41 protein-coding genes and 2 pseudogenes are annotated in these 41,867 nt (G+C 65.7%); 22 read left to right on the forward strand and 21 right to left on the reverse strand.

What is annotated here, in order from left to right; all coding sequences use genetic code 11:
• Window positions 1-770: 770 nt before the first annotated feature.
• Window positions 771-1,790 carry a LacI family DNA-binding transcriptional regulator gene (locus AB1207_RS22320; protein ID WP_367640855.1) on the reverse strand — a complete coding sequence of 340 codons (1,020 nt, stop codon included), beginning with the start codon at window positions 1,788-1,790 and terminating at the stop codon, window positions 771-773.
• Window positions 1,791-1,973: 183 nt separating this feature from the next.
• On the opposite strand from AB1207_RS22320, the gene AB1207_RS22325 reads away from it, so the two are divergent.
• The 5 genes from AB1207_RS22325 (at window position 1,974) to AB1207_RS22345 (ending at window position 10,322) form a co-directional block, all read left to right on the forward strand.
• On the forward strand, window positions 1,974-3,560 hold the full coding sequence (locus AB1207_RS22325; RefSeq protein WP_367640856.1) for a methyl-accepting chemotaxis protein: 1,587 nt from the start codon (window positions 1,974-1,976) through the stop codon (window positions 3,558-3,560).
• A 1,501-nt stretch (window positions 3,561-5,061) separates the two neighbouring features.
• Window positions 5,062-6,630: a methyl-accepting chemotaxis protein gene (locus AB1207_RS22330; RefSeq protein ID WP_367640857.1), complete on the forward strand. Its 1,569-nt coding sequence runs from the start codon at window positions 5,062-5,064 to the stop codon at window positions 6,628-6,630.
• A 213-nt stretch (window positions 6,631-6,843) separates the two neighbouring features.
• Window positions 6,844-7,110 (forward strand): hypothetical protein, encoded by a 267-nt coding sequence (locus tag AB1207_RS22335; protein WP_367640858.1) that lies wholly within the window; start codon window positions 6,844-6,846, stop codon window positions 7,108-7,110.
• Between the two features lie 217 nt (window positions 7,111-7,327).
• Complete coding sequence (locus tag AB1207_RS22340) at window positions 7,328-7,576, forward strand: hypothetical protein (protein ID WP_367640859.1); 249 nt, start codon at window positions 7,328-7,330, stop codon at window positions 7,574-7,576.
• A 343-nt stretch (window positions 7,577-7,919) separates the two neighbouring features.
• Window positions 7,920-10,322, forward strand: a complete 2,403-nt coding sequence (locus tag AB1207_RS22345) for a putative bifunctional diguanylate cyclase/phosphodiesterase (protein WP_367640860.1) — start codon at window positions 7,920-7,922, stop codon at window positions 10,320-10,322.
• A 263-nt stretch (window positions 10,323-10,585) separates the two neighbouring features.
• On the opposite strand, the gene AB1207_RS22350 is transcribed toward AB1207_RS22345, so the two are convergent.
• Entirely contained in the window at window positions 10,586-11,488 is a 903-nt protein-coding gene (locus AB1207_RS22350) for a LysR family transcriptional regulator (RefSeq protein ID WP_367640861.1), read from the reverse strand.
• 47 nt (window positions 11,489-11,535) lie between these two features.
• Between AB1207_RS22350 and AB1207_RS24530 the strand changes: the two are divergent.
• The 5 genes and pseudogenes from AB1207_RS24530 to AB1207_RS22370 form a co-directional block, all read left to right on the forward strand.
• A pseudogene (locus AB1207_RS24530) lies at window positions 11,536-12,108 on the forward strand (RraA family protein); the annotation flags it as partial.
• Window positions 12,109-12,231: 123 nt separating this feature from the next.
• Window positions 12,232-12,957 (forward strand): RraA family protein, encoded by a 726-nt coding sequence (locus AB1207_RS24535; protein WP_437179006.1) that lies wholly within the window; start codon window positions 12,232-12,234, stop codon window positions 12,955-12,957.
• The gene (locus tag AB1207_RS22360; RefSeq protein ID WP_367640863.1) at window positions 12,954-13,649 is read left to right on the forward strand and encodes an RraA family protein; all 696 of its coding nucleotides are present in this window, start codon (window positions 12,954-12,956) and stop codon (window positions 13,647-13,649) included. The genes AB1207_RS24535 and AB1207_RS22360 overlap by 4 nt, the downstream gene beginning before the upstream one ends.
• Window positions 13,646-14,935 carry an aminotransferase class I/II-fold pyridoxal phosphate-dependent enzyme gene (locus AB1207_RS22365; protein ID WP_367640865.1) on the forward strand — a complete coding sequence of 430 codons (1,290 nt, stop codon included), beginning with the start codon at window positions 13,646-13,648 and terminating at the stop codon, window positions 14,933-14,935. Before AB1207_RS22360 ends, AB1207_RS22365 begins: the two co-directional genes overlap by 4 nt.
• Before the next feature lie 44 nt (window positions 14,936-14,979).
• The gene (locus AB1207_RS22370) at window positions 14,980-15,735 is read left to right on the forward strand and encodes an alpha/beta fold hydrolase (RefSeq protein WP_367640866.1); all 756 of its coding nucleotides are present in this window, start codon (window positions 14,980-14,982) and stop codon (window positions 15,733-15,735) included.
• A gap of 78 nt (window positions 15,736-15,813) precedes the next feature.
• On the opposite strand, the gene AB1207_RS22375 is transcribed toward AB1207_RS22370, so the two are convergent.
• The 7 genes and pseudogenes from AB1207_RS22375 to AB1207_RS22405 form a co-directional block, all read right to left on the reverse strand.
• Window positions 15,814-16,488 (reverse strand): aminotransferase-like domain-containing protein, encoded by a 675-nt coding sequence (locus tag AB1207_RS22375; RefSeq protein WP_367640868.1) that lies wholly within the window; start codon window positions 16,486-16,488, stop codon window positions 15,814-15,816.
• Window positions 16,392-16,895: an aminotransferase-like domain-containing protein gene (locus AB1207_RS22380; protein ID WP_367640869.1), complete on the reverse strand. Its 504-nt coding sequence runs from the start codon at window positions 16,893-16,895 to the stop codon at window positions 16,392-16,394. The genes AB1207_RS22375 and AB1207_RS22380 overlap by 97 nt, the downstream gene beginning before the upstream one ends.
• A 23-nt stretch (window positions 16,896-16,918) precedes the next feature.
• Window positions 16,919-17,365: a GntR family transcriptional regulator gene (locus tag AB1207_RS22385; RefSeq protein WP_367640870.1), complete on the reverse strand. Its 447-nt coding sequence runs from the start codon at window positions 17,363-17,365 to the stop codon at window positions 16,919-16,921.
• An 18-nt stretch (window positions 17,366-17,383) separates the two neighbouring features.
• A pseudogene (locus tag AB1207_RS22390) lies at window positions 17,384-17,793 on the reverse strand (transposase); the annotation flags it as partial.
• 59 nt (window positions 17,794-17,852) lie between these two features.
• Window positions 17,853-18,695: a nucleotidyl transferase AbiEii/AbiGii toxin family protein gene (locus tag AB1207_RS22395; protein WP_367640872.1), complete on the reverse strand. Its 843-nt coding sequence runs from the start codon at window positions 18,693-18,695 to the stop codon at window positions 17,853-17,855.
• Window positions 18,692-19,453 carry a type IV toxin-antitoxin system AbiEi family antitoxin domain-containing protein gene (locus tag AB1207_RS22400; RefSeq protein ID WP_367640873.1) on the reverse strand — a complete coding sequence of 254 codons (762 nt, stop codon included), beginning with the start codon at window positions 19,451-19,453 and terminating at the stop codon, window positions 18,692-18,694. Before AB1207_RS22400 ends, AB1207_RS22395 begins: the two co-directional genes overlap by 4 nt.
• Before the next feature lie 165 nt (window positions 19,454-19,618).
• Window positions 19,619-19,804 (reverse strand): hypothetical protein, encoded by a 186-nt coding sequence (locus AB1207_RS22405; protein WP_367640875.1) that lies wholly within the window; start codon window positions 19,802-19,804, stop codon window positions 19,619-19,621.
• A gap of 93 nt (window positions 19,805-19,897) precedes the next feature.
• Between AB1207_RS22405 and AB1207_RS22410 the strand changes: the two genes are divergently transcribed.
• The gene (locus tag AB1207_RS22410) at window positions 19,898-20,449 is read left to right on the forward strand and encodes a hypothetical protein (protein WP_367640877.1); all 552 of its coding nucleotides are present in this window, start codon (window positions 19,898-19,900) and stop codon (window positions 20,447-20,449) included.
• Window positions 20,450-20,542: 93 nt separating this feature from the next.
• On the opposite strand, the gene AB1207_RS22415 is transcribed toward AB1207_RS22410, so the two are convergent.
• Window positions 20,543-20,854, reverse strand: coding sequence for a hypothetical protein (locus AB1207_RS22415; RefSeq protein ID WP_367640878.1), 312 nt, complete (start codon window positions 20,852-20,854; stop codon window positions 20,543-20,545).
• A 289-nt stretch (window positions 20,855-21,143) separates the two neighbouring features.
• Between AB1207_RS22415 and AB1207_RS22420 the strand changes: the two genes are divergently transcribed.
• Window positions 21,144-21,689 (forward strand): YkgJ family cysteine cluster protein, encoded by a 546-nt coding sequence (locus tag AB1207_RS22420; protein ID WP_367640879.1) that lies wholly within the window; start codon window positions 21,144-21,146, stop codon window positions 21,687-21,689.
• Between the two features lie 26 nt (window positions 21,690-21,715).
• On the opposite strand, the gene AB1207_RS22425 is transcribed toward AB1207_RS22420, so the two are convergent.
• Window positions 21,716-22,102 (reverse strand): FRG domain-containing protein, encoded by a 387-nt coding sequence (locus AB1207_RS22425; protein ID WP_367640881.1) that lies wholly within the window; start codon window positions 22,100-22,102, stop codon window positions 21,716-21,718.
• Window positions 22,103-22,326: 224 nt separating this feature from the next.
• Between AB1207_RS22425 and AB1207_RS22430 the strand changes: the two genes are divergently transcribed.
• Window positions 22,327-23,007, forward strand: coding sequence for an EcsC family protein (locus AB1207_RS22430; protein ID WP_367640882.1), 681 nt, complete (start codon window positions 22,327-22,329; stop codon window positions 23,005-23,007).
• Between the two features lie 401 nt (window positions 23,008-23,408).
• Here the strand turns inward: AB1207_RS22430 and AB1207_RS22435 are convergent, their stop codons facing one another.
• The 3 genes from AB1207_RS22435 to AB1207_RS22445 all read right to left on the reverse strand — a co-directional run bounded on the left by AB1207_RS22435 (window position 23,409) and on the right by AB1207_RS22445 (window position 27,152).
• Window positions 23,409-24,509 carry a BsuBI/PstI family type II restriction endonuclease gene (locus AB1207_RS22435; RefSeq protein ID WP_367640884.1) on the reverse strand — a complete coding sequence of 367 codons (1,101 nt, stop codon included), beginning with the start codon at window positions 24,507-24,509 and terminating at the stop codon, window positions 23,409-23,411.
• Window positions 24,506-26,392, reverse strand: coding sequence for an Eco57I restriction-modification methylase domain-containing protein (locus tag AB1207_RS22440; protein ID WP_367640885.1), 1,887 nt, complete (start codon window positions 26,390-26,392; stop codon window positions 24,506-24,508). Before AB1207_RS22440 ends, AB1207_RS22435 begins: the two co-directional genes overlap by 4 nt.
• A gap of 298 nt (window positions 26,393-26,690) precedes the next feature.
• Window positions 26,691-27,152 (reverse strand): hypothetical protein, encoded by a 462-nt coding sequence (locus AB1207_RS22445; protein ID WP_367640886.1) that lies wholly within the window; start codon window positions 27,150-27,152, stop codon window positions 26,691-26,693.
• 145 nt (window positions 27,153-27,297) lie between these two features.
• Between AB1207_RS22445 and AB1207_RS22450 the strand changes: the two genes are divergently transcribed.
• A complete protein-coding gene (locus AB1207_RS22450) occupies window positions 27,298-27,903 on the forward strand; it encodes a hypothetical protein (RefSeq protein ID WP_367640888.1) in 606 nt (201 codons plus the stop codon).
• A gap of 156 nt (window positions 27,904-28,059) precedes the next feature.
• Here the strand turns inward: AB1207_RS22450 and AB1207_RS22455 are convergent, their stop codons facing one another.
• Together AB1207_RS22455 and AB1207_RS22460 are read right to left on the reverse strand one after the other, a co-directional pair.
• Window positions 28,060-28,329 carry a hypothetical protein gene (locus AB1207_RS22455; RefSeq protein WP_367640890.1) on the reverse strand — a complete coding sequence of 90 codons (270 nt, stop codon included), beginning with the start codon at window positions 28,327-28,329 and terminating at the stop codon, window positions 28,060-28,062.
• A 344-nt stretch (window positions 28,330-28,673) separates the two neighbouring features.
• Window positions 28,674-29,327, reverse strand: coding sequence for a hypothetical protein (locus tag AB1207_RS22460; RefSeq protein WP_367640891.1), 654 nt, complete (start codon window positions 29,325-29,327; stop codon window positions 28,674-28,676).
• 608 nt (window positions 29,328-29,935) lie between these two features.
• Here AB1207_RS22460 and AB1207_RS22465 point away from each other — a divergent pair.
• The 5 genes from AB1207_RS22465 (at window position 29,936) to AB1207_RS22485 (ending at window position 34,579) form a co-directional block, all read left to right on the forward strand.
• The gene (locus AB1207_RS22465) at window positions 29,936-30,370 is read left to right on the forward strand and encodes a peptidase inhibitor family I36 protein (RefSeq protein WP_367640892.1); all 435 of its coding nucleotides are present in this window, start codon (window positions 29,936-29,938) and stop codon (window positions 30,368-30,370) included.
• 404 nt (window positions 30,371-30,774) lie between these two features.
• Window positions 30,775-31,431, forward strand: coding sequence for a hypothetical protein (locus tag AB1207_RS22470; protein ID WP_367640893.1), 657 nt, complete (start codon window positions 30,775-30,777; stop codon window positions 31,429-31,431).
• Between the two features lie 107 nt (window positions 31,432-31,538).
• Window positions 31,539-32,669, forward strand: coding sequence for a peptidoglycan-binding protein (locus tag AB1207_RS22475; RefSeq protein ID WP_367640895.1), 1,131 nt, complete (start codon window positions 31,539-31,541; stop codon window positions 32,667-32,669).
• 118 nt (window positions 32,670-32,787) lie between these two features.
• The gene (locus AB1207_RS22480; RefSeq protein ID WP_367640896.1) at window positions 32,788-33,369 is read left to right on the forward strand and encodes an ABC transporter ATP-binding protein; all 582 of its coding nucleotides are present in this window, start codon (window positions 32,788-32,790) and stop codon (window positions 33,367-33,369) included.
• Entirely contained in the window at window positions 33,350-34,579 is a 1,230-nt protein-coding gene (locus AB1207_RS22485; protein ID WP_367640898.1) for an ABC transporter permease, read from the forward strand. Before AB1207_RS22480 ends, AB1207_RS22485 begins: the two co-directional genes overlap by 20 nt.
• Window positions 34,580-34,852: 273 nt before the next feature.
• On the opposite strand, the gene AB1207_RS22490 is transcribed toward AB1207_RS22485, so the two are convergent.
• Window positions 34,853-35,191 (reverse strand): histone-like nucleoid-structuring protein Lsr2, encoded by a 339-nt coding sequence (locus AB1207_RS22490; RefSeq protein WP_367640899.1) that lies wholly within the window; start codon window positions 35,189-35,191, stop codon window positions 34,853-34,855.
• Between the two features lie 351 nt (window positions 35,192-35,542).
• Window positions 35,543-35,752, reverse strand: a complete 210-nt coding sequence (locus AB1207_RS22495; RefSeq protein WP_367640915.1) for a hypothetical protein — start codon at window positions 35,750-35,752, stop codon at window positions 35,543-35,545.
• A gap of 306 nt (window positions 35,753-36,058) precedes the next feature.
• On the opposite strand from AB1207_RS22495, the gene AB1207_RS22500 reads away from it, so the two are divergent.
• Entirely contained in the window at window positions 36,059-37,003 is a 945-nt protein-coding gene (locus AB1207_RS22500; RefSeq protein WP_367640900.1) for a DUF6602 domain-containing protein, read from the forward strand.
• Between the two features lie 252 nt (window positions 37,004-37,255).
• Here the strand turns inward: AB1207_RS22500 and AB1207_RS22505 are convergent, their stop codons facing one another.
• Window positions 37,256-37,531 carry a hypothetical protein gene (locus AB1207_RS22505; RefSeq protein ID WP_367640902.1) on the reverse strand — a complete coding sequence of 92 codons (276 nt, stop codon included), beginning with the start codon at window positions 37,529-37,531 and terminating at the stop codon, window positions 37,256-37,258.
• Between the two features lie 95 nt (window positions 37,532-37,626).
• Here AB1207_RS22505 and AB1207_RS22510 point away from each other — a divergent pair, with 95 nt between their 5' ends.
• Complete coding sequence (locus AB1207_RS22510; protein ID WP_367640904.1) at window positions 37,627-38,388, forward strand: hypothetical protein; 762 nt, start codon at window positions 37,627-37,629, stop codon at window positions 38,386-38,388.
• A 459-nt stretch (window positions 38,389-38,847) separates the two neighbouring features.
• Window positions 38,848-39,480 (forward strand): hypothetical protein, encoded by a 633-nt coding sequence (locus tag AB1207_RS22515; protein WP_367640906.1) that lies wholly within the window; start codon window positions 38,848-38,850, stop codon window positions 39,478-39,480.
• A 270-nt stretch (window positions 39,481-39,750) separates the two neighbouring features.
• Here the strand turns inward: AB1207_RS22515 and AB1207_RS22520 are convergent, their stop codons facing one another.
• Together AB1207_RS22520 and AB1207_RS22525 are read right to left on the reverse strand one after the other, a co-directional pair.
• Complete coding sequence (locus tag AB1207_RS22520) at window positions 39,751-40,191, reverse strand: helix-turn-helix domain-containing protein (RefSeq protein WP_367640908.1); 441 nt, start codon at window positions 40,189-40,191, stop codon at window positions 39,751-39,753.
• A gap of 117 nt (window positions 40,192-40,308) precedes the next feature.
• Window positions 40,309-41,784 (reverse strand): competence protein CoiA family protein, encoded by a 1,476-nt coding sequence (locus AB1207_RS22525; protein WP_367640909.1) that lies wholly within the window; start codon window positions 41,782-41,784, stop codon window positions 40,309-40,311.
• Between the last annotated feature and the right edge of the window lie 83 nt (window positions 41,785-41,867).

Here is a 41,867-nt window from a genome sequence, read left to right on the forward strand (position 1 = left end):
ACACTCCTTGTCCCACCTGTGGCCTCGTTCCCGCCACTCAGGCAGAGACGGCACCTGACATTACTGTGGTGCAGTGGTTCAAGAGCGCTCCGGCCTGGTCGGGGCAGATGTCTACCGACGAGGTGTATGGGCAGTACTTGCGGGACAGCAACGAAGCTCCGGTCTCTCGTCGTCGGTTCGTCTCCGACCTTGCGTTCCTGGGGATAGAGGAGGTGCTGGACGACGAGGTCTACATGCTAGATCGGCGATGAGGGGAGCCCTGAGGCGCACTGCGGTAGGCAATGCTTACGGACTAGCTAACCGCACCGAGTAGGCACGTTGGTGACAGACGAGGCGGCAACCGGAGCGGCTCTTGTGCGCGGGGCCGACGACAGCTTCGGCAGGTTGCACAGCCGGTTGATGTAGTTGCGTCCGAGGGCGACGGCTCTCCGATTGGCGAGCTCATCGGCCATGAAGCGGTAGGCGACCTCGAGGTCCTGCCGCTGTCGTCGTGGGGGATGTCGCAGGCGGCGTTGATTAAGGTGGGCGTCGTCATAGTCCCGATCGGTGACCGGGTTGGCGTGCCATTTGGAGGAGGCCTGCGCCCGGAGGCGTGTCTTCATCGGTGACGAGGCGCTAACCTACGTCGATGACCACCCCTAGAACGGTACGGCACCGGCAAGGGTGAAACCGAGGCCATCAACCCGATCGCTCAGATACGCCTGGGTTCCGTAATTAGTTGAGCCGGCAGTCTAGAGTCACCGATCAATACGGCTGCTCTGAGGGGAGAGTCAGGTGCTTTCTCGACGAACAAGAGAAAAGTTCGCTACGAAGACTTCTGGGGCGCCGTCAAGGGTCCCAAGGATGCGGCCAATCAACCGCTGGACCGCTGTCTGAGCGATAACGCCGACACCGGAGTCGATAGTCGTCAGCGGTGGGCTTGTATAGGCGGTCGCTGTGACGTTGTCGAAACCGACGACCGCTACCTGGTGCGGGACCTGGATGCCTCGTTGCCTCAGGGCGTGCAGGACTCCAAAGGCTAGCGAGTCATTAAAACAGAAAATTGCATCAAAGTCCACCCCATGGTCGACAAGAGCGTCTACCGCCTTGACGCCATGCGCCTCATTCCACGCGACTGCGGGGGCGATGAGTCCCGGGTCCACGTCGATGCCTGCATCTCGCAGAGCTTGCCGGTAACCATCGAGGCGAAGTGTGGCTGCAGTTGTGGTGGTATCCGCCGGATTCGGGCCCACGGCAGCGATGCGTCGGCGACCCATGCTCAATAGATGGTCGGTGGCGGCCTGTGCGGCTTTGACGTTGCTCATCGTCACGTGATCAACGGGTCCGTCGAAGATGCGCTCCCCAAGGAGCACCATAGGCAGGTCAGTCACGAGTAGATTCCGATCCCGCGAATCTAGGGCGTGAGGAAGCAGGATCAGCCCATCACTGAAGTTGCGGCCAGCTCCCGAAACCAGACTCAGCTCGCGCTCTCGCAGCGTGCTGGTTTGTTGCACGGTGACCGACCAGCCCAATCGGTCGGCTTCGTTCAGGACCGCGTTAGCCAGCTCAGCGAAGTAGTCGATGGTCAGGTCCGGCAGAGCTAACGTGAGAAAGCCCGTGCGACCAGTCCGCAAACTACGTGCGGATGGGTTCATCTGGTAGCCCAGCGTCTGTACCGCCTGCAGGACGGCGTCGCGGGTCCCCGGACGCACCGGAACCTTGCCGCTGAGGACGTTGGACACGGTCCGGTCAGTGACGCCTGCCAGAGCCCCGACGTCAGCCATGGTGGGCTGACGCCGCTTGACTGCCACGGGAGGACTGTAGCTGCTCCTCGCTGCGCGCCAACGACTCACGTCCTGGGCAAAATTTCGTCGTCGAAACGCTTCAGGTGCCGTCTGTTTCGACGATGAAGTGGAGGTCAGGCCTAGACGTGCGCCCTCTCGCTCCAACGCCTGGCTGTGCTCGCCCGCCGCCCCCGGATGTCAGGAGCCACGATGACGAACCGACTGCGCAACCTGAAGGTTGCCCACAAGCTGACCGCAGGCTTCGGTCTCGTCTGCTTGCTGCTCGTCACCATCACCGCCGTCGGAGCAGTGCGCTTGGGGCAGGCGCAGGTGAAGATGGACCGGCTCGCGTCCTCGGACATGGCTTCGGTCCTGGCTATCGGGCAAGTGAAGGCCTCCTTCATCACCATTCGACTAGGCATCGCCAACGTCGCCCTCGTCCCCGATGAGGCCGGAACAGTGGAGATGCTCGAGAAGTTGGACCAAGATCAGAAAGCCCTTGATGCGGCGTGGGCTGAATACCTCGACAGTTCCCCCAGATCCACCGGGGCTCAGCAGCAACAGGCCAGCCTGGCTATCAAGACCTTCCGCGATGCGGCCGACAAGCTCATCGTCTTTGCCAAGAATAAAGACTTTGCCGGATACATTGCCGAGCGTAGTGCCACGGTCGTTCCCGCTGGGAACGCTACGATTTCCACGTTGGATACGCTGAGCGGCGCCGAAACCTCGGCAGCTAATGAGACCGCGGAACAGAGTCGCACAGCGTACCGCCAAGCGTTGACATTGTTGATCTCCATCGCCGCAGCTGCTGTAGCCATCGCCGTCGTCGTGGCGGTCGTGGTGGCACGCTCCATCACGCTCCCGTTGAGCCGCGCAGTGAACGTCATCGAGGATATGGCGGCAGGGAACTTGAACCGCCGTGTGGGATATGCCGCAAAAGATGAGGTAGGACGCCTGGCCGAGGCCACCGACGCGTCCCTGGACTCGATGTCCGCAGCAATGCAGGAGATCAACCAGAATGCCGCTGATCTGGCTTCTTCTTCCGAGGAGATGACTGCTGTTGCAGCCCAACTCGCCGACGGTGCAGCCGACTCTGCGTCGCGGTCCCAGCTTGCTTCCGCCGCGACCGAGCAGATATCGTCCTCGATCGGAACAGTCGCAGCCGCCGGTGAAGAGATGACTTCGGCTATCGCTGAGATCGCAGCAGCTACCGGGCAGGCCTCCAATGCCGCGACTGAAGCGGTCACCGCCGCCCAAGGCGCCGGCGCTACCATCGAACGTCTCTCAACTTCGAGCCGTGAGATCGGTGACGTCATCAAACTCATCACCACCATCGCCGAGCAAACAAACCTCCTGGCGTTGAACGCCACGATCGAGGCAGCCCGTGCTGGGGAAATGGGGAAGGGTTTCGCCGTCGTCGCCGGTGAAGTCAAGGAGTTGGCCCAGCAGACCGCTCGCGCCACCGAGGACATCACGGCAAAGGTCGCCGCCACACAGACTGACGCTACTGCTGCAGCCGCAGCCATCGAGCAGATCTCCGATGTCATCACCCGGGTCGATGCTCTGCAAGCCACCATCGCTGCTGCCGTGGAAGAGCAGTCGGCGACCACTGCCGAGATGGTCCGCAACGTCACCGAGGTCGCCACCGGCAGTCAAGAGGTCGCCACCAATATTACTTCCATAGCCGCCGCAGCTGATCAAAGCAGAACTAGCGCCGGACACACCGCTACTACGGCATCCGACGTAGCAGCGGCCGCAGCCCGCCTCAAGAGTCTCACCGCCCGGTTCACCTTGTGAACATCCCCCGCCGCCGCCGTGGAGCTATCACCCCCAAGACGTCTTCTTGCTGCGATATGAAGCCTGGCACCGTCGGAGCAGAGCAGCACAAGCAGCCGTCTGTCCAGGATCAGTCCAACCGAAGCCAGTCTGTGAACTCTGCTGTCGCCCCCAACGAATTCCGACGCATCGGCGAACTCATCGAGGAGCTGGCGAGGACCACGAACGCGGCAACTATTGCCGCATCAAGGATCACCCGGTCCCTAGCCGGCCATAACTCGCCAGAGCGTCAAGACGTGGACGTACTGGACAGCTGGCTCGCCACCGCCATGACCCTGGCCAGCCTCACCTGCAGCTGGGATCATCCTCAAATGAAGGCCTGCGGCGCGCGTTTAGACCACCTTGCTAGCGAGCTGAAGGCGGCGTACCAACACTGCTAGGAAGTGTCGAGGCCGAGGTTTCACGGACCGACAAGCAACTCTACCAAGAGCAGGAGGGTTTCCGGGGGCAGCCCCCGGCAGGTACCCCGACGAACTGTGTGAGCGGGTGACACGGGGACGGTTGCCGATGCTCATCGTGACGCAACGCTCCGCACCGGGTCGCTGAGGCGGCCGCAGGCCGGTTCGATATCGACTCCCGAGACGCAGTGCAACTAGGTCGACCAAGCCGAGATCGATGCTGTCGACCGGCCCGGCACGGGACTAACGAAGGGGCCCCGGCTGATCGAGCTGGAGAAGGAGGTTCGGGAGCTGCGACGGGCGAAGGCGGTCCTGGGGTCGGCGTTGGTCTGGTGTGTCAAGGCCCCGGGATTCATAGCGAGTGTCAAGTAGCTATCAAGCCACTGTGACCCCCCGGACTCTTCGCGACCGTGGGCGAAGCCCGTCTTCGAACTCGACAGGCGGTACACGCCGAGTTCGCCAAGCAGCCGGCGGGTGTTGTACCCGTCGTCGTCGTCGGCTACGGACCGCTTGATCCTGCCCAGGACCCGCGAGGGACGGTCGCGACAGGATGGACACGGGTTGCGGAGGAACATGGCCTTGACCGAGAGTTGGACGTTTCGGTCGTCGCGTTATCGTAGGAGCCGCCGGTGGATCCGACCGCTCCCCGCCGCAAAGAGGCCGAAGCCCGGCGTGAGATATGGTTTGAACTGCGCAGTAGGCGGTTCTCTCGCTCCGACTCGTCAAGACGGGGCCGCTTCGTTTGTCTCCTGCCGGGCCGGTCGACGGCATCGATCTCGGCTTGGTCGACCTAGTTGCACTGCGTCTCGGGAGTTGATATCGAACCGGCCTGCGGCCGCCTCAGCGACCCGGTGCGGAGCGTTGCATCACGATGAGCATCGACAGCCCTCCCCGGATCACCCGCTCACACAGTTTGTCGGGGTACCTCCCGGAGGCAGCCCCGGAAACCATCCTGCTCTTAGGAGGTCGGCTGGAGATCATCATCAAACCCGGGCCCTGACACAGTATGTGCCTCAGGTTTGGGCGGTATCAGCCGATATCTGATCATGCGCGTTCTGCGAAACATGAAGGTCTCGGCGAAACTGTTCGCCGCGTTCGGTGTCGTCAGCTTTCTACTGGCCGCCGCCATCGGCTTCGGAGCCCACGAACTGCACGTCGTGCAAGATCGGCTCAACGTTGTCTCCGGCTCCGGCATCGCCTCCACCCGCACCATTGGGAAGGTTGAATCGGCCTACCTGCAGGTCCGGTTGGACGTGGCGAATATCGCCTTGGCCAGTGCCGACGCCGCCACCGTGGCGACCGCGCAGCAGACCCTCACCAGTGACGACACCGCCTTGGACGCGGCGTGGACTGCCTACCTGGCCGCATCCCCTGCCTCTTCGGCCGCTCAGCAGCAAGGCTACATGACACTGTTGTCCCAGTACCGCACTGCCCGGGCCAACAGCGTCACGATCGCCTTGACCGGAGACCTGGCCGCGTTCAACGCTCAGCGCGAAACGGAGGTCCGGCCAATCTCCAGGCAGCTGTCCGCTGCAGTGGAAACCCTCGCCGGCGCAGAAACCAACCACGCCGCGGCTCTGGCGGCCAAGAGCACGCGGGAGTACCACCGTGCCCTGGCGGGTCTCCTCGGCGCCGGGTTCGTCGCGATTGCGCTGGCCATCACTTTGGCCGTGTTGATCTCCCGTTCCATCGCCCGCCCCCTGGCGCAGACCGTGACCGTCGTGGAGGGCCTGGCGCACGGCCGGCTTGACCAACGCGTGGACTACGTCAGTCGCGACGAGGTCGGTCGGCTCGCGGCGGCCACGAACACCTCGATGGAGAACCTTGCTGCCTTGATGCGGGAGGTCACCGCCACCTCCGCCACCCTCGCCGCATCCTCCCAGCAGCTGACCGGCGTTGCCGGGCAACTTTCAGCCGGTGCCTCGGACTCCGCGGCACAGTCGCAGGTCGTGTCCGCAGCCACAGAGGAGATCAGTGCCAATATCGGCACTGTTGCTGCGGCGGGGGAGGAGATGACTGCAGCTATCCGCGAGATCGCCGCCGCCACGGCCGAGGCGTCCTCCACGGCCAGCACTGCCGTCATGTCCGCCGGTGAAGCTAGCGCCATCATCAACCGCCTGGGCTCTTCCAGTCGGGAGATCGGCGATGTAGTCAAGTTGATTACCTCCATCGCTGAGCAGACCAACCTGCTGGCCTTGAACGCCACCATCGAAGCTGCCCGCGCGGGCGAAGCCGGTAAGGGTTTCGCCGTCGTTGCCGGGGAGGTGAAGGAGCTGGCACAGCAGACAGCTCGGGCCACCGAGCAGATTGTCTCTCGCGTTGGGGCGACGCAAGACGATGCGCAGGCCGCGACGGCGGCGGTCGAAGGGATCGCCGAAATCATTGCCCGCATCGATGGACTGCAGACCACGATCGCGGCCGCGGTGGAGGAGCAGTCGGCGACCACCTCGGAGATGGTCCGCAACGTCACCGAGGTCTCCACCGGCTCGCAGGACATCAGTACGAACATTTCGGGGATTGCCGCGGCAACCGAACAGACGACCGACGCGGCCGCGCAGACCGCACAGGCTGCGCAGGAGGTCTCACGGTCCGCCACCGATCTGCAGCAGCTGGTCTCCCGGTTCACGCTCTGAACAACGGCGGCGGCTGCCGGGGGTACCGGCAACGACAGTAGGGGGCCTTAGATGGGATTGACTCGTCTCGAGGGAGTCCACAGGAGTGGGGTACGGCGATCCGGTGGCTGAGGGCGTGTCCACTGACGTGTGAGGCGGCCACCGCGTGATGCTCCGAACTGAGTTCTCGTCCAAGATCGAGGATGGACAACGCGATGACCGCCAACCCCCAAGATGGACCCCGCCCACTTCCTGGACCAGCAGCTCGCCCAAGCCCGCCCAGACCGGCTGCTCCAGCTGATGTCAACGGTCATCGACACCCTCATGTCCGCTGACGACGACGCCGTCTGCGGAGCCACCAACGGGCGCCTCGTCGTCAGACCGGGTCAACTCCTGCAACGGCTCCCGACAGCGCGCCCGCTCGTCGAGTTCGACACTCGCGTCGGCACCATCGACGCCGCGATTGCCAAGCTGTGTTCCGGGTCCTACTTCCCCAACTGACTCCTTCAGCGTCGTTGCCGGGCCGGGAGAGCGCTGACCATGTCGTCGCCGCTGCCTACCTCCTCGGGGTCTCTACCCGCGGTATGGAGAAGCTGCTCAGGTCGCTGCGTCGCTGGGTATCACGAGGTTTCTTGAAGTCGCAGGTCTGTAAGGTGGCTAACGACCTCGATGCCCAGGTCGAGACCTTGCGCGCCCATCGTCCGGCGCCGGGCAGTACATGTTCGTCGCTGCTGACGCCCTGGTTCTGAGAGTTCTCGAGGGGCGGCCGGGTCGCCAACGTTTCGCTGGTGTCCTCGCGATGCATGCCGTCGGTGTCAGTGCCGACGGTCACCGGGAGATGATGGGCCTGCAGACCTCCTCCGCGGAGGACGACGCCCCTCACTGCGGTGCCCGGCGTCGCGGACGGGGTTCCGAGACCGTCGGGGAGATGAGCTCTGACCTCACGCTGCAGACCTTGACGGCCTGATCGCATGGAGTCTTACGCGGTGACCGTCGTACACCACCGCAGTGGACCTGACCGAGAACCGGCCCCGGTCATCGGAGGCCGGCCCGTCTCGGGTGCGTCCGGGGGTTGCCGCTGTCTTGATGACCTGACCCTTGTCAATCGGGGTACTCTGTTCTGGTCTTCGACCCGTTTTTGTCTTCGACGGCATCGAGCGGCCATGGACATGACCGAGCGTGCGTAGGCAGAGACGCGGCCGTACGTGTGATGAATTCGCGTATTGCTTGAGTGCGTAGGCACATGCTGTCGAAACCTCAACGTGCGCTCCCTGTTTCAACCACGTGTTCGTCGAACGTCGACGTCATCGATGACGCGTGCTGCCGTTACGGTTCTTGCCCTTCTCGTGGCTCTGACGTGTGGCGCATGGCATGGCGCGGCCTGGCTGATCTACGTCGCCTGCGTCTTGGCGTTCGCGGTTACCGTCGCCGTCGGCCCGCTGCGCTGGCGACGTGACCGTGCGGTCTGGGTCGGCATCGCTGTCGGGGTTCTGCTGCTGTCGGTTCCCCAGGCTGTGTTGATGATGTCCGGGGACGGGTCTCATGCGGGCAGCCTGCAAGCGTTGGGCGATCGCGCCCAGCTCGCGGTGGCTGGCGTGTGCGGTTACGTCGGGTTGTACGTCGGGCAGATAATGGTTCTGCGTCAGCGAGTGCGGGAGCTGCTGCCCAGCGTCTGGTTCGACGGAGTCCACTCCACGACCGTGCTGGCCGCGCTGTGCGCTGCATGGGTTGTCGCGCCGGTGCGATCGGCCACCGGATTGGGCACCTTGGGGACGGTCGCCTTGGTTGGTCGGCCGATGCTGGGTCTGCTGCTGTTCTCAGTGGCGTTGGCGATGTGCTCGATCCTGGGCTGGCGTTCAGAACGCGCTGTGACGTTGATGGCGGTAGCGTTCGGGCTTTTGCTGGTGGGTGACGGGGTGAACGTGCTGTGGATGTGCGGTGTCCTGGTCGGGTCGTGGTGGGGGCTGGCGATCTGGCTGGCCCACCTCGGCGTACTTGGTGCTCTTGGGGTGGCTGCGCTCGATCGTGGGCGGCGCAGCAGTGGACGGGTGCAGGTGGCGTGGTCCTCAATGGCCTCACCACTGGCAATGCTGCTGTTCAGCGGGTTGCTGCTGGGGGCGGATCGCTTGCACCAGCTGCCCGCACCGACAACGGTCCTGGCCCTGGCGGGACTGGCAGGCGTGGGGGTCAAGGTCTGCATGGTCTTTGGGGAGGTGTTGCGGTTGGGTGACAGCCACGATCAGGCGTTGACCGACGAACTGACGCAGCTGCCGAACCGGCGCGCCTTCAACCTCGCCCTGGCCGCTGAGGCCGGTCCTGGAAGCCGTAGCGCCAAGGTGGCGGTGATGCTTATCGATCTGGACCGCTTCAAGGAGGTCAACGACTCCTACGGTCACGCTTACGGTGACGCGCTGCTGAAGGAAGTCGCGGTGCGGGTCGCTCAACGGCTTCCGGCCGAGGCAGTCCTGGCCCGGTTGGGTGGTGATGAGTTCGCCGTCCTGTTGCCGGGGATGGGGCTGCAAGAGGCGGAGTTCGCGGCCACTGAGGTGTTGCAACAACTGGGCCGGCCCCTGCGGCTAGGGTCGGTTTCGATGAAGATCGGGGCCAGTATCGGCGTCGCCAGCTGGCCGCTGGATGGTTGGTCGGATGATGCAGACCTGTCTGCCTCGACGGGGCATGTTCCTGTGTCGGGGTTTACTTCGCAGGAACGCCGTGGCGGCCTCTGGTCGGCAGAGTCGGCTGACTTGCAGGTCCCCGTGTCCGGGGTCGAGCAGGGGAGCTGGCTGGGCGTCGGCGCTGAGGAGTTGCTGCGTCGTGCTGATGTGGCGATGTATTCGGCGAAACGGGCTGGCGGCGGGGTCGCCCGTTACGACGCGGCCGCTGATGAGCGGGCTCGTGCCGAACAAGTGCTGATGCGCGAACTGGACTTCGGACTGGGGGCGGGGGAGTTGATGAACCACTACCAGCCGCAGGTCGATATCCGCACCGGTCACGTCACGGGGATGGAGGCACTGGTCCGCTGGCAGCACCCGGTCCGTGGATTGCTGGGCCCTGGGGTCTTCCTCGAGCTGGCCGAAGAGAACGGGTTCATGGGCGCCCTGACGATCACTGTGCTGCGCCATGCCACCGCTGATGCCGTGGCCTGGCATCGGGCCGGGTGGCCGGTGAGAATCTCGGTGAACCTGGCCGCCTGCTGCCTGCTGGACCCCGAGCTGCCGTCACTGGTCGAGCAGATCGTGGCGGAGGCTGGTCTGGACCCGGCCCTGCTGGTGTTGGAGATCACCGAGACGACGTTGATGCAGGACCCGGATCGCAGTCGGGAGACCATTAATCGGTTGTTGGATCTGGGGGCGGCGGTCAGCATCGATGACTATGGGACGGGGTATTCTAGTTTAGCTTACCTGCAGGACTTGCCGGCGTCGGAGTTGAAGCTGGACCGGTCGTTCACTCAGCGTCTGAGTAGTGATCCGCGGACGGGGCAGATCATCAAGAGCACCACGGACCTTGCGCACAGCCTGGGGTTGCGGATGCTGGTGGAGGGGGTGGAGGACCCCGCGACGTTGCAGCTGTTGCGTGAGTTGGGGGTGGATGAGTCGCAGGGGTACTACCATGCTAGACCTATGCCTGCGGGGGAAGTTTCGGCGTGGTTGCAGCGGGCCGAGATGGACCGGGCGACTAATTCGACCGCCGCGGCACCAGTCGCAGAGTTGTAAACGCGTCCTGGTGTGCGCGGTAACAGTGTGCCCCCTGGTTCGCTCGCGACCGACACCGGAGCTGCGGTGCTAGCCAGGACGGAGTAGACGACGGAGAACTGGATTTCTTGGCCGCCGGCGATAGGCGGGTTGCGCTCACAAGGTTGTTCCGGCGGTGGTCGCGCCGTTCTCGGCGACGGTAGGGCTCCAACGGATTGGCTCCTGGCATGCTAGAGAATGTGACTCACTGCTGGGTAGTGAGTGAGCCGGCGGCCTGGTCACGCTCACGTCGAAGTGTGAGGAGTTTCGCTGGATCGTGCGCTGCGGATGAACCCGTTGACCAGGGCGTCGGCTCCTCGACGCCAGATGGCGGCGAGATCGATGGTGGCAGAGCCCTGCAGGTGGATGAGGCGTACGACATCGGCGCGCAGGGAGCCTTGATGTGCCGCGCTTTCTGGCACGAGAGCGACTCCGAGGCCGCAGGCGACCATCGCCAGCTGGCTAGTGATGGAGCGGGCGCTGTGGCGTGCCTCGGGTGCGAAGTCGGCGGCGCGGCAGCAGGCGACAACTTGGTCGTGGTAGTCGGGAGAGATCTCCCGGGGCAGCCAGATCCAGGGCAGGGTGGCGGCGGCGGCGAGGTGCTCTGGGTCAGTGAGGCCGGGTGCCCAGGCGGCGGGGACGACGAGGACAAAGTGCTCGCTGCGCAGGGTGGCGCGCACGCACTCGGCCGGGGTCGCCAGCTGCCGCACGACCGCGATGTCGAGTTCGCGACGTCGTACCGCCTGCACGGCGTCGTGGGTGTCGACTTCGCGGACCTGCACATCCACGCTGGGGTATTCAGCGCTGAAGCTGGCCAGCACCTGCGGGAGGGGGTCAAGGAAGGCGGAGGTGACCGCGCCAATGCGCAGGCGCCCGACCTGCCCGCCAGCTGCGGCGCGGGCGGCATCGGTGGCTGCTTGGGAGGTGTGCACCAGCTCTCGACAGCGCTGCAACAGTGCCGCCCCAGCCGGGCTGAGGGTGACCTCCCGGGTGGTGCGATGCAGCAGCCGCACCCCAAGGCGCTGCTCCAGACCCTTGACGGTCTGGGAGAGCGGCGGCTGGGACATGTGTAGGCGAGCTGCGGCGCGACCGAAGTGCAGCTCTTCGGCGACGGCAATGAAGTACCGCGCCTCACGCACCTCGATCACTGATCTGCCGAGCCTCTCACTGCGGGTCTTATTCGGACCTTCACTCTATGGGCCCAAGGCGCTCCACTGAACAGGTGACGACGACACGCAACGATCCGCCGGCTGGGCCTGCGACCACCGGTGCAGCCAAGGATGAGCTGCTGCGACAGCTGGCCTGGCTGGACTCCACCGTCCTCAGCGACGCCCTGGACTTTCTTGGTCTGCCGCCGGGCATCGCTCACCTGACGTCGCGATGGGGCTCCCCTCGCATGGTGGGGGTGGTGCGCACCGTGGAGCTGGAGGCGGACACCGGTGGGGCGCCCGGCCCGCACATCGCCACCCGCGCGATTGCCACCGCCGGGGCCGGTGACGTGCTCGTCGTCGCCAACGGTGGTCGCGAGGACGTCTCCTGCTGGGGTGGACTGCTGTCGCTGGGCAGCATCGCCCGTGGGGTTGTCGGTGTCGTCGCCGATGGGGCTTGCCGCGACGTCGCCGAGGCTGAGGCGCTGGGGTTTCCGGTCTACGCCCGAGCGGTGACCCCGCGCACCGCCCGCGGGCGGCTGCGTGAGCGAGCCTGCGGTGAGCGTGTGCAGATTGCCGGGGTGGCGGTGGACGATGGTGACCTGGTGCTCGCCGACGACAGTGGAGTTGTCTTCGTCCCGCGGGCGTATGCGGCGGAGGTCATCGCCCGCGCCCAGGCCATCGTCGGGCGCGAGGCGGCGATCGCCGCCGACGTGCGCAGGGGGGCGGAGATGGCGCAGGCGATGCACGATGCGCGTCTAGCTGGCCAGCAGTACGAGGTGACTGCCCCACAGGAGGGTCCGCGCCTGCCGGTGCAGGCGCGGCTGTCGCTGGTGCCGACCGCTGCGGTCTCAGACGCGCTGGACCGGCTCGGCTTGCCTGGCTCGCTGCACGGCCTTGGTGGTCTGCGAGAGGGCCAGAGCGCCTGCGGTCCGGCCTTCACCGCCCGCTACGAGCCCGTCGACGATTCCGGCGGCACCGTCGGGGACTTCCTCGACGACGTTCCCGCTGGTGCGGTGGTGGTCATCGACAACGGTGGTTCAACCACCGAGACCGTCTGGGGCGGGATCATGACCCGTATCGCGGCGGCCAACGGGGTCGCCGGCACGGTCATCAACGGTGTCTGTCGCGACACCGCAGCCAGTGCCGCGGTGGGGTACAGCACCTGGAGTGCGGGGCGATTCATGCGCACCGGCAAGGACCGGGTCCGTCTGCATGCGGTGCAGGAGCCGGTGAGCATCAACGGCGTGACGATCCGACCGGGCGATGTGGTCGTCGGTGACGACGACGGCGTCGTCGTCGTACCCGTCGAGCGTGCCGAGGAGGTCGCTGAGCTGGCCGAGCGCATCGAGGCGGTGGAGGCGGCGATTCTCACCGCCGTGGCGGCGGGATCCTCACTGACTCAGGCACGCCGTGAGCACGGCTACCACGCCCTGCAGACCCGCGACAGCAACCAGGTGACCGCATGAGCACCTCAACCAGCGCCATCCCCGAGGCAACGACGACGAGCACGGCGACCAGCGCTGATGCGGCGCGGGGTCACTCCGCGGCAACGCTGTGGGAGGCGGCCGCCACGCAGTGGCGCACCACCGGTGGTGACATCCCGCCGGAGGTCGCGATGGACGCCGGGATCACTGCCGCCTGGCCGGGTGCCCGGGTGGCTGGCCCGGCGTACACGGTGCAAGGCGCAGGTGGAGACAACCTCGCCTTGCACCTGGCCTTGGTCGCCGCACCGGCCGGTTCGGTCCTGGTGGCCGAGCTCGGTGGTGCGGACAACGGGCACTGGGGTGAGGTGATGGCTGTGGCCGCGCAGGCGCATAACCTGCTCGGTCTCGTCATCGACGGGGGCGTCCGAGACCGCGCCGAGCAGGCTGCCTTGGGTTTTCCTGTCTTCTCCCGCGGCGGCAGCGTGCGCGGCACCCGCAAGGACGTCCCCGGTCACCTCGCCGGACCGGTCCGCGTCGGTGGCCTTCTCATCCGCACCGGCGACCTCGTTGTCGCTGACGCCGACGGCGTCGTCGTCCTGCCCGCCGAGCGGGTGGACGCCGTCCTCCATACCGCTGACGAACGCGCCACGAAGGAGCAGGACATCTTCACCCAGCTGAAGGCCGGCGCCACCACCCTGCAGGTGTACGGGCTGAACCCGCGGGGTGCTCTGTGAACGCCACCTACACCGCTGTGGCGGTCTCGACGACGGAAGCGACGGCACCTTCGGACAACGCAATCCTGGCCGTCAATGCCCGCGCCGCTGCCCTGCGGGCACGGGGTGTCGACGTGATCAGCCTGGCGGCCGGGGAGCCGGACACCCCCACCGCGCCGTACATCACCGAAGCCGCCGCGCACGCTGCCCTGCACGGGAACCACCACTACGGTCCCGCCGCCGGTGAACCTGCGCTGCGCACCGCGATCGCCGCCCGCCTTCCCGCTCTTACCCCCGCGTTCACCGCTGGTGACGTTCAGCTCGCTCTGGGCACCAAGCACGCCCTGTCCCTGGCGTTGCAGGCCGTCCTGGCACCGGGTGAGGAGGTCCTGCTCGCCGAGCCCGGCTGGCCCGGCCACGCAGGCGCCGTGCTGGCCACTGGTGGCGTACCCGTCTCCGTGCCCGTCACCGCCGCCACCGGCTTCCTCGCCACCGCAGCGGACTTCGAAGCAGCCCGCTCCGAGCGGACCCGGGCTGTGGTGCTGGCCAGCCCGGCCAACCCCAGCGGCGCGGTGTACAGCGCCGAGCAGCTCACCGCCATCGCACACTGGGCACTCACCCACGGCGTGTGGGTGATCTCCGACGATGTCTACGAGCAGATCATCTACGGCGAGCCCGTCGCGCACGTGCTGGCCCTGGTGCCGCAGTTGCGTGAGCAGTGCCTGATCGTCAGCGGCGTGTCCAAGGCCTATGCGATGACCGGCTGGCGCATCGGGTGGCTCGCCGGGCCCGTGCAGCCGCTCACCGAGGCCCGCCAGCACATCTCCCGCACCATCACCCATGTTCCCAACATCACCCAGGCCGCAGCCCTAGCCGCACTCACTGGCGACCAGACTTCCGTGCGCGAGGCCCTGCAGCAGTACCGGCGCAATCGTGACCTGCTCACCGATGCGCTCAACGACATCGCGGGTGTGGAGTGCCCTGCACCCGCTGGGGGCATGTTCGTCTTCCCCGACGTCACTGCCCTTCTCCAAGACGGCCTCTGGGCCAGCACCGTCGAGCTGGCCGACTGGCTACTGGAGCACGCAGGCGTGGCGGTCGTGCCCGGTGAGGCCTTTCACGCCCCCGGCCACCTGCGGATGTGCTTCGCCATCAGCCCAGCTGCTGCGGCCGCCGCCGCCCGGCGGCTGACCCGCCACCTGCCGCCGGTGAGCAGCCACACCACCCCGGTGGAGGCGGCAGTAGACGCGGCGGTGGCGACGGCAGTGACGGTGGCGAAGGCAGCGTCAGTGGAGGTGTCGCGATGAGCAAGCGCCTAACCCGCATCTCCCTGCCGTTGACCGTCGCCGGGGTGGACGTCGACCTCGCTGCGCTGCACCGGGAGGGCACCGGCACCCCGCTGGTGTTCCTGCACGGCTTCGGTGGCACCGCCCAGGACTACGCCGACATCGTGCGCCACCCCCACCTCAGCGACCGCCCAGTGCTCGCCTACGACGCGCCTGGATGCGGCGTCAGCACCTGCAACGACCTGTCCGCTCTCAGCATCGAGTTCCTGCTGCAGGTCGCCCTCGCTGCCCTCGACGCAGCCGGCATCGACCGGTTCCACCTCATCGGCCACTCCATGGGTGGGCTGACCGGTCTGCTGCTGGCCGAACAGGAACACGCCCGCGTCGCGACGTTCACCGATATCGAGGGCAACCTCGCCCCCGAGGATTGCTTCCTGAGCCGGCAGATCGTCGCCCACCCCGACCAGGGTCCCAAGGACTTCATGGCCGGCTTCGCCGAGCGTGCCGCGCAGTCCGAGGAGCCCGGCAGCGCCCTGTACGCCACCAGCGTGCAGCACAAGGTCCACCCCGATGCGGTCGCGCCGATCTTCAACTCGTTGGTGCGCTTGTCCGACCACGGCGACCTGCTCGCCCGTTTCCTGGCGCTGTCGATGCCCCGCACCTTCGTCTACGGAGCGCACAACCGGCACCTGTCCTACCTGCCCCAGCTCGCGGCTGTCGGCCTCAGCTACGAGATCGGCGACAGCGGCCACTGGCCCATGTACAGCAACCTCCCCGCGCTCCGGACCTGCATCACAGACATGGTGGCTCTCCAGATCTGAGTGGGGACAATTCACCCACCGCCCCTTGTTGGGCTCTTCGGATCTGACTGTGGCGTGACCACGACCGCGGGGTGAGTCTCAGCTGAGCTCGCTGACGGTGGTGGCGATCTGGTCAGCTGCGGACCGCAGTCGTTGTGGGGTGAGTCCTGCGTAGCCGAGGACCAGTCCCGGGTGGCCTGGCCGCACTCGGTGTCGGTTGAGGGGGTCGACCAGGACGCCCTGGCGGCCCAAGCGGTCGGTGAGTTCCACCTCGTCGAGGTCATACCCGTTCAGGTTCAGGACGAGGTGCAGGCCGGCGTCCAGGCCGCTGACGCGGGCGCCGGGCAGGGCCTTTCGCAAGGCTGCGACGAACTCGTCGCGCCGTCCGCGCTGGTGACGGCGGGTCAGGCGCAGGTGCCGTTCGTAGCTGCCGTCGGTGAGCATCTGCGCCAACGCCAGCTGCGGCAGTAGCGGGCTGGCGATGTCGCTGGCGTGCTTGGCTTCCAGCAGTTCGTCGCGCAGCCAGGTCGGTGCCACGATCCAGCCCAGACGCAGCGCGGGGGCCAGGGTCTTGGAGACGCTGCCTGTGTGCAGCACCCGATCCGGGGCCGCAGCATGCACCGAAGCGACAGGGCTGCGGTCGTAGCGGTGTTCGGCGTCGTAGTCGTCCTCCACGATCAACCCGTCGTGCTCGCTGGCCCACTGCAGCAGCTTCTGGCGCCGTGACGCGCTGAGCGCGACTCCGGTCGGGTACTGGTGGGCGGGAGTGAGCACGACCGCCGCGCGTACTGCGTGAGGTCTGCTGCTGGAGTTGGGTGGGTCGCGGTGGGCTGACGTGGGGGCAGGAGCGTGGCGAGCAGGTCGGTGCGCGCGCCGTGCTCGTCGACGGGGACCGGGACGGGGCGAAGGCCCCAGTAGGTGAGTTCGTCGCGGGCGCCGCGGCTGCCGGGGTCCTCGACCCCGATGCCGTCCAGCCCGCGCCGGCGCAGGACGTGAGCGGTCAGGGCCAGGGCTTGGGCAACTCCCGCCACGACGATGACGTCCTCGGGGGTGGTGCTGATGCCGCGGTGCACAGCCAGCCAGGAGACCAGCTGCTGTCGCAGCCCCAGGTCGCCGGCCGGCCCGCCGTAGCGCAGGACGCTGGCGTCGGCGGCGTGCAGGGCATTGCGCTCGGCGCGCAACCAGGGCGCGCGGGGGAAGCGGGTCAGGTCCGGGACGCCGGGGTCAGGTCCAGGATCGTCGGGGTGGTGTGCGCCGACGGCTGTCCTGCGGGCGACCTTGCTGATGACCTTGCTGGTGACCTTGCTGGTGACCCCGTCGGGGTTCGCGGAGCGGCCGTGCGGGATGAGGGGCCAGGTCGTGGATCGTGCGGGTGGGCCGATGGCCGACGGACGCGGGTGCCTGCTCGCGCTCGACCAGAGGTGAGACCTTCCTCGCCGAGGCGTTGATAGGCCTGCACCACCACGCCGCGGGCCCAGCCCAGGTCAGCGGCCAGGACGCGGGTGGCCGGTAGCGGCGCACCGTCAGGGACCTGCCCGGTGGTGATCGCCTCTCGCAGGCGAGCCGCCAGCCACATCGAGCGACCCCGGGCCGGGGCGCTGGCGGGGTCTAGCTGCAGGAAGTCGCTGCCAGATCCACGGGTCTGCTGCATGATCAGGTGACAGCTACGTCACGCGGTCAGGGCAACCGACGAGGTCATGATGGTCTCGTACTCGATAGGGGTCGACCGGCCCAACCCGCTCTGCCGACGGCGCCGGTGGTATATCCGCTCGATCCACGTCACGATCGCGATCCGCACCTCCTCCCGCCTAGGCCAGGACTGCCAGTCCAATACGTTGTTCTGTAGCAGTTCGAAGAAGCTTCCCGTCGTCGCGTTGTCCCCGGCCGCCCCGACGCGCCCCATGGAGCCAACCAGGCCATGACGGCCCAGCGCCCGGACGAATTCCTTGACCGAAATTGCGACCCGCGATCGGAGTGGATCACGCAGCCGGCCACGTCGACGTCCTCAATCTGGCGCCGAGCAATGGCATTGGACAGAGCTTCGACCTCCGGCGCAAGCTTCCAGGTCCGGTCAACGGTGGCCAACCTCAGTGCCCCCCGGCTCTTCATGGGTTTGCCCCTGATTCGGTTTGTGGTGCTCAGCTCAGGTGGGTAGCGAGCCGCTGAAGGTAGGCGTTGGTCCAGGCGGTGGCCTCTTCGAGGGTGGGGTGGACGTCCAGGCCGGTGGCGGCGTCGGTGTAGCGGCTGTCCCACCCGGGTCCGGGGGTGACAGCGGCCGGGAGGGGGTGGTCGCGGCGGAAGGCGAACAGACGTTGCACTGCTTGGGCGACTTCGGGGTCGTCTGCGCCGGGGGCGAGTAGTTGCAGGTCGACGAGGTCGTGGGCGCGTTCACTGCCGGGTGCGGTGCAGGCGTGGATTTTCTGCGCGATCTGCAGGGCCGCTGGGAGCAGGCGGACTGGCCCGGGGGCGGGGAGGCCGAGGTCGGCGAAGAGGGTGGTGACGTCGTCGGCGAGGTGGTGTTCGAGGGGGCCGCCGAGGGCGTTGAGTTCGTCGTAGCCGATCTCCAGGGGCAGGCTGAGGAAGGCCTTGCCGTGGTAGCGCAGCTTGATGGTGAAGGGGCGCATGACGTAGCCGGTGGGCACCCCGGCGGGGATAGGGGACACGCCGGGGATCACGCGACCGGTGAAGTTGCCCCAGCCGGTCTCCAACGCGGTGGCGAGCTCGGTGACGAAGACGTCGACGTCCTCGCGCACGGCGGTGTCCAGATCTCGGCTGTCGCGAGTGAAGGCATCGCCCAAACGCAACTTCATCCCGGCACCACCCTTGATAGCCCCACCGGGCAGAAGCTGGGCGACGACGATCTGGGCGATGGTGACCTGCAGGCGGCTGGTGGTCTGCGCCCGGGTACGGGCGGCGGTGGTGATGCGCCGCTGCAGGACCGAGAGGCTGCCGGGGTCAGCAGGGGAGGGGCGGGTGCTCACAGGGTGACCTCGGTGCTGGTCGCTGTCGGACGTTCGGCCGGAGTTCTGGTCGTGGTTCTGGTCGTGGTTCTGGTCGTGGTCCCGGTCGTGGTTACGCCTGTGGAACCGGCGGTGACGGCGGCGCTGGTCGCAGCAGTTGTACCGGCAAGAACCCCGCCGCTTCTCCTCCGACCCGACTGCTTACCCTCTGCGCCCCGATAACCCTGCTCGTCCTGACCACCCCGATCTGCACCCAGCTCAGCCAGCAGCCGTGCAGCGCTGTCCTGATCAATCAGGCGGCGTTCGCGGGCGTCGTGGACGGCCTGGGTGAGGCGGTCGGTCATGACGTGGTCGCGACAGGCGCGTAGGGCAGCGGGGATGGTCATGGCCGGGACGCCGTCGATGTCCGTGACCTCCTCCGGGCTCAGGTGGCGGCGGATGAGGTGAATGGTGGGGGGCAGGGTGGCGCGGATGCGGTCGGGGGTGGCCACAGTGATACGACGGGGGTTGACCAGGGCGAGGTCGTGCAGGGCCAGGACAGCGTCGTCGGCGATGACGGCGTGCGGGCCGGCGAGGGCGACCGCTTCGGCGTACTCGCTCAGCGGGGTGGGGGGGACCTCGGTCATGCGGTAGATGCCATGGCCGAGGCGTTCAAGGGCGCCGCGGTGGGCGAGCTTGCGCAGCTCTACTGCGGGCACGCCGAGGCGGTCGGCGTCGGGGATGGTGATGACGCCGTGGGTGTCGAAGGCGCGCCAGCGCAGGGTCTGCCGGTAGCTCATGCTGTCGCACCCCCACCCGCGGCTCTCACAAGACAGTTTGATGGCGTAAGCGTACCACTTCCAGTACGTATGAGACGGAAAGGTAGCTACCCTGGGTCACGCCGCGAGCCCGGGTGTACACCGGTGACGCCATCGTGTCCGACTCCGTCGACGAGCCCGGCAACGTCATGGCCGCGGGGTACGGACGATGGTGCACACCCGGTCCTGCAGCAACGCCTGCGAGACGTCACCGCGGACCCTCTCGCTCCTGAGGAACAATGGCAGTGGGCCGACGATCAGAGCCCGCGCGTCCGCGAGGGCCTCGCTCAGCGCGGCGACCTCACCCAGCCCGTCGCCGAACACCTGGCCCATGACCGCTCCGCAGCCGTCCGCCGCGCACTGGCGGCCAACACCGCCTGCCCTGAAGCCGTCCTCCTGGGCCTCCTCGAGGACCGAACCTGGGCTGTGCGCAACGAGGCCGCCACCAACACGGCCGCCACGGCGCGAGTACACGAAGCAGCCCTCAACGATGCGCCCAACGACGTGGGCCGCAACGTCGCGCAGCTAGGAGATCGACTTTCCGCGGCGACTGTCCAACTGATCCTCGGCCACCCCGCGGTCGTGCTGAGAGCCGACCTCGCCGAGACGACCGTGGAGCCCATCGTTCTGATGCAGCTAGCCTCAGACCCCAGCCCCCGGGTGCGAGCATCGGCAGCCGCGAACGCCGGCACCGCGCGATTCTTCCGGAAGGAGGCGCTCTCACCCGTCACCGCTGCCTTGTTGGAGCAGCTCTGTCAGGACCCTCGCTCAGAGGTCAGAAGCGTCGTCGCCAAGTCCTCCGACCTGCCCACAGACCTCGTCAGGCGCCTGGCCCAAGACTCCTCAGCCGTCGTCCGGTGGTGGACGCTGGTGCACCACCCCGACGATGAGGTCATCGCCCGGCAACTGCTCGACGACAGCGATCCCACCAACGCCGCTCAGGCGGCCGCGAACCTCAGAGCGCTCGGTAGGAGCTGAGTCCCATCGCTGAGTGAGCGCCAACTCACCACCGCACGGTCATCCCGCCGTCCGCGCGCTCGGCGACCTCGCGGTCTTGTCTAGCAGCAGCCATCACCGGTCGTCGCGCGGCCCTCCACCAGAACGAACGTTGTGCAGCAAGATCACCAGCAGGAAGGGAACGTAGGCGGCCAGCACTCCGAACACCCACGACGTTGCCTGCGTCTGGGACAGTCCCTTCTCGCGGGTATAGGCCGTCACCATCGCCATGACCAGAAGCAGGGCCTGGGTCCAGGCGTAGCCGGGGGGCCGGGTGAAAGCGCCGCTGAAGATCGGCATCTTGCCGGGTGCATTGGCGCGAACCAGTCGTGCGCCCACCCAGATCGACAGGCCTACCGTCAGCGCGAGGGGCAGTAGCCAGATCACAGGTCCAACCTCGCAGACAACGCGCCCTGGTCGGGGCCCCTTGCGGACTTCACGGTCATCCCGCGGTGCGCGCAGCGCACGGTCATCCCGCGGTGCGCGCAGCGCACGGTCATCCCGCGGTGCGCGCAGCGCACGGTCATCCCGCGGTGCGCGCAGCGCACGGTCATCCCGCGGTGCGGGAACTGTCACCTGCCCCAAAATCGACCCAAAGCGGGACCCCGCGAAGTCGCGGCCAGCAGCTGCCGTCCGCGCGGCCCGGAGCGGTGAAGGCGGACCCGATGATGGGTGCGTGAGTCCCCGCCGTCCATCGCCTGGCCATCGCGAGCTCGAGGCGGCCATTGAGGAGCTGGAGGAGCTGTACGCCCAGCTGCCGGCGCTGTCCTGCCTGGGCCTGTGCGAGGCCTCCTGCGGTGAGCACATCGACGCCTCCACCGCCGAACGGCGCCGCCTGCTGGACGCCGGCGTCGACCTCGACGCCCCCACACCCGACGGAGCGTGTCCGGCACTGACGCGGACGTTCGGGACGGGGCGGTGCAGCGTGCACGCCATCCGCCCCACCATCTGTCGGCTGTGGGGTGCGACGGCCTCGATGCCCTGCTTACACGGCTGCCGACCTGAGGGCGGTCTGGTCGACGATGCGACCGCGATGCGGTGGATGATCACCAGCCTGCAGATCGGTGGGCACGGTGACCACCTCGACGACCCAGCCGTGCGCGAGCTACTCGAGCTGGCCCTGACCGACCCGCTAGCCGCGGGCCTGTTCAGCCGGTTCCTGCGCGGGGATCGCAGCGTCATCGGGCAGCTGTACGAGCGGATGGTCGCGCTGCGGGTCTGACCCCTGGGTAGGAGGTCAGCACGTCCTCACCACCCGCAGATCCGAAGAGCCGTCATAGGGTTGGCGGTGACGTCGAGGAGGCGCGTCGGAACTCCATGGTGCTGAAGCACGGCCAGCATGTGCATGTCGGTAGCGGAGGCCCCAAGGTCGCGGCCCAGTCCCCACCTCCGAGCCTCTTCCAGGATTTTGAGCTCTCGTGCTCGAAGTGTCTCTTCCGTTACCTCTCCCGAGGCTTCGACCTGCCGAATCAAGGATGAGGTGAGAGGCCACGCTGCATCATTCTGGCCACGCCAGGCGTAGGTTCGATCACTCGACAGGAGTGCAATATGGCTGATGAGCCTGAAAAGTTCTTCTGGTGTTGATATTCTGATTCCCCAGCCATGCGCTTCCCAGTCCACGCGTTGCATCGCCATGATCGGATCGTAGGGGTAGAACGGACCGGTGGTGGGTGAATTGGATATGTCACTGGCGGATCGGAGGGCTGTGAGTCCCGTGCAGCACCTGGCACCACTTGCCAGGTTCGCGCTGGCCAGAGCGCCGCAGGTGGGACAGGCCAGCGGCGTGATCAAACCGGCACGGCTCCGGGTGACTTCTGTAGTGTCAGGAAGAGCGTACTTCTTTTGGAAGGGAACTCCCGATGTCTGGCGCGACCGAGGCCGAAGAGCCGGCCACTGGCCTTGCTCGAGTAGGGCAAGGACTCGTCGAACAGCTCCTACGCCTGGGCATGGACGGGTTCGGTCCGTTCAAGAGCGCGCAGGAGTCTGCCCTGGGCGCGCTCGAGGGGCGTACACGGGAGCAAGCTGTCGCACGGCTCATCCGCAACCACTGCCTTGTGGCGGGTAGTCAGGGTGCGGTTACCAGTCTTGGGGGTTTCATAGTCATGCCGGCGACGTTGCCGGCCAACCTCGGCGCGAGTTACCTGATCCAAACCCATCTGGCTGCCTCGATCGCCCACGTCTATGGCCACGACCTCAAGAGCGAGGAGGTACGGACCGCCGTCCTCATGTGCCTGCTGGGCAACGCCGGAACCGAGGTACTCAAGCAGGTCGGTATCACGGTCAGCACCAAGTACACGATGACCATCATCAAGCGCATCCCCATCAGGGTGATCCGCAAGGTCAACAAGAAGGTCGGCTTCTACCTCGTGGCGAAGTACGGCACCACGCGCGCTGTCGTCACGCTCGGCAAGGGGGTGCCGCTGGTCGGAGCCGCTGTGGGCGGAACCATCGACGCTGTCGCGACCAAGGCCGTTGGATCCTTCTCCTGTAGTTTCTTTGACGGGGTTGGCGAAGAATCGCGAGAGGTCAGAAAGTCCTAACCGTCACGAGGTAAGCCGCGCGACCCTCGTGTGGCCGTACTCGTACTACCGGCCTTAACACTACGGGTGAACCGGTTCGGGGTGGGGTGAGCCAGTGGGAGACATCGGCTCCGATGCGCTGTGAGGTTTCACTCAGGAGCCGCAGCACTCTCTGAGTGCCGCTGGGAGGCCGAGGCTGGCCGGTGAGCCCCCTGGGGAAACATAGCGAGGGAGCTGAGCGTGCGGCTGCACGACCGACTGTCCGAGGACAGTACGTACAGCTGACAGCGCCGGTCCATGACCGGCGTGGCTCTGCTCCGGAGGCCCTGAGCGATGGGGTGGGGTGCGACCAGTCTGGCTGCACCCCACCCCATCGCGTCTCAAGATCCGGTCTGCGAGGAAGTTTCGTCAAGGTGGTCCGATCACGCGGGGCCTTCGGCAATCTCGTGCCAAGACAGTTCGCGGGTGGGTTCGTCCAGGAACCAGGCGTAGGTCCCGGTGCCGAGGTCCTTGAGGCGTTTGCGGGCGGGTTGGCTGTTGCGGGACTCGAAGGCGGTCACGAAGTGGCAGGTTTCGGGTTTGATGCGTTGTTCTTCGGCCCACTTCAGGAGGTCGTCACGGCGCCGGTCGCTGATGGGGCCGTCGGTGTGGACGGCCTCGATGATCCAGAACTCGACCGGGTTCGCACCGATGTCGACGAGGACGGCGTCGGGTAGCAAGGTCGCCTGGTCGATGGTCAGTCCGAGTCGAGTGAGTACGGCTGCGTCGGCCACGAGGATCTTACGGCTTGGCTCAGAGATGGTGAGGACGACCGGATCGTGGAGGCGGGCCGGGGCCCACTGTTCGACAACGCCTTTGAGGATGCGCGAGGCCGTTCCTGGTTCCAGTGTTCGGGTGGACCCGTCGGGCATGGTGACCCGTACCGCGTGGGTGGCTTGGTCGCGCTGCTGCGCGGTGGCGATCCGGAGGCGGTCGCCCGGGTCCATGTGTGTCGAGCGCCAGGCTTCGATGGTCTGCTCCAGGGCGGGACCTGTCAGGGTGGGGGCAAAGAGGTCTGCGAACTCGCTCGCCAGGGCCCATCGGGGTTTGCTGCTGCTGGTGGGTAGGCCGGGACGTTCACGGATGGCGCCGTGGTCCAGCCATCTGGTGAAGGTCTCATCACGCAGGGTCTCGCGGCTGTTGTCGGCGTACCAGTGTTCAGCTCGCACGCCCCACTGGGCCATCAGGTCGTCGACCTTCTTCTTGGTGTTGGTCAGCATGGCCTCGCGCCAGGCGGTGCGGTCTTGGTCGCTGTTGCGGGCCAGGACAGCGTCGGACATCCGCAGGCACATCGAGGGGCGGGCCCACACCTGGTCGTCGGGGACTGGGCTCTGCTCGGGCGCGACGGCGCCGACATAGATGAGCGCCACGACCGATGCTGCGGCCAGAGGGTTGGCGTGGACGGGGTCGAAGGCGGCCCGGGGGAAAATCATCGCCAGGCGTGCGGAGCATTCCTCGCGTGTGGGCAGGGTGCGGAACGTCACGAGGTGGTCACCGGCCGGTAAGTACGGGACACGGCGTCTTCAAGCTCTTGACCGGACAGTTGTTCCCAGGCGGCGAGAACGTCGCGACCAGGAAGCGGCAGGGTCTCCAGTTCATAGGCGCTGACCGCCACGCTGCCCGAGACGCAGCGCATGACTCGGTCCATCGTGGTGGTGCTCAGCAACCGGAGAAGCCCTTCGTGCGACATGGCGGGAGTTTCGGCCGTTGTTCCGGACGAAACGTCAGGCGGGGTGATGGGTCTCAGTACGTTGACGTGGTTCTCCACGACGACGCGACCACCCCACCGGTCTAGGTCGGCAGCACTCAGCCCAGCAACTACTAGACGACGGGGTTGCTCGGGAGCGGTGGTCCGCTGAGCCAAGATCGCAGGCCCTGCGAGCACCATGACCTTGAGGTCTGAGGCACCGGTCAGGGCGAGGTGTCGTAGGGAATCGCGAGCCCGGTCGCGGTGCAGGGTTCCACCGTCGATGTCGGCGGCCCAGATCACCTGTGCCGACGGCGTTGCCGGGTCGGTGCTGGCGGTGGTGCTCAGGTCCTCGGCGCGGCGGTTCCACACCAACGGTCCGGTGGAGGCTTTCCACCCTGCTTCGGCCAGTGTCAGAGGCAGCGCGTTCGCGGCCGCAGCGATCGCGGCGTCATCGGAGCGGCGAGGAAGCAGCCAGGGAGTCGCCTTGCGAGGTGTCTTCACCTGGGCGACCTCTTGCACCGCCTCCCGCAGCGTCTGCCTCAGCGTCTCCTGTGGCGGTGAGTCCTGACCCTTGGTGCTCTGCTGAGCGCCCGCAGCGCGGGGGGTGTCTTCGATGCGGGTGACCTTAGTCCGCAGTGCCCGCTTGCGGGTGAAGACCGACAGGCAGGTCTCCTGGAGGACGCCGGCGAAGACGTCGTCGCGGCTGGCGACGAAGGCGACGTCGCGCAGGCTGGTCGTGGTGGCCAGGGTGCGGCGCAGGTTGGTGAAGTAGCGCCCGGCCATGAACGAGGTGGGCACCAGTGCGGCAAGGGCGCCGTCTGGTTCCAGCGTGTCTAGGGCGGCGCCCATGAACAGGCCGTAGAGGTTGGCGTGGCCGTAGACGATCTTGGCGAAGCGTTCGCGGTCGGCCTCCTCGAGGCGGACCCGTCCGTAGGGGGGGTTCATCAGGACCGCCCGGGCAGGGGACAGATCGGCGGCCAGACCGTCGCCGACGCGGACCAGAGCGGGCAGCGGGCGGCGCAGGCGGGTCGGTAGGGCGGCAAGCAGCGGAAGCATCTCAGCGGCCAAGATCACGTTGGCCAACCAGACTGCCTGGGGGTCGTTATCGATGCCCTCGATCTTGGCGGGCAGACCCGCCAAGGCCAGTGGGGTCTCAACGCGCCGAAGGGCGCGCACCTGCTCCTGTACGACCGGCAGTAGAAGGGCGCCGGCACCGCAGGCGGGGTCGCGGACGAGTCCGGACAACATTCGGGACTTCGCGGTGGCCCCCAGGGAGCGGCGGGTCATCTGCCACAGCTGCTCGGCCAAGTGCTGTGGGGTGTAGTGACGTCCGTGGCGGGATCGGACGGTGGGGGTCAGAGCGCCGACGTAGGCCCCGCCCAGTCCGTAGCCGTCCAGGTCGTTGATGGTCGGGTCAGGGACATCGGCCAGGTCGGCGACCTCGGCGGTGATGGGCCCTTCTACAGCGGTCATCACGTCCAGCCACTGTCCGTCCAGCCCTGCGGCCTGTGCCCGCTCGCGCCACCAGCCGGGCACCGCCGCCAGGATGACCGCTGCCCGGGGGGCCAGCGGTCCAGCAGGGTCGACCGAGCCCAAGACGACACGGGCGGTGCGATTGTTGACCGGTGCCGTGGTGACCCGAGCGGCCAGGGACGCGCCGGCACGCAGCGCCGTCACGCTGCGGTCCTGGTGGTCTTGCTCAAGCCGGCGGCGATGAGCGTCGCTGCCAGCTCGCTGACCGACAAGCCCTGGCCCTCCGCGGCGATCCTCAGCTGCTCAGCGTCGGCCAGGGGCATGCGGATGAGAACGGCTTTGCGCTCACCACGCCAGTGCGAGCGCCGGTGGGGTGCGTCAGAAGTCAGGGCCACGGTCGCAACTTGTATCACCTTCGACCGTCACAGCGCCGTAGGCGCGCACGGTTGGCGAGCTGGCGCGGGGGGCCAGTACCGACGCGGCCCCCGACGCCCCCATGCGGCTACTCGAAGCGCCACTCCCGGCCGTCATCCTGCTTGTGCCACCACGGGTCGATGTCGTCACCGTGCACGCCCCACCGGTTGAGCCGGTGCGTACCGTCGTGCTCGGGCTCGTCGTCGAGCTCCAGGGCGAGCGTCGGCCGGGCAGTCAGCGAAGCGATCAGGTGCCGTCCAACGGGTGATGGGACGTTGATCGTCCGGCCCTCGTCGGTGTGGATCTCGTAGTCCTCATGGGGGCTGTTCTCGATTGGTCCGGCGGCGCGGACGGTGTAGTTGCGCATCATGGGGATCAGCATGTCGAGGATGGCTGGGTGCGTCTCGGGCTTGCGTGCCCACACCTGTGCAGCGCCCGGGAGGGCCGTCGAGGCTTCGCCAGCGGGCCCAGGGCGAGGCCGGCGGGGGTGACGGGCCAGCGGGACGCCGGTGGTGCGGGCCAACGTGAAGACGGTGACGGTGTTCAGCATGTTCGGGCTCCGCACGACCCCGTGGCAGGAGGTCCAGGCGCATCAGCAGGCCCACCGGCGGGCGGCAGCAGTCGGCGGGGCCGGGGACTGGACGGGCGCTGGCCAGGACGGCACAAGGGGTCGGGGTGATGGGATCGTGGGCGGCATGAGCCGGGACGCGGACCTGCGCATGGACGGGCGTCTGCGCGCAGGTCAGGACCGGCGCGATGGCCCCGCGGCGGCTGTGCCCGGGGTGGGGCGGTTTGAGGCGGCGGTGGCGCGGCTGGAGGACCTGTACGCCCAGCTCCCGGCCCTGGAGTGTCTGGGCCTGTGCGCGGACTCCTGCGGTGAGCACATCGACGCCTCCACCGTCGAACGGCGCCGGGTGCTGGCCGCCGGGGTGGACCTGGACGCGCCCACGGCGGATGGGGCGTGTCCGGCGTTGTCGCGCACGTTCGGGGCCGGGCGGTGCAGTGTGCACGCGGTCCGGCCGATGGTGTGCCGCCTGTGGGGGACCGCGGCCTCGATGCCGTGCCCGCACGGCTGCCGACCGGCGGGCGGGCTCGTGCAGGACACGCAGGTGATGCGGTGGATGCTGGCCAGCGTGGAGGCCGGTGGCCACCACGGGGGCTGGGACGACCCCGCGTTGCGCGAGCTTCTCGAGGTCGGGTTGTCCGACCCGGCCGCGGCGGGGTTGTTCGGCCGGTTCCTGCGTGGGGACCGGTCGGTGACCGGGGAGCTGTACGCGCGGTTGACGGCCCTACGCGCCTGAGCGTCTCCCGGCCCCGACCTGTACCTGCGCCGCGATACTCGCGTCTGACGGCGCTCGCGACCGACGGGGTCTCGTGATGTGGGAAAGTCCGACCCGGTCAGTGCCCGCGTATTCGGCGGCGGTGCGTCCTGGTCACCAGCTCGGAGTCAGCACCGATCACGACTTGGGGTGCCCCACCGTCTTGTCGGCGGTGATGTCGACGACGAAGTCCACCCCGTCTGGGCCCTCGGTGGAAAAGGCGAGGTTGGTGCCCTTGGCGATCTGGCCGAGGTCGACCTGTTGTTGGGCTCCTGTTTCCTCGTTATTGCAGACGAGAGGTGTTGGGGAGGGGACGGTGTCAGTCCCACCACTGGCTTGAAGGTGGAACGTGACTTGACCTGAGCCGCGGCACGCCATGAAGAGGGAGTAGTGAGCCGCCACCGTCACGGTTGTCTCCCCGTTGGTGGGACCGGGAAGTGTGCCCCGACCGAGGTAGAAGGTGTGTGTGTCGGGTTGCCGATCGGTGAGGAAGGGCCGGGGGTCCGTTGCGGTCGGAGTCCCTGGGGCGGCGCCAGTAGACCCTTGGGTTGTCCCGGAGGAGGAAGTGGGTGAGGACGGGCTTGTAGGAGCCGGCGTGGACGTGGCGGGAGTGGACACGTCGGTGGTCGGTGAAGCGGTCGATGAGGTTGTTGACGGGGTGGGGGTGCTCTGGGTGTCGTCGGAGCAGCCGGCAAGGAGCAGCACCGCCGCGGTGACTAGGGTCACCGCGGCGGCTGGCTTGGGTCGGTGGTTCACGGGATGTAGGGGCTGCCGTCGTCGCAGGCCGCCGGGCGGCTGCCGAGGGGGTTGGTGCTGGTCCAGGTACACCAGCCGACAGGCTTGTTCAGTGCCCCGAGGTAGTAGGTGATGCGCTGCTGGTTCTTGTGGGCGCAGACGGGAGCCGAGAGCTGGTAGAGGTCTCCGGTGACCGCTACCCGGTACCGTCCGTAGACGCCGTTCCCGTACCGGCCTGCCGGGACGTCGAAGCTCGAGGTGTTGGTGGTGTTGACGCTGGCGCTGGTGGAGACCGTTCCGTTCACGGTCGCCGAAATCTTCGCGAAAACTGCGGCGGACCCTTCAGCGGTGACCGACGCACTGGCGGAGGCGCCGACCGTGCCGGTGTACCCGATGCTCAGGGACATGCTGCCCTTGCTGCCGAAGTAGTTGCTGACCGGCGCACCGACTCGACCGATGTGGTCGGCCTTGACGCTGGTGTTGTCGAAGACCCACTGCCCTCGGCAGTCAGGGTTGCTCTGAGGGGTCACGACCGTGGGGGCGGCAGCGTTTGTGGAGGCTGTTGTGCCTCCGCTTGCCGCGAAGGCGGGTGAGCCGCCCGCCAGCATCGCCGTTGCGACCAGTGTCGTTGCGACGAGTCCAACCCGCCTGCCTGCCTGCTTTGTGAGCATTGCAGTTCCTCCCTAGCCCCGGGAGCGGTCTACGTCGAGCCGCTCATGGCTGTGATCCCAGCACAAGGTCGCTGTTGGTGGCAGCCGAACGATGAGGTACCCCTCCTTAAGGAGGGGTAGGGGACCTCCCCCCACGGAAGTAGCGAGTGCGGTGAGGCTTGGCCTGGGGATGCCCGCCTTCGAGACGGGTGGTGGGTGTGTAACGAGCCACGTCGAGGGTTTGCCCAGTTGAGGTTGCCCAGGAGGGTGGGGTTGCTCGCCGGGCGGCAGCCTGCCGCAGGAGCCGCACTCTCGAAGAGCGAGACGTCGGGCGAGCGTGTCCCTTCGCAGGACCCGGAGGGTCTCGGTTGCTCTTGGAGCCGGGGCCGTCGTCGAGCGACCGGTTGCGGTCAGGGAACGTGGATCTCTGCTCCGAGCGTCCCGACGCCCTGGCCCCCTTTAGGGGGGCAGTAAGACGCACAGCTCCGAACTTTAGTGTGACATGCGTCACAGCTGACGGCCCATAACTCAAACCGACCCACAGGGTAATCACAGCCTGTTACGTTCACGATGCGCAGCGATGGCTGACGCAGAGCGACCCACAAGGGTCCTGAGGGGGAGGAAGATTCATGCCGAGCTTTCTGCGAAAGAGTATCGCCGGCGGAGCAGTGATGGTCGCTGCAGCCGCAGGCGTTCTCCTGACAGCACCCGCAGCGTCCGCCGGCGACGGCGCATGTCCCAGCGGTCAGGTTTGTCTCTTCAGGTTCAGCCAGTACGACGGTGGACGTTGGGGGAGCGCGAGCGACGTCAACCAGTACAACACCGTGGTCTACGACGGTACGAACATCAACGGCGGCGACTCTGCCTCTGCCATTAACAACAATGCCACTCGATGCACCCTTCGCGCCTTCAAGGACAGCTTCCAGAGCGGCGCAAGCTTCAACCTCAGCTACCCAGCCCGCGGGGGTACATGGCGTGACCCCAACCTCAGCAACGGTGCGGGTGACAAGCCGGGCACGAACTTCGACGACAGCCTGTCGAGTCACGACTTCTGCCCCGCCTGACCATCAGCCAACGGCCCCCGGTCCCGCCATCGTGCGGTGCCGGGGGCACTGTTATGTCCAGTCCGTGCAGACTCTGTAAGTCCACTGTGCAAGCTGGCTCATACGTCCACTACGACTGATCGACCTCGACTACCCATAAGATACGAACTATGGCGCACCTCAGCCCCATAGGGTCGAGCAACTGCTAGTCAGATATCCAGACACGTGCTCAGACCGTTGGAGGACTCACCATAATGCGTAGGACTTTTATCTCCGCCTCTACAGGACTGGTGCTGGCGTCCGCGCTTCTGCTATCCGGTTGCTCCAAGTCATCTTCGGCGGATCAGCAGCCGGCAGACTCGACCGCCAAAGCTGTAATTGACAAAGTTAGTGGAACTATTCGGCTACCTCTGGACCGTTACGGCATGAATCACTCCGAGCAAGCGACTATCGATCTCGGATATCAACTTGCGACGCGTGATTGCATGAAGAAAGACGGATTCGACTACCAGGTGGTTGACGCTCGCGCCGATCCGACCCCTGTGGATAGGCGCTACGGTGTATGGGTTGAAAACGAGGCTGCTCAGAATGGATACGAAACTCCGGCCGACACGCCGTCGCAAGTAAAGTTGCAGCAGCTCAATTCTGCCGCGAACCCCGAGGGTTGGGACGCCTCCCATCTGCGCTGTGGTCAGGAAGCTGCGAAGACTTATATCGCTAACTCCTTGCCATCAGACCTTAGCGCATTCCAGGGGTACGAGGACTTCATGACTCTTCCTCAGACCAAAAAAGTTCTGGATGACTGGCGGCAATGTCTTTCCAGTCAGAACGTGAATCCGCCGCGTGACGGCTGGGTCCCTTCTTCTGCGATGAGCGGCGGCAAAGAAAATGAGATCAAGATCGCCCTGATCGACGTTAAATGTAAAGAGGAAAACGGCACCGTTCAGAAGCTGGCTGACATCGAGGCATCTTTGCAAATGCCCAAGGTGCGCGCCGACGAACCTCAGCTGGTGGATCAACGGAAAGCTGTTGATGACGCTCTAAAGGCGGCAAACAAGATCATTGCGGCGAACGGTCTATGACGCGCCGTCAAGACACCATCCGATTTGTCGCTCGGCCCGGAATCTTAGTTGCCGTTGTCGTTTCTTGCGCTGCGCTTACCGGGGCCGGATTCTTGGCAGGCACACAAGTGAAGTCGCCTGCCGACGCAGCCGCAGAACGGGCTCCAGCTGCAATCACAACGTATGCCCAGGTTGAAGACCGTTCTGTTACCCCCAGTGTTGTCCTTCAAGGAAAGGTCACTGCACAAAGCACCTTGCCTGTGAACGCGTTCCTTCCTCAGGGCACGTCACGCGCCGTCGTGACTGAGACGCCTCTGCAGAATGGGGCAGCAGTTTCTGACGGTTCTGTCTTGGTCGGAATCTCAGGAAGACCCGTCATTGCGCTCATGCTGCAAGCACCGCTTTACCGGTCGCTCCACTCTGGCGACGAGGGAGACGACGTCTCCTCGGTTCAGCAGAAGCTAAAAGATCTGGGCTTCTTCAGGGGCCGACTCACTGGTCGGGTCGACAATGAGACACAACTCGCCGTCGCCAAAATGTACGACAGTCTTGGATATGAGCCGCCGGCTCCTTCCGCGGATGTTGAGTCCGCTAAAAATGACGCCGAGAACGCGCTCCAAGAGGCGCAGCAGGCGGTTCCGTCCGATCCTGCTCTCATCAAGTCGTTGACAATGCAAGTGCAAGCTGCGAGAGCTGCGGCAGGTACATGGATCAACCTCGACGAATGGTTCGCTGTCCCCCAAGGAGCCATCGTAGTGAGCGCACCCGTTAAGGGTTCTCAGATTGAGGTTGGTCAATCAGTTATGAACCTCAGTGTCGGAAAAAGAACTGTAACGGCTCGCGCAAACCTCCTCCAGCTCGAGAGCCTGCCCTTGGGGACGCGGGTCAAGGTGGCCCTCGTCGGCGCTCCCGACTCGGCCCTGACGGGGAACGTGCTGTCAATCGGTTCTTTCGTGGAAGCCGACGCGAATGGAAGTCAGGCGGGTAAAGATGTGACAATAGAGGTGCCAGCCCAAGATGACGACGACATTCCGGCCGACGCTGCAGTCCAGGTGTCTACGTCAACTGTGGCGGCACCGGGCCCCGCGGTTCCACTGACTGCTCTCCGACAAGATTCAAAAGGAACTTTCGTCCTAGCCAAGGCTCAGGCGGGACCTAAGCGCGTTGATGTTTCTGTCAGTCGTCAAGCAGACGGATGGGCGGCTCTCGCCAACGCCGGCTCTCTCCGAATCGGTGACAGCGTTGTAACGAGCATGTAGGGAGACAACCTCGATGCCTGCCCTCCTCAGTCTCTGCGACGTCGAACGGACCTACTCTGGACCACCGCTCGTCCGAGCCCTAAGATCAGCCAACCTGTCCGTCGAGCCAGGCGAGTTCGTGGCAATTACGGGACCCTCGGGTGCGGGCAAATCTACGCTGCTGAACATTATTGGCCTGCTGGATACGCCATCATCAGGCCTCTATTGTATAAATGGTCAAGACGTGTCTGCTTTGACCACTCGAGCAAAAGACAATCTACGCTCACGAGTGTTCGGATTCGTTTTTCAGTCATCATATCTGCTTGCAAGTCGTACCGTGGCCGCCAACGTTTCCCTCGGATTGGCTATTCAAGGTCTCCCTCGACGAGAGAGGGTCCCTCGAGTCAAAGAAGCTTTAGAGATTGTTGGTGTTGGCCACAGGTGGGATGCATTAGGTAAAGATCTGTCAGGCGGCGAGAGGCAACGGGTCGCTCTGGCTAGGGCCTTGGCGACTCGTCCGCAGATCGTGTTGGCAGATGAGCCGACCGGTAATCTGGATAGCGAGAACACCGAGAATGTCATTGATCTTTTCGGTCGCATTCACGCAAGTGGAGTGACTCTTGTAGTCATCACCCATACTGCCGCCGTAGCCGAGGCCGCCAGCCGGGAAGTCCGCATTCTCGACGGGAGGATGACCGACCTTGAAGAAAAAACACGATAGATCGGGGCACAGCCTCTCTATTGTCGATGACGTCCTCGATACGCTTTCAAGTCTCGCCGAAAAACCGGCGCGCTTCATCCTGCTCATCATTGTGTTTTCTCTCGGCGCCGGAGGGGCAGTCGCCGCTAGAGGCATCACAGAGTCATCGGCGGAGCAAGTTGCTCAATCCATCACAAGCTCCTCTCTTGACTGGGCCACCTTTCGGGTCACGGAAGCGGAGGCAGACAATGGATCTGCCCTCAACCCTGCAGCTTCGGGGCGCTTCCCGAACGTGGGTGTTGCCCGTCTTCATTCACTTCCGCACGTATTGAGTGTTGGGCTGAGCTGGACAATTCCTAGCGATAAAGTCTCCGTGAGCCAGCTGGCCGGCTCTGAGTCGGCCTCAGAGGTTCGGGTGGTGGGAGCAAACGGTGATTGGATTCGGCAGAGTGGTGTGGTGTCTACCCCCAGCAATTCGCCCGACCTCCTCGATATCTCGAATCTGACGAATGTAGCGCTGGTAGGTGTCGTAGCAGCCAAGCAGCTGAGTGTTCAAGGTGGCGGCATCGGCCAGCAAGTGTGGATCAATGGGGAACAGTTTACTGTTGCTGGTCTCCTGGTTGATGGCGGTGACGGTGGTATCAATAACTCGATTGTCATCTCTGGTTCGGACGCAGATCGAATCTCGCAGAACGCTGGCGAACAGCTGCTTACAATCCACACGACACCTAACGCGGCGAGCGTAGTTTCCGAGGCCGTCCCTCCTACCCTGGATGCGACGAACCCTGGCCGATATGTGGCTGACTCTGTTGTCGACCTCAGCAATCTGCGTCGCGGTGTGTCGTCGCAAATGGCGCGGACAGTCGCGGTTCTTTCACTTCTGCTTTTGTTTGCCGCCAGCGTGACAACAGCAAACACTATGATCATGTCGGTCATGACGAGGACCCCAGAAGTTGCGCTGCGCCGAGCGATGGGTCTGTCCAAACTGCGCGTTGCCCGCCTGTTTGTTCTCGAAGGCGGGTTGATTGGAGCGCTGGGTGGATGTGTGGGGGCTGCCCTAGGGATCATAGGGGTTGTGATTGGGGCACTAGTCCAAGATTGGACACCAGTTCTTTCGGTCTCCTTGGTCCCGTTGGGGGTGGCGTCTGGGGCGATTGTCGGTGTCTTGTCAGCCCTGTACCCAGCGTTGCGTGCAGCGAGGATCGACCCATCTATTGCTATGCGCGCGTAGTTCCCGGACGGTAGCGTTGGCGGCAGTTCTAGGCGAGCGCGGATGAGGTCTTGGGTATCGGTTATGCCGGCGGTGATGGCGTCTCAGCGCCGGCCGCAGCGCAGCAGCAGCGTGCGCGGAAGGTTGCGCCGCTAGTTGTGCGGCGGATTCTCAATGATCAGCATTAGCCGTCTCACCTGATGGACCCGGGCCGGGCCTGGGGACCTCCCAGGCCCCTATCTGGGGGCCCGGGAGGTTGCCGAGGCGCGTCCTTGGCTGGCTGTATAGATCAGGTCAGTGGTTGGCTTCCTGGAAGCGCACAATGAGGTCGTTGCTGAGCCGGCCTCGTTCGGAGACCGAGATCCCCTGGGCCTTGGCCCAGTCCCGCACCTGCTGGGTGTCAGGCCGGTCGGCGGCCGGCTGGGCCGATGCTCGTCGGGTGGTGGGAGGGCGGCGGCTGCTGAGCTTTCGGGCGCTAATTACGTAAGTCGTGACGGATTCGCGCAGCTGCTGGGCGTGGGGGGCGTTGAGGTCGATCTCATAGTTGATCCCGTCCAGGGCAAAAGTAATGGTCTCGGTGGCCTCGGAGCCGTCAAGATCGTCAGTCAGCAGAACACGGGTTGTTTGAGCCATGCGGCCCATGATGGTGCAAGTCGCCCGGACAGTAGCCTTCGGGCTTGGTCGACCCAGCAACCCGCACCTCCCCGGATCAGCCGTTGCCCGTGCTGGTGATGAGGTGGGCGGGGAGCCCGGGGAGCCCAGGGAGCCCGGGGACGCCCGCACCGCGGGTGATTTGGGCGGCGGTGATGTCCTCACCGCTGGTGCCGTCCCCGCGCTGAGCGGCCAGGACCTTCTCCCAAGATATCCCCCCCCTGCACGCGGGAGATGCCCCCACCGCGGGTCCGTAACCTCGCCGCTGATGGAGTGTCTGTCGCGGTGACCTGCCGGGTGCTGGGCTTCTCCAAGTCAGCGGCGGGCGCCGCGTCACCGCTCGCCAGAGCCCCAGCCCCCCTCGAGGTCCACGACGACGCGCTCGCCCGTGCACAGGGACTCTATGGCGGCGGCGCACACCGCGGTCGCGGCGTACCCGTCCCGGACATCCGGGCCGTCGACGTTCGTCCCCGCGCGCACCGCGTCGACCCAGCGCTGCACCTCGCAAGCCGCGGCGGAGCGTTCGGCGGGCAGGTCTACCACTAGTGGCGCACCAACCAGTCGCCGACGGGACTGGAAACGACGCCCACCTGGTCAACCGTGCCCGCGGCATCCGCCACGACGACATCGGACGGACCCCGAGTTCGGCTACCGCCTCATCGTCGTGAGCTCGAGCGTCAGGGTGTGGCGGCCTCCCGCAACCGCGTGAACCGGCTCTGGAGCCTGCAGAAGCTGCGCCTGGCTTGCACCTTCTCAGGCAGCTAAGTGGTCGCGATGGCAAGTAACGCGCCCTCGCTGAATCGCACGCAACGCCGACGCTCGAGACGGTGACGTGTATATGGTCGAGACATGAGTTCCAGCGCCAAGACCTATCTGTACCAGAACTACGTGAAAGGATTGCAAACTGCGATCAATAGCGCACTAGCTACTGAATTTCACCCCGGATTCGCCTTCGATGCTGGCGACGAGTATGAAGTTATCATGTGTAGAGTTCTTCGGCGAATTCTTCCGAACACCTACGGCATTGCAAGGGGGCATATCGTCTCAAGTGACGGTCAAAGCGTGGGGGATGACATCATCATTTATGATCAATTGCGGATGCCTACGCTTGCACTCCGCACCCAGGGAGACTACTCACAGAAAGAGTTCGTTCCCGTCGAGGCCGTCTACGCGTACATTGAACTCAAGCACACCCTGAACATAAAAGGCGACCTCGGCGACGGACAGAGTCTTGCAAAAGCGCGCAAGCAGGTTAGTGAAGCTAAGAAACTGCTGTCTAGGAGACTTTCCGTTCCTCTGCAGCAGTTGACCCCCATGGTCACGCTTGGAAGCACCGTGGAGGTATCGCCACCCCCGGGATATCCGGACACGAGGAACCCTCCGTATGGGGTAATCTTCGCGCGCAACGTGCGAGACAAAAAAGGTGACCGCGAATACTTGACAACTTTTGAAGAGATCCGCGGGAGCTTTCTCAGACAAGAAGGCCAGGCTCCCGTCGAGAGTGAGTTCGGCGCAGATCTGATCCTGCTCGGCGGCAACGTTCTCATGCTTCCCGTCAGCTTTGAGGAGGATCCCGCTGTCGAGCACTCTCGGGCTCGTTCCCCGTTTCTAGCTCTAGGCGGGCCAGATCCCCATACTCTCGGTCTATGCGCAGCCGACGGGCACGCGCCCGCCATGGCCATCCTTTTTTTGCTCTGGGCTCTCGAGTACATGGAGCTTGGTCAGATGCCCTGGTCGTCAATTCTTGATGACGCGTCCGGCGGTCCGATCAAAATCGGGGATGAAGACGAGTGAAGTGCTGCAAGGCCTTCACCCCGGATCGCCCAATCAGGGTCGAGCTCGGCCACGACGTCGCGAGGAGCCAGGGCGCGATGAGCCACCGCTTGAGCACAGTCCCAGCTGCAATGGGAACGCTGGGCGGTCTTGGTCACGTGTCCTTCTTCGCACTTAGTATCCGCAAGCGGGGCGGGTAAGGCGGGTTGCCCCGGCCCTGAGAGTGGGCCGTCATTTAACGGCCGGGGTCGCGGGCGCCTGCCTACTGCCGGGTCAGTGTTTGATCAGGTTCAGGCGTAGCGGTGCGGGGTGCAGTTCGGTGATGATGCGGGCTGGGACGTCCGGCGCGACCAGGGAGACCAGGAGCAGCCCGCGCAGGGGCCGGCGAGGCCGACCCATCGTTGCGGAGTGCTGAGCCAGGTCGGGAACAGTCAGACCAGCCTGCATCCCCTTCACCGCGTGACCGCCCGAGGGGACAGCACGGCAGAAGCCTCCGACACGCAGCCCCTGGCCGGCCGGGTACGGCCGGAGATGCTGCGTGATCGACATCAGCCCATACGGAGCGGTTGATCAGCCGAATACGGCGGCACCAAGCAGGCCGTCCTATCGACGAAGGGAAGTCTATCCAGCTACGATCGGTAACTGTGAGTGACCTATCGAAGCTTCATGGAGTCTTCGCCCGACGTGTCACTGAGAACACCGTTGGCCCTGCGGCAACGGTTCTGATCGGAACGTCAGTGGGTCTGACTATGCATGATGCGGCTGCTGCCGTGACTGCGGGGGTGGGGGTAACTGCAGCGGCGCAACTGATTGATTGGCGAGAGCGTCACAGGAAATCTCGCGCTGAGATGCTTTTAAAAATTGTGCAGCAAAGCGGTGTCGGTGAGGATTCGCTAGCCGCAATGACGGAGGACCCAGTTAGGGCCCGTACACTAGGTGAGGCCCTGGCGGGCGCTGAATCTGCAACCTTCCATGCGAAGATCATTGCGCTTGGAAAAGTGCTAAGCGATTCGGCGAACACAGTGAACATGGTCGAGCAGCGAAGGCTACTCGACCAGTCTATTGTGCTCGGATCGCTGGAAGAGCTGGATGTGGCTGTTCTTGATTGCTTCAGCTTGGATCCACCTCAAACTATCTACCCTGATGAGCGACCAGCGGCGGAACGTTCTTGGCGATGGGCCGCCCTGAATCTTCAATTAAATGAGAGCGAATTGAAGTTAGGTCATCTACTGGCTGCAACTTTGAGTCGACTAGTGGGTCAGGGTTTGGTGTATCGCGACGCTAATGATGTGGACGGCGAATACTGGGGTCGGACCGGATATGGGGACAAGATAATGACCCGCCTATACGAAGCTAGAGATATTTCATCGGAAATTATCAGCAGGGAGTACGATCCGGCGGGATGAATACTTTGTTGGTGTATTTCGTCGGCTACCGAGCTGGTGCCTAGGCTCTTCGGATCTACGGGTGGGGAGGATGAGCTGACCTCTTGGCCAAGGGGCAGGCCCGTAGCGAGACCATCCGCTCGTACAACTGCCCCGGTGACGGTCCGGTCCCCGCGCAGAAACCGGCTTAGCAGGCCCGCGGCCTCCAGATCGGTCAGGCTAACTCGAGCAGCTCCTGCGCGCCGGGGTTATCGAGGTGGTTGCCGTGGCAGCCGGTTTGCAAGCTACTGATCATCCACCGCATCGCGGTCGCGTCCTCGGCCAGACCACTCTCAGGTCGGCAACCGTGCGGGCACGGCATTGAGGGGTCCTCTAGAGATAACGATGCCACTCCCTGTATAACCGGCGGTCCTGCCGAAAAGAGGGGTGTGCCTGACGTCGGCGGCTCTAGGATTCATACAGGTCCACATCAGGAGTGACATGCGACTCGCAGACGCCACCGGCGACGACGACCCCGAACGCTTGATCAGTGGCCCCGACGCGGCTGCCATCCTCGGTACCGGCCTCCAAAGGCAAATGGTGGAGGTGCTGCTGCCATCCATGAGCCTCGTCCGGTTGCAAACGGACCAGCTCGTCCCCCGTCTCTTACCCAGCCTCAGTGCACTCTTCGACACCAAGGCACTCCTCGGGGTCGACATGGATCAGATCGTGCCCCGTCTCCTCCCTGACCTAGGAGCGCTCCTCCCCGCCTTCGACACAACGGCACTACTCGGTCCCGGTGTGGGCCAGATGCTCCGAACGACTCTCAGTAGGCAAGAGCGACAGGAGATCGAAGACGCCATCCGGGAAGCGACTGAGCTGACCGAGGAGGTCGGTGACATCGACCTACCGGACTCCCTCGACGAGGTCCTCCCCGAGAACCGTCGGGCACGCCTGGTCGCCTTCCGTGCACGGCTCGGGGACACGCTCCAGAAGCTCGCGCACACGGAGAAGGTGTTGCAAGGCAGAGTGAAAGGCGCCAACGAGGCGGTGGAGACGTACTCGAAGGGAATCCAGAACCTGATCTCCGCTCTCGTGGTCCTCTACGTCCTCATCGACCAGCTCGTGAAGTAGCGTCACTTACCTCACCTGCCCGCGAGTAGCTTGCTCGGTAGTTGCTAGCAGAAGGCCATCAGGAGGTTCGGGTAGTGAGATTCGACGCGCTGCGTCGTCCGTCGCGGGGGGCGAGCTGGGTCACCCGCGGTTCCTTGATGCCCATGGGAGGCACGACATCGCGGTAGGTGAGGCCGGTGTCTTGGAGCGTCACGGCCAAGCGCCGCCAGCCCCAGAGAAGTCACCCCCTGTGGGCCAGGGTGCCGTTCTCCGGTGCGCCGGCCGCCACGTCTAGGGGGCGCCCGGGGGCATGTCGAAGCCGGTGAGCGCCGGGGGTCGCTGGGTGGGGGTGTCGGCGGTGGCGCGGGCTACGAGCTTGTCGATGGCGGGGCGTGAGACGCCGAGGGCTTTGGCGGTCTGGGTGGCGCTCAGGCCGCCGCGGCGCAGGGACAGGGCCAGGTGGCGCCACTGGCTGCGGGCCTGGTCGAGGGCGGCTGTGGTGGCCTCGTTCTCTGTGCGGTCTGCGCTGACCTCGGCGTGCAGGTCGGGGGCAGGGTGCCCGGGGGCCAGTGCGGCGCCGTCGCCGCCGGTCTCGAAGAGGGTCGCTCCGGTGACTTCGTCGAGGTGACCGATGTGGCCCAAGACGCCGTCCAGGGTGTGGGCATCGGCGTCGTCGACGTGGTCAGCCGGGGTATTGCGCAGCAGACGCCAGAACCAGTGATCCCGGGGCACTAACGACGAGCGCGGGAGCGACCTGCGCCGGGGACTCGAACGGCCAGGTGAGCAGTGGCACCACTGTCTTGGCTGATGTGGCGTCCTACGTCTGGAGTGACTGCCGTGTTGCCGTGGTCAGGGGCAATGTCCACGGCCGCGGTTCAGGCACCAGTGCGGTGTCGAGGGGTTGGCAGCGTTCTCTACCGGGATGGCGGTCGTGAACACCTCGACGGCTGGACTGGCCAGGGCTCGCTCGCTGGCGCGTCGGCTGACCTCGCGGCTGCATCGCGGGCAGCTGAACCCCACGCCCCGTGAAGGGCCGTGGCTCCATTCTTTCTTGCGCATCCCGAAGATTGCGGGTTCACGAACGGCACGGTGCTGTGCTGCGAACTGGCCCACGAATTCGCGGACGAACGCGGTCCCCACCGGGTGCCCGGGCAGCAGCCCCTGCGGCAGGTAGGGCGCAGGGGCTGAGATGGTCAGGCCGCACGCTCCGTGCTGGGTGGTGTCCACGTCGAGTAGCGACCACAGCCACAGGCTGTGCCGGCAGCCGTAGCAGTGCCCTGGGTGCACGGAGATGGTCAGCTGCACCGGACGCAGGGGTACAGCTGCACCATTTAGCGTCGCTCTGGCTACCTGGCGGTGCTGTCCGAGGTGGGTGTGCTGTCCGAGGTGGGTGCGGAACTGCACCGCCCCGCCCAGTAGTGCACGGACCATGGTGTGCACCGGCAGACCGAACGGGTTCGCGGACGCGACCTGCCGGGGGCGGAACGAGGCGTCTGTGCGACGTCGTACCTCCAGACCGGCCAAGTCAGCACGCCCCCTACGGCCGTGGCCCGCAGCCTGCACTGTCTGGCCATCCACACCCACATCACCGGAGTCTGGACCGGCGCTCGCGGGGCCAAGGAGGTCGGTGTAGGGGACGGCGTCGATGATGTCGAGACCAAAGATAGGTAGGTCCTTGCGCGGGTACAGCCCCGGGACGTGGTGGCGGGCGAACCAAGCGGCGCGGACGCCGTGGCGGGCGTAGCGCTCCTGACGTGCCTGATACTCGCCCAGCGATTGACGGGACCACTGCACCTCGAAGGCAACCCTCGTCGGAGATGGGATCTGGTCAACCACTCCGGGAAGCCCGGCAGCGTCGACGGGGTCCGACGGGGCAGCGGCTGGATTGCTGGGGCTGGCTTGACCGTCCCGGGCCCAGCCGAGCTCGCGAAGTGGGGTGTGGGGTTTGACGGCGAGGACGTCAGCGATCCATGTTCCGTCCTTGCTGCGGGCTTCGGGGATGGGGTGCCAGCCTGCGGCGTGTACGGCGGCGACGATGACGCTCTTGGTCAGGAGGTGTTCGGCGGTCTCGGGGGCGTGGTCGCATTGGGTGCCGCGGCGGTGGTGGACGAAGTGGCGGGTGCCTAGAGGGCTGGTGCGAGCGAATGCTCGTTGACCGCAGGGGAGGGTCAATGCCGCCGTGCCCTGCCCGCTGGAGGTTTTGGGGGTTGGCGGGACGGCTTGTGCTCGACCCGAGTGTGACCTCGAGGTCAGGGCTGTCCAGGTCTCGTCGTTGAGCAACGTAGCGATGATGAGGTGGCCATTGAGCAGCGCTGACAGGGGCATGCTGCTTCCTCCTTCCGCACTGCTCGGTGCCGCGAGCCATGGCAGCGGCGCCGGGGAGGCTCGCGCGTGGAAGGGGGGGGGGG

Origin of the sequence: Kineococcus endophyticus (genome assembly GCF_040796495.1) — a bacterium.
GTDB classification, from domain to species: domain Bacteria; phylum Actinomycetota; class Actinomycetes; order Actinomycetales; family Kineococcaceae; genus Kineococcus; species Kineococcus endophyticus.

Coding starts and splice junctions, on each gene's coding strand:
- AB1207_RS22325 (WP_367640856.1), top strand. CDS start 1,974: ATGACGAACCGACTGCGCAACCTGAAGGTTGCCCACAAGCTGACCGCA.
- AB1207_RS22330 (WP_367640857.1), top strand. CDS start 5,062: ATGAAGGTCTCGGCGAAACTGTTCGCCGCGTTCGGTGTCGTCAGCTTT.
- AB1207_RS22335 (WP_367640858.1), top strand. CDS start 6,844: ATGGACCCCGCCCACTTCCTGGACCAGCAGCTCGCCCAAGCCCGCCCA.
- AB1207_RS22340 (WP_367640859.1), top strand. CDS start 7,328: ATGTTCGTCGCTGCTGACGCCCTGGTTCTGAGAGTTCTCGAGGGGCGG.
- AB1207_RS22345 (WP_367640860.1), top strand. CDS start 7,920: ATGACGCGTGCTGCCGTTACGGTTCTTGCCCTTCTCGTGGCTCTGACG.
- AB1207_RS24535 (WP_437179006.1), top strand. CDS start 12,232: ATGCACGATGCGCGTCTAGCTGGCCAGCAGTACGAGGTGACTGCCCCA.
- AB1207_RS22360 (WP_367640863.1), top strand. CDS start 12,954: ATGAGCACCTCAACCAGCGCCATCCCCGAGGCAACGACGACGAGCACG.
- AB1207_RS22385 (WP_367640870.1), bottom strand. CDS start 17,365: ATGCAGCAGACCCGTGGATCTGGCAGCGACTTCCTGCAGCTAGACCCC.
- AB1207_RS22400 (WP_367640873.1), bottom strand. CDS start 19,453: ATGAGCTACCGGCAGACCCTGCGCTGGCGCGCCTTCGACACCCACGGC.
- AB1207_RS22405 (WP_367640875.1), bottom strand. CDS start 19,804: ATGGGCCAGGTGTTCGGCGACGGGCTGGGTGAGGTCGCCGCGCTGAGC.
- AB1207_RS22425 (WP_367640881.1), bottom strand. CDS start 22,102: ATGGCGATGCAACGCGTGGACTGGGAAGCGCATGGCTGGGGAATCAGA.
- AB1207_RS22430 (WP_367640882.1), top strand. CDS start 22,327: ATGTCTGGCGCGACCGAGGCCGAAGAGCCGGCCACTGGCCTTGCTCGA.
- AB1207_RS22445 (WP_367640886.1), bottom strand. CDS start 27,152: ATGCTGAACACCGTCACCGTCTTCACGTTGGCCCGCACCACCGGCGTC.
- AB1207_RS22450 (WP_367640888.1), top strand. CDS start 27,298: ATGAGCCGGGACGCGGACCTGCGCATGGACGGGCGTCTGCGCGCAGGT.
- AB1207_RS22460 (WP_367640891.1), bottom strand. CDS start 29,327: ATGCTCACAAAGCAGGCAGGCAGGCGGGTTGGACTCGTCGCAACGACA.
- AB1207_RS22465 (WP_367640892.1), top strand. CDS start 29,936: ATGCCGAGCTTTCTGCGAAAGAGTATCGCCGGCGGAGCAGTGATGGTC.
- AB1207_RS22470 (WP_367640893.1), top strand. CDS start 30,775: ATGAATCACTCCGAGCAAGCGACTATCGATCTCGGATATCAACTTGCG.
- AB1207_RS22490 (WP_367640899.1), bottom strand. CDS start 35,191: ATGGCTCAAACAACCCGTGTTCTGCTGACTGACGATCTTGACGGCTCC.
- AB1207_RS22500 (WP_367640900.1), top strand. CDS start 36,059: ATGAGTTCCAGCGCCAAGACCTATCTGTACCAGAACTACGTGAAAGGA.
- AB1207_RS22505 (WP_367640902.1), bottom strand. CDS start 37,531: ATGTCGATCACGCAGCATCTCCGGCCGTACCCGGCCGGCCAGGGGCTG.
- AB1207_RS22515 (WP_367640906.1), top strand. CDS start 38,848: ATGCGACTCGCAGACGCCACCGGCGACGACGACCCCGAACGCTTGATC.
- AB1207_RS22525 (WP_367640909.1), bottom strand. CDS start 41,784: ATGCCCCTGTCAGCGCTGCTCAATGGCCACCTCATCATCGCTACGTTG.